Source organism: Actinomycetota bacterium, assembly GCA_014360645.1.
Lineage (GTDB): Bacteria > Actinomycetota > Geothermincolia > Geothermincolales > RBG-13-55-18 > Solincola_B.
Genome location: JACIXD010000006.1, coordinates 1 through 56,702, shown reverse-complemented (window position 1 = coordinate 56,702; position 56,702 = coordinate 1). Strand labels below are relative to the sequence as shown.

Annotated in this window: 59 protein-coding genes and 1 pseudogene (1 of these 60 running past the window's edge); 6 read left to right on the top strand and 54 right to left on the bottom strand. The window is 66.4% G+C overall.

Annotated elements, in window-relative coordinates; genetic code table 11:
• Positions 1–379, top strand: partial view of a hypothetical protein gene (locus H5T74_06880; GenBank protein MBC7230099.1) — the 3' portion only. It extends 683 nt beyond the left edge of the window; the window shows 379 of its 1,062 coding nt (coding positions 684–1,062); the start codon falls outside the window, past its left edge; its stop codon occupies positions 377–379.
• A 618-nt stretch (positions 380–997) separates the two neighbouring features.
• Here H5T74_06880 and H5T74_06875 read toward each other — a convergent pair.
• The 47 genes and pseudogenes from H5T74_06875 to H5T74_06645 all read right to left on the bottom strand — a co-directional run bounded on the left by H5T74_06875 (position 998) and on the right by H5T74_06645 (position 46,642).
• Positions 998–1,414, bottom strand: coding sequence for a Zn-ribbon domain-containing OB-fold protein (locus H5T74_06875; GenBank protein ID MBC7230098.1), 417 nt, complete (start codon positions 1,412–1,414; stop codon positions 998–1,000).
• Between the two features lie 5 nt (positions 1,415–1,419).
• The gene (locus H5T74_06870) at positions 1,420–2,694 is read right to left on the bottom strand and encodes a hypothetical protein (protein MBC7230097.1); all 1,275 of its coding nucleotides are present in this window, start codon (positions 2,692–2,694) and stop codon (positions 1,420–1,422) included.
• A 149-nt stretch (positions 2,695–2,843) separates the two neighbouring features.
• Positions 2,844–3,251: a cobalamin B12-binding domain-containing protein gene (locus H5T74_06865; protein ID MBC7230096.1), complete on the bottom strand. Its 408-nt coding sequence runs from the start codon at positions 3,249–3,251 to the stop codon at positions 2,844–2,846.
• Positions 3,252–3,264: 13 nt separating this feature from the next.
• Positions 3,265–4,938 (bottom strand): methylmalonyl-CoA mutase, encoded by a 1,674-nt coding sequence (locus H5T74_06860; GenBank protein ID MBC7230095.1) that lies wholly within the window; start codon positions 4,936–4,938, stop codon positions 3,265–3,267.
• A gap of 38 nt (positions 4,939–4,976) precedes the next feature.
• Entirely contained in the window at positions 4,977–6,113 is a 1,137-nt protein-coding gene (locus H5T74_06855; GenBank protein MBC7230094.1) for an acyl-CoA dehydrogenase family protein, read from the bottom strand.
• A 418-nt stretch (positions 6,114–6,531) separates the two neighbouring features.
• Positions 6,532–7,290: a 3-oxoacyl-ACP reductase FabG gene (locus H5T74_06850; protein MBC7230093.1), complete on the bottom strand. Its 759-nt coding sequence runs from the start codon at positions 7,288–7,290 to the stop codon at positions 6,532–6,534.
• Positions 7,291–7,646: 356 nt separating this feature from the next.
• Positions 7,647–8,099: a PaaI family thioesterase gene (locus H5T74_06845; protein MBC7230092.1), complete on the bottom strand. Its 453-nt coding sequence runs from the start codon at positions 8,097–8,099 to the stop codon at positions 7,647–7,649.
• Positions 8,100–8,742: 643 nt separating this feature from the next.
• Complete coding sequence (locus tag H5T74_06840) at positions 8,743–9,384, bottom strand: TetR/AcrR family transcriptional regulator (GenBank protein MBC7230091.1); 642 nt, start codon at positions 9,382–9,384, stop codon at positions 8,743–8,745.
• 105 nt (positions 9,385–9,489) lie between these two features.
• Positions 9,490–10,053: a PadR family transcriptional regulator gene (locus H5T74_06835; GenBank protein MBC7230090.1), complete on the bottom strand. Its 564-nt coding sequence runs from the start codon at positions 10,051–10,053 to the stop codon at positions 9,490–9,492.
• Positions 10,054–10,291: 238 nt separating this feature from the next.
• Positions 10,292–10,933 carry a DUF3786 domain-containing protein gene (locus H5T74_06830; GenBank protein ID MBC7230089.1) on the bottom strand — a complete coding sequence of 214 codons (642 nt, stop codon included), beginning with the start codon at positions 10,931–10,933 and terminating at the stop codon, positions 10,292–10,294.
• Between the two features lies 1 nt (position 10,934).
• The gene (locus H5T74_06825; GenBank protein MBC7230088.1) at positions 10,935–11,381 is read right to left on the bottom strand and encodes an NUDIX hydrolase; all 447 of its coding nucleotides are present in this window, start codon (positions 11,379–11,381) and stop codon (positions 10,935–10,937) included.
• A gap of 9 nt (positions 11,382–11,390) precedes the next feature.
• Complete coding sequence (locus H5T74_06820; GenBank protein ID MBC7230087.1) at positions 11,391–12,113, bottom strand: anaerobic ribonucleoside-triphosphate reductase activating protein; 723 nt, start codon at positions 12,111–12,113, stop codon at positions 11,391–11,393.
• An 8-nt stretch (positions 12,114–12,121) separates the two neighbouring features.
• A complete protein-coding gene (locus tag H5T74_06815) occupies positions 12,122–12,367 on the bottom strand; it encodes a hypothetical protein (GenBank protein MBC7230086.1) in 246 nt (81 codons plus the stop codon).
• On the bottom strand, positions 12,342–16,853 hold the full coding sequence (locus H5T74_06810; protein ID MBC7230085.1) for a hypothetical protein: 4,512 nt from the start codon (positions 16,851–16,853) through the stop codon (positions 12,342–12,344). Before H5T74_06810 ends, H5T74_06815 begins: the two co-directional genes overlap by 26 nt.
• Complete coding sequence (gene nrdR, locus H5T74_06805; GenBank protein ID MBC7230084.1) at positions 16,850–17,347, bottom strand: transcriptional repressor NrdR; 498 nt, start codon at positions 17,345–17,347, stop codon at positions 16,850–16,852. Before nrdR ends, H5T74_06810 begins: the two co-directional genes overlap by 4 nt.
• 199 nt (positions 17,348–17,546) lie before the next feature.
• Entirely contained in the window at positions 17,547–18,221 is a 675-nt protein-coding gene (locus H5T74_06800; GenBank protein ID MBC7230083.1) for an LmeA family phospholipid-binding protein, read from the bottom strand.
• A 480-nt stretch (positions 18,222–18,701) separates the two neighbouring features.
• On the bottom strand, positions 18,702–19,703 hold the full coding sequence (locus H5T74_06795) for an NAD(P)-dependent glycerol-3-phosphate dehydrogenase (protein MBC7230082.1): 1,002 nt from the start codon (positions 19,701–19,703) through the stop codon (positions 18,702–18,704).
• Positions 19,700–20,338, bottom strand: a complete 639-nt coding sequence (gene plsY / locus H5T74_06790; GenBank protein ID MBC7230081.1) for a glycerol-3-phosphate 1-O-acyltransferase PlsY — start codon at positions 20,336–20,338, stop codon at positions 19,700–19,702. The genes H5T74_06795 and plsY overlap by 4 nt, the downstream gene beginning before the upstream one ends.
• A 265-nt stretch (positions 20,339–20,603) precedes the next feature.
• Entirely contained in the window at positions 20,604–21,941 is a 1,338-nt protein-coding gene (gene der / locus H5T74_06785) for a ribosome biogenesis GTPase Der (GenBank protein ID MBC7230080.1), read from the bottom strand.
• On the bottom strand, positions 21,931–23,265 hold the full coding sequence (locus tag H5T74_06780; GenBank protein MBC7230079.1) for a DUF512 domain-containing protein: 1,335 nt from the start codon (positions 23,263–23,265) through the stop codon (positions 21,931–21,933). The genes der and H5T74_06780 overlap by 11 nt, the downstream gene beginning before the upstream one ends.
• On the bottom strand, positions 23,262–23,984 hold the full coding sequence (locus H5T74_06775) for a (d)CMP kinase (GenBank protein ID MBC7230078.1): 723 nt from the start codon (positions 23,982–23,984) through the stop codon (positions 23,262–23,264). Before H5T74_06775 ends, H5T74_06780 begins: the two co-directional genes overlap by 4 nt.
• Before the next feature lie 138 nt (positions 23,985–24,122).
• Positions 24,123–25,106: a flagellar motor switch protein FliM gene (gene fliM / locus H5T74_06770; GenBank protein ID MBC7230077.1), complete on the bottom strand. Its 984-nt coding sequence runs from the start codon at positions 25,104–25,106 to the stop codon at positions 24,123–24,125.
• A 217-nt stretch (positions 25,107–25,323) separates the two neighbouring features.
• On the bottom strand, positions 25,324–26,211 hold the full coding sequence (locus H5T74_06765) for an OmpA family protein (GenBank protein ID MBC7230076.1): 888 nt from the start codon (positions 26,209–26,211) through the stop codon (positions 25,324–25,326).
• A 75-nt stretch (positions 26,212–26,286) separates the two neighbouring features.
• Entirely contained in the window at positions 26,287–27,099 is an 813-nt protein-coding gene (locus tag H5T74_06760) for a motility protein A (GenBank protein ID MBC7230075.1), read from the bottom strand.
• 63 nt (positions 27,100–27,162) lie between these two features.
• A complete protein-coding gene (locus H5T74_06755; protein ID MBC7230074.1) occupies positions 27,163–27,504 on the bottom strand; it encodes a flagellar FlbD family protein in 342 nt (113 codons plus the stop codon).
• Positions 27,505–27,564: 60 nt separating this feature from the next.
• Complete coding sequence (locus H5T74_06750) at positions 27,565–28,797, bottom strand: flagellar hook protein FlgE (protein MBC7230073.1); 1,233 nt, start codon at positions 28,795–28,797, stop codon at positions 27,565–27,567.
• 147 nt (positions 28,798–28,944) lie between these two features.
• Positions 28,945–29,316: a hypothetical protein gene (locus tag H5T74_06745; GenBank protein ID MBC7230072.1), complete on the bottom strand. Its 372-nt coding sequence runs from the start codon at positions 29,314–29,316 to the stop codon at positions 28,945–28,947.
• 229 nt (positions 29,317–29,545) lie between these two features.
• Positions 29,546–29,746, bottom strand: a pseudogene (locus H5T74_06740) (flagellar biosynthesis protein FlgD).
• Between the two features lie 14 nt (positions 29,747–29,760).
• The gene (locus tag H5T74_06735) at positions 29,761–30,669 is read right to left on the bottom strand and encodes a flagellar hook-length control protein FliK (protein MBC7230071.1); all 909 of its coding nucleotides are present in this window, start codon (positions 30,667–30,669) and stop codon (positions 29,761–29,763) included.
• A 624-nt stretch (positions 30,670–31,293) separates the two neighbouring features.
• Positions 31,294–31,812, bottom strand: coding sequence for a C40 family peptidase (locus H5T74_06730; GenBank protein ID MBC7230070.1), 519 nt, complete (start codon positions 31,810–31,812; stop codon positions 31,294–31,296).
• A 22-nt stretch (positions 31,813–31,834) separates the two neighbouring features.
• Entirely contained in the window at positions 31,835–32,347 is a 513-nt protein-coding gene (locus H5T74_06725; GenBank protein ID MBC7230069.1) for a glucosaminidase domain-containing protein, read from the bottom strand.
• Between the two features lie 6 nt (positions 32,348–32,353).
• Complete coding sequence (gene fliJ, locus H5T74_06720) at positions 32,354–32,812, bottom strand: flagellar export protein FliJ (protein MBC7230068.1); 459 nt, start codon at positions 32,810–32,812, stop codon at positions 32,354–32,356.
• A 79-nt stretch (positions 32,813–32,891) separates the two neighbouring features.
• A complete protein-coding gene (gene fliI, locus H5T74_06715; protein ID MBC7230067.1) occupies positions 32,892–34,235 on the bottom strand; it encodes a flagellar protein export ATPase FliI in 1,344 nt (447 codons plus the stop codon).
• Positions 34,228–34,950, bottom strand: coding sequence for a hypothetical protein (locus tag H5T74_06710; GenBank protein MBC7230066.1), 723 nt, complete (start codon positions 34,948–34,950; stop codon positions 34,228–34,230). Before H5T74_06710 ends, fliI begins: the two co-directional genes overlap by 8 nt.
• Entirely contained in the window at positions 34,947–35,945 is a 999-nt protein-coding gene (fliG, locus tag H5T74_06705) for a flagellar motor switch protein FliG (protein ID MBC7230065.1), read from the bottom strand. Before fliG ends, H5T74_06710 begins: the two co-directional genes overlap by 4 nt.
• Positions 35,946–35,982: 37 nt before the next feature.
• Complete coding sequence (gene fliF, locus H5T74_06700) at positions 35,983–37,509, bottom strand: flagellar M-ring protein FliF (GenBank protein MBC7230064.1); 1,527 nt, start codon at positions 37,507–37,509, stop codon at positions 35,983–35,985.
• A gap of 88 nt (positions 37,510–37,597) precedes the next feature.
• The gene (gene fliE, locus H5T74_06695; protein MBC7230063.1) at positions 37,598–37,897 is read right to left on the bottom strand and encodes a flagellar hook-basal body complex protein FliE; all 300 of its coding nucleotides are present in this window, start codon (positions 37,895–37,897) and stop codon (positions 37,598–37,600) included.
• 15 nt (positions 37,898–37,912) lie between these two features.
• Complete coding sequence (gene flgC, locus H5T74_06690; GenBank protein MBC7230062.1) at positions 37,913–38,332, bottom strand: flagellar basal body rod protein FlgC; 420 nt, start codon at positions 38,330–38,332, stop codon at positions 37,913–37,915.
• Between the two features lie 3 nt (positions 38,333–38,335).
• Positions 38,336–38,728, bottom strand: a complete 393-nt coding sequence (gene flgB / locus H5T74_06685) for a flagellar basal body rod protein FlgB (protein MBC7230061.1) — start codon at positions 38,726–38,728, stop codon at positions 38,336–38,338.
• Positions 38,729–38,747: 19 nt separating this feature from the next.
• Entirely contained in the window at positions 38,748–39,629 is an 882-nt protein-coding gene (locus H5T74_06680; protein ID MBC7230060.1) for an HDOD domain-containing protein, read from the bottom strand.
• A 94-nt stretch (positions 39,630–39,723) separates the two neighbouring features.
• A complete protein-coding gene (locus tag H5T74_06675; protein MBC7230059.1) occupies positions 39,724–40,092 on the bottom strand; it encodes a hypothetical protein in 369 nt (122 codons plus the stop codon).
• A complete protein-coding gene (gene fliS, locus H5T74_06670) occupies positions 40,089–40,511 on the bottom strand; it encodes a flagellar export chaperone FliS (GenBank protein ID MBC7230058.1) in 423 nt (140 codons plus the stop codon). The genes H5T74_06675 and fliS overlap by 4 nt, the downstream gene beginning before the upstream one ends.
• Positions 40,512–40,521: 10 nt before the next feature.
• Positions 40,522–43,308 carry a flagellar filament capping protein FliD gene (gene fliD, locus H5T74_06665; protein ID MBC7230057.1) on the bottom strand — a complete coding sequence of 929 codons (2,787 nt, stop codon included), beginning with the start codon at positions 43,306–43,308 and terminating at the stop codon, positions 40,522–40,524.
• Positions 43,309–43,383: 75 nt separating this feature from the next.
• A complete protein-coding gene (locus tag H5T74_06660) occupies positions 43,384–43,770 on the bottom strand; it encodes a flagellar protein FlaG (GenBank protein ID MBC7230056.1) in 387 nt (128 codons plus the stop codon).
• Positions 43,771–43,852: 82 nt separating this feature from the next.
• Entirely contained in the window at positions 43,853–44,959 is a 1,107-nt protein-coding gene (locus H5T74_06655; GenBank protein MBC7230055.1) for a flagellin, read from the bottom strand.
• Positions 44,960–45,276: 317 nt separating this feature from the next.
• Positions 45,277–45,435 carry a hypothetical protein gene (locus H5T74_06650; GenBank protein ID MBC7230054.1) on the bottom strand — a complete coding sequence of 53 codons (159 nt, stop codon included), beginning with the start codon at positions 45,433–45,435 and terminating at the stop codon, positions 45,277–45,279.
• Positions 45,436–45,535: 100 nt separating this feature from the next.
• Positions 45,536–46,642 carry a flagellin gene (locus H5T74_06645; protein MBC7230053.1) on the bottom strand — a complete coding sequence of 369 codons (1,107 nt, stop codon included), beginning with the start codon at positions 46,640–46,642 and terminating at the stop codon, positions 45,536–45,538.
• 668 nt (positions 46,643–47,310) lie between these two features.
• Between H5T74_06645 and H5T74_06640 the strand changes: the two genes are divergently transcribed.
• The 5 genes from H5T74_06640 to H5T74_06620 all read left to right on the top strand — a co-directional run bounded on the left by H5T74_06640 (position 47,311) and on the right by H5T74_06620 (position 50,123).
• Positions 47,311–48,369 (top strand): glycosyltransferase, encoded by a 1,059-nt coding sequence (locus H5T74_06640; GenBank protein ID MBC7230052.1) that lies wholly within the window; start codon positions 47,311–47,313, stop codon positions 48,367–48,369.
• Positions 48,370–48,390: 21 nt separating this feature from the next.
• On the top strand, positions 48,391–48,702 hold the full coding sequence (locus tag H5T74_06635; protein MBC7230051.1) for a hypothetical protein: 312 nt from the start codon (positions 48,391–48,393) through the stop codon (positions 48,700–48,702).
• Between the two features lie 106 nt (positions 48,703–48,808).
• Positions 48,809–49,549, top strand: coding sequence for a glycosyltransferase family 4 protein (locus H5T74_06630; protein ID MBC7230050.1), 741 nt, complete (start codon positions 48,809–48,811; stop codon positions 49,547–49,549).
• Between the two features lie 62 nt (positions 49,550–49,611).
• A complete protein-coding gene (locus H5T74_06625) occupies positions 49,612–49,884 on the top strand; it encodes a DegT/DnrJ/EryC1/StrS aminotransferase family protein (GenBank protein ID MBC7230049.1) in 273 nt (90 codons plus the stop codon).
• Complete coding sequence (locus H5T74_06620; protein ID MBC7230048.1) at positions 49,881–50,123, top strand: hypothetical protein; 243 nt, start codon at positions 49,881–49,883, stop codon at positions 50,121–50,123. The genes H5T74_06625 and H5T74_06620 overlap by 4 nt, the downstream gene beginning before the upstream one ends.
• 542 nt (positions 50,124–50,665) lie before the next feature.
• Here H5T74_06620 and H5T74_06615 read toward each other — a convergent pair.
• The 7 genes from H5T74_06615 to H5T74_06585 all read right to left on the bottom strand — a co-directional run.
• The gene (locus H5T74_06615; GenBank protein ID MBC7230047.1) at positions 50,666–51,097 is read right to left on the bottom strand and encodes a tetratricopeptide repeat protein; all 432 of its coding nucleotides are present in this window, start codon (positions 51,095–51,097) and stop codon (positions 50,666–50,668) included.
• A 220-nt stretch (positions 51,098–51,317) separates the two neighbouring features.
• The gene (locus tag H5T74_06610; GenBank protein ID MBC7230046.1) at positions 51,318–53,642 is read right to left on the bottom strand and encodes a tetratricopeptide repeat protein; all 2,325 of its coding nucleotides are present in this window, start codon (positions 53,640–53,642) and stop codon (positions 51,318–51,320) included.
• 423 nt (positions 53,643–54,065) lie between these two features.
• Entirely contained in the window at positions 54,066–54,845 is a 780-nt protein-coding gene (locus tag H5T74_06605) for a response regulator (protein ID MBC7230045.1), read from the bottom strand.
• Entirely contained in the window at positions 54,829–55,083 is a 255-nt protein-coding gene (csrA, locus tag H5T74_06600; protein ID MBC7230044.1) for a carbon storage regulator CsrA, read from the bottom strand. The genes H5T74_06605 and csrA overlap by 17 nt, the downstream gene beginning before the upstream one ends.
• A 22-nt stretch (positions 55,084–55,105) precedes the next feature.
• A complete protein-coding gene (locus H5T74_06595; protein MBC7230043.1) occupies positions 55,106–55,558 on the bottom strand; it encodes a flagellar assembly protein FliW in 453 nt (150 codons plus the stop codon).
• Positions 55,559–55,652: 94 nt separating this feature from the next.
• Positions 55,653–56,552, bottom strand: a complete 900-nt coding sequence (gene flgL / locus H5T74_06590) for a flagellar hook-associated protein FlgL (GenBank protein MBC7230042.1) — start codon at positions 56,550–56,552, stop codon at positions 55,653–55,655.
• A gap of 12 nt (positions 56,553–56,564) precedes the next feature.
• The coding region (locus tag H5T74_06585; protein ID MBC7230041.1) for a hypothetical protein at positions 56,565–56,702 on the bottom strand (138 nt) is incomplete at its 5' end.

The window sequence follows — 56,702 nt, the reverse complement described above, 5'->3', positions numbered from 1 at the left end:
TATGGCGGTGCTGGGCGCGGAGGACATCGACTCCGTGTTCCGGGAGCTGGAGGCGGAGCTGGGCGAGGACCTCGGCCACCACATCGTGGAGGCGCAGCGCCAGTACGTCGCCGACATACTGCACCGCCGGGAGGTGGAACAGAGCCCCGACTACCTCACGCGCCAGATCGCCCTGCGGGGCATGGGCAACCTGGTGGAGTTCAACCTCACCCGCAAGGGCATCAGGGCGGTTGTGGAGAACGCCATCCCTCCCCTGCTGGTTGCGGGCATCATGCAGGGCATCTACGACGTCTTGACGGGCATGAGCTCGGAATGTGCCTACCAGCGCGAAAAGGACGGCACCCTGCGGGTAGAGATCAGCGCATCCCGGGCTCCATAAAGCCTGCAAGCATCCGCGGCGGAAGCCCTTTTGCGTCCCGGCGGGCGTATGGACGGCGCTCGGCGCAAAACGGCCGGCTCTCTCGATATCGGGCCCAAATGCTATATATTATAGTTTATTATGTACTAGTTACATATTAACTATTATCAATGCTGCGGTCGGGAGACCCGCGCACATGTACGGGCGCGTGTCCCCGTCTTGGCTTTCGGGTCCTGCGAGGCCTTCAAAGTCTCGGCCCTTCGCTGCCCTTCGAGGACTACGCGAATCTGTCTTGTCACTCGGGTCCTGCCGGGCTCTCAGCGGGATGCCTCGAGGCGGGTGAGCCGCACATCGCCCTTGTTCCTCCCGTCTACATGCCCCGCCGCATCCGCAGGCGTCCATGGCGGAAGACGTGTCGTCTTCGGACCGACGCCGGCCTCCTTCCGGCGGCACGGACCGGCGACGGAACGGAGACCGGGACCCCGGCGGCGGCGCATTCTCCCCTGCCCGCGAGAATCGCCTGCGAGATCGCCGCCAGGCCCCGGCAACTGGGCACTCGACGGACATGGCGGACAGGAAAGAGAAGCCCGGGTCCATGCCGACACGGACCCCGGGCCTCACCGTCGGCTCCTCCGCGCCTCAGGCGGGACGAAAAGCCAGAAAGGTTCGGGCCTTGTCCCCTTCCCCGCGGTGCAGGAACTCCACCTTCATGGGCGTCCCGATCTTGATGGACTCGGGATTGCGCGCGTCCACGCCCTCGATACGCGCCACCATGCGCGGCCCCTCCACCAGGGTCACCACCCCCGTGCAGTAGGGGTTCTTGCGGTCGTACCCCTCCTCGATCATGAAGGACGGCCCGATGGAGATGCAGGTGAAGGCGGCCAGCTCCCCCTCCCCCTTCATCTCGTGCCACTCCATGTCCTCCGAACGGCACTCCAGGCAGAAGCGGCGCGGGGGCACGTATATCTGACCGCACTTGCGGCAGCGCGAGCCCATGAACTTCTCCTCCTCGAGGAACTTGCGGTATGAGATGTCGCTGAAAGGCCTCTCCTCCATTTTCCCTACCTCCTCTCGAAGATGGTGAAGGTGCAGGTGCCTCCGGTGCCTCCCAGGTTCTGGGTGGCCCCGATATAGAGGTCCCGGCCCGGGATCTGGCGCTCCCCAGCCTCTCCCCTCAACTGCTTCCAGACCTCGTACATCTGGGCCGTGCCCGTGGCCCCCACCGGGTGCCCCTTGCACTTGAGGCCCCCTGAGGTGTTGATGGGCATGCGGCCCTCCCGGCGCGTCTCGCCCTCGGCGATGGCCTTGTAGCCCTCGCCCTCCGGGAAGAAGCCCAGGTCCTCGATGTGGATGAGCTCCGCGATGCTGAAGCAGTCGTGCACCTCAGCGAACTGCACGTCTTTGGGGGTGAGCCCGGACATGCCGTAGGCCTCCGCCGCCGCCTGCTTGTTGGCCTCGAAGGAGGTGAGGCTGGGGCAGGCGTGCAGCCCCCTCCCGCTGCCCTGGCCGAACCCCACGATGTAGATGGGGTTGTCGGTGAAGCTCTTGGCGAGCTCCTCGGCGACCATGAGGATGCAGCTCGCGCCGTCGGAGATGGGACAGCAGTCGAAGAGGTGCATGGGCCAGGCCACCGGGGGGTTGAAGCGGGGGTCGAAGAGGGCCTCCTTTTCGTCCGCCCAGTCGGGCACCGGCTCGCCCTTCTTGGCCGCCCTGGCCTTCCTCGCCTCCATGAGGTCGCGGATGGTCTGCTTGAACTGGCCCTTAGGGTTGAGGGGGGCGTTCTCGTGGCTCTTGATGGTGATGTTCATGAGGTGCTCGCGCCCCGCGCCGTACTTGTGGAAGTAGGCGGTGGCCAGGGCCCCGAAGACCCCGGGGAAGGTGTAGCCCGCCTCTCCCTCGTAGGGCGAGGTGGCCAGGGCCAGCCCCTCCGTCACCTCCTCGGTGGTGCACTTGGACATCTCCTCCACCCCGCCCGCCAGCACGATGTCGTACATGCCCGAGGCGATGGCCATGAGGCCGTCACGCATGGCCAGGGTGCTGGAGGCACAGGCCCCCTCCGTCCTGGTCACCGCCCGGGGCACGATGCCCGTGAGGTCGGCGATGATCGGCCCCCAGTGCGCCTGGTGCACGAAGAAGTCGTTGCTGAAGTTGCCGATCCACGCCGCCTGGATGTCCGCGGGGTCGAACCCCTTGTCCACGCTGGCCAACATCTCGCTGAAGGCCTCGGCGAACAGGTCCTTGGAGTCCCTGTCGGGGAACATGCCGAAGTTGGACATGCCCGCGCCGACGATGGCCACTCCCCTTCCGATCCTTCTCCTGCTGCTGCCCGACATCACCCGACCTCCTTGCCGAATCCGACTTCCGGGTACCGAGTTCCCATGTCCTCCGGCGGCCGCGGACCTCTGCCGCCTTCCCTCTCCCGCGGGCGCGGGACCCGGCGTTCCCTTCCTTCCGCCCCCCGTCACGCCGCCCGCGCGGCCCGGTCTCACCCCGAGACCCTGCGCTTGAGGTTCTCCTCGATGAACTTCACGATGTCCGCAGTCACCGTACCGGGTCCGAAGACGCCGTCTATGCCTATCTCCATGAGTTCCGCGTGGTCCTGCTCGGGGAAGACCCCCCCGATGAGGAGGAGGAAATCTCCGCGCACTCCCTTTTCGTCCAGCTCCCGCACCAGCTCCCTCGCCCACTCCAGGTGAGCGCCTGAATGCACCGAGAAGCCGATGACGTCCACGTCCTCCTGGATGGCCGCCTCCACCACCCCCTCCACGGTCTTGAAACCGAAGAAGATGGTCTCCATGCCCGCCTCGGAGAGGGCCTTGGATACGGTCATGATGCCCCGCCAGTGGCCGTCGAGACCGGGCTTGAAGAGCAGCACCCTGGTCTTCTTTTCCATCTCCGCCCTCCTCTCAGGCCACGAAGGGCAGCTGCCAGATGCCCCAGACCTCTCGATATACCCCGGTGATCTCCCCCAGGGTAGCTCCGGCGGCGGTGAGCTCGCTCACCACCGGCAGGACGTTCTCCCGGCGCTCGCACACCCCCCGAAGTTGGTCGAGGAGGGCCGCCACTCTGCGATCGTCTCGCTCCGCCCGCAGGGCGCGCAGGCGCTCCTTCTCGATCTCCGCCGCGCGAGGGTTGGTGCGGAAGGGCGGGGTAGGCTCCTCGCCCTCCATGACGTAGCAGTTCACGCCGATGATGCGCTCCTCGCCCGACTCTTGGTCGCGGCGGCGCTTGTTGAAGGCCTTGCTCATCTCGTTGAAGAGCCATCCGGTATTGAGGGCCTCCACCACTCCCCCCATCTCCTCGATGCGCAGGAAGTAGTCCCAGATCCTCTCCTCCAGCTCGCGGGTGAGGGCTTCCACGTAATAGGAGCCCGCCAGGGGGTCCACCACGTTGGCCACCCCCGTCTCCTCCTGGATGAGCTCCTGGGTGCGCACCGCCAGGCGCACCGACTCCTCGCAGGGCAGGCAGATGGCCTCGTCGTAGGAGTTGGTATGCAGGGACTGCGTGCCCCCCAGCACCGCCTCCAGGGCCTGGTAGGCGGTGCGGATGATGTTCACCATGGGCTGCTGGGCGGTGAGGGAACATCCCGCCGTCTGCACGTGGAAGCGGAAGCGGTAGGCCTCCGGGTTCTCGGGCTTGTAGCGCTCCTTCATGAGACGGTACCAGAGCTTGCGGGCGGCGCGGTACTTGGCGATCTCCTCGAAGAAATCGCGGTGGGCGGAGAGGTGGAAGGCCAGGCGGTGCACGAAATCGTCGATCTTCCAGCCGCGGCGGAGCAGCTCTTCGATGTGGGCCACGGCGTTGGCCAGCCCCATGCCGATCTCCTGCACCGCGTCGATGCCCCCCTCGCGGTAGTTGTAGGTGGTGAAGTTGATGGGGTTCCAGCGCGGCGCCTCCTTCATGGCCGTGCAGTACTCGATGAGGTCGCAGGCCAGCTTGAGGAGGTCGGCGGGCCGCAGCGAGCCCCAAGGGATGTACCCGATGGTCATGGTGAGGATGTCGTTCTGGGTGGTCCCCGCCAGCTGTTCCTTGCGCAGCCCGCGCTCCTTGGCCACGTTGAAGTACATGGAGGTCACCGCCGCCGAGGTCATGGGCTCCACCACCAGGGCGACGCTCATGCGGTCGATGGGAAGGTCTTCCACCAGGGCCTCCACCCCGCGGATGGAATAGAGCGGCACCCCCTCCTTGCCCACCTCGTGGGCGGCGCCGTGCACCTCCTGGTCTGGGTCCACTCCCGAGAAGGTGAGGGAATCCACCGCCGCCGAGAAGCCCGTCTCCCCCTCCTCGTAGAGCATGCGCCAGCGGTCGTTGGTCTCCTCGGGCGTGCCGTGGCCGCTGAACATGCGGATGGTCCAGTACCTGCCGCGGTACATGGTGGGGTAAACGCCGCGGGTGTATGGAGGCTGGCCCGGAAACCCTATGTCCCTGAGGTAGTCTATGCCCTCCGTGTCCAGCGGCGTGTAGAGGTCCTTCACCGGGATCCCGGCGTCGGTCCTGAACTCCTCCCTGCGTTCCGGCCACTCTTTCTTGGCCTCTCGCCATTCCTCGAGGCCCCTGCGTATCTCCTCCATCTCCGCCATCTCCAGCACCTCCCGCGAAAGTATCGGATGCGACTTCTCTATTTCAGCAGGGCACGCGATATCACCAGCCTCTGCACCTGGTTGGTGCCCTCGTAGATCTGCGTGACCTTGGCGTCGCGCATCATGCGCTCCACGGGATGGTCACGCATGTACCCGTAGCCCCCCATGACCTGTACGGCGTCGGTGGTCACGCGCATGGCCACGTCGGAGGCCTTCATCTTGGACATGGCGGAATAGATGCTGAGGTCGGGGGCGCCGGCGTCGGCGAGGGCCGCGGCCTCATATACCAGTAGGCGCGCCGCCTCCACCTCCGTGGCCATGTCCGCGAGCATGAACCCCACCCCCTGCAGGGTGCCGATGGGCTTCCCGAAGGCCTTGCGTTCCCTCGCCCAGGACACCGCGGCCTCCAGGGCTCCCTGGGCGATTCCCAGGGCCTGCGCCCCCACCAGGGGACGGGAGTTGTCCAGGGTCTTCATGGCGGTCACGAAGCCCGTCCCCTCCTCTCCCAGGCGGTTCTCCGCCGGGACCACGCAGTCCTCGAAGATGAGCTCCGCCACCTGGGCCCCCCGCATGCCCATCTTGTCCTCGATCTTGCCCACGGATATCCCGGGCTCGTCGCCCACGCAGAAGGCGCTTATCCCCCGGTAACCCTTCTCAGGGTCGGTCATGCAGAACACCGAGTGCACCTTGGCCAGCCCACCGTTGGTGATGAAGCACTTCTGACCGTTGATGACGTAGCGGTCGCCCTCCCGGCGCGCCGTGGTCTTGGTGGCGCCGGCATCGGACCCCGAGTCCCTCTCCGTGAGGCAGAAGGCCGCCAGCTTCTCCCCCGAGGCCACGTCGGGGAGGTACTTGCGCTTGGTCTCCTCGGAGCCCGCGATGATGATGGGGTAGGCGGCCAGTTTTTGCACCACGAAGATGAGGGAGGAGTTGGCGCAGACCCGGGCCAGCTCCTCGCCCACGATGCAGCAGGAGAGCAGGTCGGCCCCGGACCCGCCGTATTCCTCGGGGATGGCGTACCCCAGCAGTCCCTGGGAGGCCAGCAGCTTCTGGATGTCCCAGGGGTATTCCCCGCTGCGGTCTATCTCCGCCGCGCGGGGCGCTATCTTCTCCTCCGCCAGGCGGCGGATCTCGCCGCGCAGTGCCTCGTGCTCCGGCTTGAGTATGAATCCCATCTCGCTTCCTCCGTTCCCTCGAGAGAATCCCATCCGTGTTCTTTGCGCCCTCTCCCCGGCCTTTCCGGCCGTGTTCCCGGGAGCCGCATGGGGCCTTACCGGTCCCGTTCCGATCTCATTTCCCGCCTCACGGTCCGGCCTTCGGAGTGCCCGCATGCTGCCCCCATGCCGGCGTCCGCAGTCGCCCCATCTCTGTACCGTTCACAGGCCGGCCCTGCGGTCCTCTTACCATCTTCTGCCATCACTTTCACGGCCTGCGCACCGCCTCGAGCACGTTCCGTGAACTCCGCCGACATGTCGCCCTGCGGCCCGCGCCCCGTCCCCGTCGCCTGCGTCTCCTTTCCGCTGCCGCTCGCCCGGCCTGCCTCATCACGCCCATCTTTCCACGCCGAGCACGGCAGGCATGTAAAACGGGCCCCTAGAAGGTGAAGAGGCTGATCCCCCCGCTCACCTCGATGGCCTCACCGGTTAGGAAACTGGCCTCCTCCGAGGCCAGGAAGGCGATGACCTCGGAGAGCTCGCGGGGATCGCCGGAGCGGCGCATGGCCACGCGCTTGATGATGCGCTCGCGGAAGGGCTCCGCCACGTCGTAGAAGCTGCCCGCGTCGAACACCCCCAGCACCACCGCGTTGCAGGTGATGTTCTTGCGCGCTCCCTCCAGGGCCACCGTCTTGGTCAGCCCGATGAGCCCCGCCTTGGTGGCGGCGTAGCTGCACTGCCCGAAGCCTCCCATGGTCCCCGTGACCGAGGAGACGTTGATGATGCGCCCCCAGCCCCGCTCGGCCATGCCGGGGAACACCGCCTTGATGAGCAGGAAAGGTGCGGTGAGGTTCACCGCCACGTCGGCGTCCCAGTCCTCCTTGCTCATATCGGTGATGGTGATGGCGCGCACGATCCCCGCCGCGGCGTTGTTGACCAGGATGTCCACTCCCCCCAGCTCGCTCTCCACCTTCTTCACGCCCTGCACGATGGACTCCTCGTCCGCGAGGTCCATCTTCACCGCCAAGGCCCTGCGCCCCTTTTCCTCGATCTCCTTCACCACCTCGGCGGCCTTGGCCTCGTTGCGGTTGTAGACCAGGGCCACGTCCGCCCCGTGCTCCGCCAGCACCAGGCCGTGTACCCTGCCGAGCCCTCCGGAACCGCCCGTCACCAGCGCGACCTTTCCCTCCAGAGACATAGGCACTCCTTCCACTCGCCATCTGAAGCCGACTCGCCATGGGGTGCCCGGGACGCGGGCTCCCCTGAAAACTCTTTCCCTATGGCCGTAACCCCTGCACCATCCCGCGCCGCGTCGTGGTCAGGCCGCGACTCCGCCTTCTTTATGCCGCTCCGCCGGGCTCAGTGCCGGCAGGATACTCTCCTCCGCCGTGATCCCCTCCGGCCGCGGTGCGCGGAGATGAGTTCCCGGTCCGACCGTCCCCTCTCTACCCCCGGACGTCTTTCCCCCTGCCGGACTGTCTTCCCCCGTCAGGGGAGTTAATGCCTCCGGCAACCCCCGGTCTCTTTCGAGGGTCCGGACCTCCCCGGCCCGGTTCACCGGCCGTTCCCCTCCCCCTCGTCTCGCAGGGGCTTGCCGGTATGGTAGGCCCAACCCTGGCACTTAGCCACCACCGTGCCCCGGGCGTCGGTGACCACCATGCGGTAATAGCCCATCTTTCCCGCCCTGGTGACCAGCTCCACCTCGGCCGTCATCTCCCCCGTCACCTCGGGAGCGGCCAGGAAATCAACGTTCACCGTCAAGGCCATCGCCCTGGTGCCGAAGGAGTTGGCCGCCGCCCCGAAGGCCACGTCGGCCAGGGAGAACATCACTCCTCCGTGCACCATGCCCATGAAGTTGAGATGTGCCTCGTCCAGGCGCATGGACACCCTGGCCCAGCCCGGTCTTATCTCCTTCAGCTCGGCTCCGATGCGCGCCGCATAGGGGTCGGCGGCGATGATCCCGCGCACTCCCGGGGTCACATCTTCGATCTTCGATCGTACGTCCATAGAGGTCCTGACCTCGTTCCTCGTATAAGCTTAGCTCCAACCCTTGTGCTCTTCCCCGTATCGTTTTCCCGACAAACCCCCACCGGCCCGCCTTCCGCCTCCGCCGCGGATGCTTCCGGAGGTCACCGCGGGGGTCCTTCGTTTGTATATCGCGTCTCCGAAGCCCGTCCCCCACCGGCCCGCCTTCCGCCTCCGCCGCGGATGCCCTTCGGTGGTACCGCGCCGTTCGAAAACCCCCCGCCGTCTTTTCTGATATCCTGACAATTCGGCTTTAACGTGGAAACTAAAAAACTGAATACAGTTTATCAGTTTTTACGCCCCTTGCAACCCTGAACCCTCCATATTTCCGCCGCCCATTCCCGTACGGCGCCGGGAGCGGACTCAAGGGCACTCTTTTCCCGGGTGCGCCGGGGGAAGACGCGGGACCGCGGCTTTGCCGCCTTCTTCTGTCCCCATACCCTCTCTCGCTGCACCCCACCTACGCCGCGCGGGCGAATACGGCCCTCACGTGCCGCGTTCCGCGCCTGCGCGCGCGGGAGACATACGGGCTGGAAGCGGCTTCCTGCAGGCGTCTCCCGCCTCGCCGGCGGACCTTTCGCCTTCGCTCCCCCTCCCGTTCCGCTCCGCCTGATCCGCCCCCCGCTCAGGCGGTTCCGCAGGAGGAAACGCCGCGTGACTTCTCGCCATCCTCCTTCCGCGCCTCCGCCGTCCCGTTCTTTTTCACGATGCCCTCCATGAGGATCTTCATGAAGGCGGTGTAGACCTCGTCCAGGCTCAACCCGCTCTCGATGAGCAGATAGGGACTGCTGGAGAGGTCCACTATGCCCTGCACCATGTAGGCGAAGACCACCGGGTTCACGTCGGTGCGGAACTCACCGTTCCTCACCCCCTCCTCGATGATGGCGGTGAGGCCCGCGACGATCTTGCGGTAGAAATCCCCGTAGACGTCGAAGACGTCGGGGAAATAGGTCTCCACCTCCTTGACCAAGGAAGGCTTGATGTGCGAGACCTCATCGACCACGTGCTTGCTCATGAGGTAGAGCTTGGTCATGGCGTCGGCGCGGAGGTCCACGATCTCCTGCACGCGCCGCAGGATCTTTCCCGCCCGGCGGTTGAGGGCGGTGGTGAAGAGCTCGTCCTTGGAGGAAAAGGCCTCGTAGATGGTCTTTTTGCTGATGCGCAGCCTCTGGGAGAGGTCATCCATGTTGAAACGCCGATATCCGACCTCGAAGGCGAGCCGTTCCGCCTCGTCCAGTATCTTCCTGGCCCTCTCGTCTTTGCTCAAAAGGACTCCTCTGCGCCTCCTGCACCACCTTTATGATAACAGCTGCGGCGTCCGATCACGAATCTCTCTCCGCCCGGTTTCCGGCGACGAGGCAACGGGCGCGGTTCACCTCCCTGCCCCCCTGGGCCGTTTTCCCGCCCTCCCGCCAAGGGATGCCTCAAGGCGGTCCAGCCAGCGCAGTTCCTCGCGGTATGCCCCTATCTCGCGCTCCCTTATGGACTGCAGGACCTCATCGTCCAGGCCCGCCAGCATCTCCCTCTCCCGCGCCAGGCGCTTGATCTGCCCCCGCAGGAACTCCCTCCTCGCCTCCAGGGCTTCCCGCGCCTCTCCCGCCTCCAGGCGTTCCAGGAAGGCCGCGCCCACCGCGTAGTCCATGCGCAGCGGCTCGCGGGAGGAGCAGAGGTCGTAGAGCATCTCCTTGAGCCTGCGCTCTCCCTCCGCGGTTATGCCGTAGACGATCCTCTCCGGCAGGTTGCCGTCTTTCTCTCGCCAGGATACCAGGCAGCCCTCCTCCTCGAGGCGGGCGAGGTTCTTGTACACGGAGACCCGGCTGGCGCGGGTCCAACGCAGCAGCCCACGTTCCTCCATCTCCCGCAGCAGCTCGTAGCCGTGCCTCTCTCCCTCCGCCAGCAGGCCGAGGATCATGGCCGCCGTCCTCGAGGTCGCCATCACACTCCCCTTGTTTTATTATTAACTAGTTTATTATAGACTATATGGACAGGGAGATGAAATACTTTCCGCCATCCGCTTCAGGGGACCTCTTCGCGGGTACGCGCTCTCCTCCTCCTCCTCCTCCTCCATCTCTACTTTTAAACGCACGCCTGTGCATACCGCCGCCATCCGTGGTGCCTGCCTCTCGGTCCCCTGACCGGCATGGAGACGCGGCTACGCCAGAGCGGCCCCCGCCCTATTCTTCCGGAGGAGGCAGCTCCAGCCTGCCGTCGGCCACGGCTATGATGCGGCTGCTCACCTCCCCGCAGAGCATGCGCAGCTCGAAGGCGTTGAGGTAGTCGGTGGCCGAGGCGTCGAAGAGGATGCGGAGGTTGGGGGGGAACTCCTCGTCTCCCTTCCAGGCGATGATGAGGAGGGGAAGGCGCGGCAGGGTGTTGAGGACCAACCCCAGGTCACCCTGGTCCACCCTCCTGCCGCCCAGGGCTTCGCAGGCGGCGGCCATGCCCTCCAGGTCCTCGCCGAACCTGCGGCAGAGCTTCTCCTCCACCGTCTCCGCGAAGCTCTTGGAGTAGAAGAGGCCGTCTTTGAGCTCGCGGTAGGGGATCCAGCGGCTGGCCAGGGGGCCCGCCCTGGCCTTTGCCAGATAGAGGAAGGCCAGCAGCCTGACCACATAGGTGTCCAGGAACCTGGGAGCGCTGAATGCGAGCTCGGGGTGGGTGACGGAGAGCTCCCAGCGCAGGAAGGAGAGCCTGAACGCGCCGTCCCGAAAGGGCACTCCCGTGCGCTCCGCGATATCCGCCGGGTCGCCCTCCCTCAGCAGGGCGCTGGGATCGGCGAAGGGGTCGCGCTGCGAGGCTCCGCTACCATCCTTTTCCAAGTCAATCCCTCCACATGGCTCCCAGGTAGATGCCCCCTCCGCGGTAGCCGGGCGCGCAGGCGCGCTGCAGAAAAGCCGCCATGGGGGGGTAGAACCTCAACTCCGCCAGTTCGTCCAGCTCCACGAAGGCGCATCCCTCCACCCGAGGATCCGACGAGGGCCTCAGCTCCCCTCCCCTTTCAACTCCCCTGAACACCAGGTTGACGATATGCCGGGAGCCGTCCGGGTACAGGGTCTCGCTCACGCAGAGAAGGCGCCCGGCCTGCACCTCCAGACCGGTCTCCTCGCGCACCTCCCGATGCAGCGCCTCCGTCATGCTCTCACCCCACTTTACTCCTCCCCCGGGAAGGAGGTAATACTCCTCTTCCCCTTTGCGGTGTCTGACCAGGAGCAGCCTGCCCTCGCGCGTCACCGCCGCCGCGACGCGCAGGCGAGGGAGCCTCTCCAACCCCGGACCTCACGAAGCCCGCATCCCCACCAGGCCCCTGACCCTGGTGGGGACGTACTCCGAGAGCATCTCCGCCCAACGCGCCAGCACCTCGTCCTCGTACCCTCGGGCGCCCCTGTACTCCGGATCGAGGGTGACCTGGGGACGGAACTGCTGCAGCACCAGGGAGGACGCCCCCCTGATCATGCGCGCCAGCTCCTCAAGGTCCTCGAACCCCACCAGGCCGGGGACCACCGTGCAGCGGAACTCGTGCTCCAGCCCGCACTCCAGGATGGCCTCCGCGGAGGCGCGGATTGCCGCGGGGTCCACGGGGCGCCTCACCACCCCGGGGTAGCGCTCCAGGGAGGTCTTCAGGTCCATGGCCACCGCGTCCAGGACGCCGCCCTGCAGCATGTTCCGCAAGACCTGGGGCCGCGACCCATTGGTATCGATCCTCACCGCGAAACCCAGGGAGCGTAGCTCCGCGCACATGAGCGGCAGGTCGGCGTGGATGCAGGGCTCCCCTCCGGTGATGGCGACGCCGTCAATCCACCCCCTGCGGCCCTGTAGGAAGCGGAGCACCTCACCCCATACCAGCGCCTCCCCGCTATCCTTTTCCTCCACCAGTTCCGGGTTGTGGCAGTAGGGGCAGCGGAAATTGCACCCGCCCAGAAAGATCACGCTGCACAGCTTCCCCGGCCAGTCGATCATGCTGGCGGGCTGAAGGCCCCTGACGCGCTGGAAGGCGGACATCTCGCCCCTCAGTTCAGGTGCTCCGCCACGTCGCGCGGCGAGGGCACCTCGCAGCGCCAGGCATGCACCTCGCGCCCGCTGTCGTCGACCACGATGATGGAGGGCGTGCAGAGCACGCTGTAGAACGCCGCCTCCGCCAGCCCGTCCACTTCCTCGATGTCGTATATCTCCGTGCGGGGAAAACGACCGGCGATCTCCTTGGCGGCCGGACACTTGTTGCAGTCCTGCTTAACGAACACCTTCAGATGCTGCACCCTCCATACCTCCTTTCAGGCTCGTGCGGACCCTGTCCTTGAGCTCCCCCACCTTGCCCTTGTTCCAGGTGGTTATCTTGGAGAAATAGCCCACGATGCGCGTGATGCCGTAAACGTCCTCCGACCCGCAGTGCGGGCATGCCTGGTGGAGGCCGCGGTGGGTGCGCCGGCAGTCGTTGCACACCGTGAACTCCGGCGAGAAGGCGATCTGGGAGGAATGGGTGTTGCGGAAGGTCTTGATGACGAAGTTCTTTATGGACGCGGGATCCGGCTCGTGCTCTCCCAGCCATATATGGCAGATGGCCCCCGCCTCGATGAGGGGGTGGAAGAGGCTCTGCTTCTGCACCCGTTCGATGTAGTCGATGTCCGCCTCCACGTTGAGGTGGACGCTGTTGGTGTAGTAGAACTCGTCGCGCTCGATATCCCCCTTGAGCACCTGCATGGCCTGGGCGGGATAGTACTTCATGTCCAGCTTGGCGAGGCGGTAGCCGCTGGACTCCGCCGGGGATTCCTCCAGCACCATGTTGATGCCGTACTCCTCGGAGAGGCGCTTGCAGGTGAGGTTCATATGCGCCACCACCTTGAGCCCGAACTTCAGGGCCTCCTGGGACTGGTGTAGCTCCATGCCCGTGTGGTACTGCACCATCTCGTTGAGCCCCAGGAGCCCCGCCAGGTAGGTGAGGCGGTCGAGGCGTAGGTAAGGCTCGCCGTCCTTGTCGTCGCAGAGCACCGAGAGCGGGCCCTTTATGCCCAGGGCCATAAGGCTGGAGATGAACTCCTTTTTCTGAAGATGGGCCTTGGCCACCATCTGCATGGCCTTCTCCAGCTCGTGGAACAGCACCTCGTCCGAGCCGTTGGCCTTGTAGGCGATGCGCGGGAGGTTGATGGTGATGTTCTGGAGGGCCGAGAAGCGCATCCGCTCCGGGGTCATGGTCTCCTGCAGGTCCTGCTCCTTGAGCCTCAACTTGAGCCTGCAGCACTGGGAGACGGTTATCTCGTCCCCGCGGTCGAACACGAAATAGGTGATGCCCTGTCGCGAGGCGACTTTGCACGCCAGGTCCAGGAACTCCTCGTGGCCCTCGGTGCGGAAGAAGTCCTCGTTGATGTGCAGCAGGGGCTTGGGGAACACGAAGGTCTTGCCCATGGCGTCCCCCTCCAGGTAGACCTCGAAGAGCGCCTTGAGGAAGGTCTGGGCCTCCTTCTCGTAATCCTTGTAGGTCTTGCCGGTGTACTCTCCGCCCGGCCCGATGGCCGGGGTGTCGCGGAAATGGCGCGGCACGTTCCAGTAGAGGTTGAAGTCGGTGAACACCACCTGGCTGTTGTGGGCGAAGATGCCGTCGCCGGTGAGGAAGTTCTCCGTCTCCTCCACCCCGATATCGTAGACGTAGGGCTGGCCCTCGATCTCCTCGATGGAGCGCACGGAGGCCGGGAGGAGGTTCTCGCTGCGCTCCAGCGCAAGGCTCAGTTCCGAGAGACGGCGGTGCTGTTCCAGCGCCAGCTCCAGCCCCCCTTTGAGCATGTTGAAATTCGAGTCCAGTTGCCGGGCCTCGATGAATCGGCCTCCGCCCTCCTCCTCTTCCTTTTCCTCCAGGGCGCGCGGAAGATACTGGGAGTCGAACACCCCGCGCATCTCCACCCCGCCGTACTCCGTTCCCTCCAGCACCGCATCCGGCCTCAGGTGGCAGCTGTGCACCGGGACGCTGCCGCCCTCCAACTCACGCAGCAGGCCTCTTGCCGTGCTGTGGGGGAGCCCCGCATCCTCTACGTACCTCCGACAGAGCTCCGTGAGGTCCTGGCCGTAGAGCTGCTCGAGCAGCCGTATATCGACGCCGGCCTGACGCCTCTCCACCTCGTCACGCAGCTCCGCTATCTTTTTCGGGGTGAGCCGGCCGATCTTTTCCGACCAGACGCGGTTCCCCAGCGTTTCCTCGATCAGCGGCTCCAGGTGTCGGTATGAACGGCTCCGCAGGCCGTGGGCTCCGCTTTCCGAAGCGATCAGCCTTAACCGCTCGCTCTCCTTGCGTGGATGGGCGAAGTACACCCGGTCCAGGTGCTGCCTGCCGATGGCCAGCACGTGCCTCCGGGCCGCCTTCCCTATCTCCGCCCCGCCGATGGTCGGCGGCTCGAGACTGTCCGTCCTCATGCTTGGCGTGGCGCCGAGGCGGGTGAAGGCGAACCAGAGATGGGATTTGAGGATATCCGATACCGTGCTGCAACCGATGCGGTTGCGCGATACATAACCGTCCCCGGAGAGGTAGGCGGCCAGAAACTCACGCACCACCTCCTCGTCCCCCAGCAGGACGGCGGCGGGGATGCGCTTGTTCTCCGCTCCCCTGCCGCAAAGGGCCTCGAAGAGCGCGACGTGCGCCTTGCCCCCGAAATGGCAGGTGCCGTCGCTGACGGTGCAGGATATCCCGAAGACCCGCTCCACGCAGGCCACGGCGTCCGCCTCCAGGGCGCGCTCGTAGAGATGCAGGCGCACCTGGGATCCCAGGCTGCCCTCCGCGACATAGTAACCCAGCAAGCGCGCCAACTCCGGCGTAACCGCCAGGCGGCGGTCGATGCCCAGCCTGCTGCGGCCCCTTGCAACTATGAACACCTTGCCGTCTTCCTCCACGCCGCCGCTGTCCGCCAGCAGGGACAGCACATCGATGGTCCCCGGCACGGAGTCGATATCGATGACGGCGGGCGTGAGCACCGTTTCCGGGTTTTCCCGCGGGAGGGCCTTTACCACCTCTCCGCGCTCGTCGAAGGCGAAGAGGGAGTGGTTGTCGGTCACCTTGACCGCCTGTCCCTGCCCCGTGGTGACCTCGACGATACGGTGTTTGTTCTCATGCCTTATGGCCGCGTAGATGCGCGCGAGCCGGGTCTTCCCGGTGCGGTGGTCGAAGCTGACCGCGTAGTAGCGGTCGCCCTCTACGGGTGCGGTGGCCTCGCCCTCTGTTCCGGTGAAAGACTCCACGAACGGCCCGATCTCCACCAGCTCTACGCTCTGCTTCAGGCGGTCGTAAACGAAGATCTTCTCGTCCGCGCGCAGCGACCCTCTGGCCCCGGCGAGCTGGTTGAATTCATATATGAGCATCTGGGCCAGCTGCTTGATGCGGTCATACCCCAGTCCCACGAGATAGGGGGCGAAGAACATGTTCACCGCCTCCCACCCTATGGCCCCGGCGTAGTGGGACTGCAGGGTGGAGGCCATCTTCACCATGTGCCCGATGAGCACCTCGGGGTGCTTGGCCGGCCTGGAGGTGCTGGTGATGTTGGGCAGGGAGATGCCGTACTTCTTGATGTAGTCCAGGCTGTGCCCCCCGCAGTTATGGGAATAGATGCCGTCGGCGATGAGGGTGCCGCTTGCGGTGGTGACGTCGTATATGTAGACGTCCAGGACCTCCACCGGCTCCGCCATCACCACCCGCGCGCGGTTCACCGCGGGGCGCGTCCCCCGCGCGGTGCCCGAGGGGCGGGAGGCGCGCGCTGCGCCGGCCACCAGCTCGTTCATCCTCTGGTGCGCCAGCACCATGTCCTCGGCATTGAAGCGGAACTTGAGGGTCACCGCGCCGGCCTCCAGGAGGTGGGCGATGTCGAGCTCCTCCATACCCCTCTCGCGGCCCTCCCCCACCTCGATGGTCTCCACCTCGTCCCCCGGACGCACCAGGGAAGCGGGCTTGACGTCGTCGGTGGTGATCACCGGGTGGTCGTGGGTCACCACGATGCGCTTTCCGTCCGAGGTGGCCAGGAAGATCATCTGCTTGCCCAGGCGGTCCTTCTTGACCACCCGCCTGATCTCCGTCCAGTTGCCCCCGCGGTCGAGGATCTCCAGCCGCGAGGGATATTTCACCCTTACCGTGGGCTCGGGACGGGTCTCGCCTCCCAGGAGGTGATAGAGCTGCTCCATGGTGGTGGTGAACACCAGGGGCGAGCCCTTGACGCGCCAGTGGATCACGGTGTCGCCGAGATAGGAATAGGGCCGGATGATGAATCCGAGGTCGTGGAGGTGGATGTCGCCCACCATGTGGGCGCGGGCGATATCCTCCGAGAAGACCTTGCGCAGCGCGAACTCCTTGAGGATGGCCTCCGCCAGGGTGAGGTTGATGGACTCCGGGTTGTGGGTGGTGTTGCTGTTCTCCTTGTTGGCGCTGGTGATGATCTGCTCCACGTCGTACATGGGGAGGCCGAGGTGGGAGTGACGCTTATGCATGGTGCCCAGCCCTCGCTCCAGGAGCTCAAGGTCCACCAGCTCGCGGATTATGGAGGTGGTCACGGTGTTCATGTGTCCCTCCACGATCCGCTGCTCCACCCGGTCCGCGATGAGCCGGGCGAGCTCCGGGCTGGCGTCCGTCTCCAGGATTAAAGAATCCACGATCTTGCTCTTGTCCCAGAGGTTTATCTCCTCCTTGGAGGAGGTGCTCACCAGAAGGGCGATATCCGTGGCGTCCTCCGCCCTCTCCCTCCTCTTCAGAACCCTTATATTGCTTGCCGCCGTCAACTCAGTTCCCCCCTTTCCGCGCACCCACGCTCACTTGCGCTCTTTTTCTCCAGGAGCTGCCCCAGCTCGCTCTGGAACTCGCTCAGATCCTTGAACTCCTTGTACACGGAGGCGAACCTCAAGTACGCCACCTCGTCCACCTCCTTCAGCTTCCGCAGCACCGCCATGCCGATGGCGCTGGAAGGTATCTCGCTCTTTCCCTCCGACCTCAGCTCTGCCTCTATCTCCGTCGCCAGGTCCTCTATCTGCTGGCTGGTCACAGGCCTTTTCTCGAAGGCCTTGCGCAGTCCCACCAGTATCTTCTCCTTGCGGTAGGGCTCTTTGTCTCCGCTTCGCTTGATTACCGCCACGGGAAACTGCTCGAAGCGCTCAAAGGTGGTGAACCTCTTTCCGCAACCCTTGCAGGCCCTGCGGCGCCTGATCACTTGACCGCCGTCCGCGCTTCGCGAGTCGATCACCTTGCTGTCCGGGAAACCGCAAAAGGGGCATTTCATGTTCTATCCCCTCCCCAAACGGTAAACACAACATATTGTGTTTTACCAAAATCATAAACCACTAAATATTGTTCTGTCAAGGTTATTCGCTTAAAACCCCTTCAATTCCTTCTCACTCTTTACCATAAGTCGATACCATGAGGGTTAACCTGTCATAGAGGTATCAAAACATGGGTCTTTTTCATCAATCCTGAAGACATCACAGATAACCCTCCCACATGGGTATAGAGATCTCTATACGCAGGCGCTCCCCCGTTACGCTGGCCGTTCTGAACTCCGCCTCCAGGGGGATCGCGTTAAAGTCGAAGGTGTAAACGGATGGTCGATATGCATTTCCTGAACCTGAACCTCCGGTGGATGGTGCCGATTCTTCCAGGGCTACGGCGTTCTCATCCACGACCTTGACCCTCAGTTTACGCTTCGCGCCGCCCTCCAGGAGGCAGACCCTCCCTTCCTCTAAGGTCACCTCGTCCTTACCCCTCCCGAGCATCCTCGCCACCGCCTCCCTGTCGAGGGAAAGAGCGGCCTCCAGGCGGGAGATGCTCCTCAGCTCCAGCTTCCCCATCAGCAGCGAGGAGAGGTCCAACTCTATGTCGTATAACCTCGCTGACCCCGAGCACGGGATCTCTTCTTCGCTGCCGTCGTGGACCATGGTCAGCGTGCCGCTCCAGGACAGCTGCAGCTCGGCGAGGTGATTGCGCGCCAGGCTCACCAATAGGGGGAAGGAGCTTATCCTGGCCTCCAGGTCCCGGGGGAGGCCGTAACGGCCGCGCAGGGCCAGCGCAAGGCCACGCTGGCTGAACATGGTCAACCCTACCTCCACCGCCAGCAGCAGGGCGATCAGGACGGCAAGCGTAAAAAGGATCCTGCGCAATGCAACCTCCTCATCAAGCAGGGAAATCTTACACACCGGCAATGACATTTCCTCCGTGCCGCCCCTTCCCTCCCACTGGCAGGGACACCTCGGCGTTCACGGCCCTCCTCGAGAGGGGTTCTCCTGTCGTTTTTGGAGGGCGAGAGGATGGAGGGCGAGGGGGGTTAAGGCCGGATTGACAACCGACGGCTATAGGGCGGTTGCCTCAAGCCGGGGAGGGCGTCCTTTACCGCCGCAACGCCGTGACCGGGGCTTACACGGGGAAAGGGTGTTTTGGGATTCCGCCGGGCCGCGGCGATGCGCGGAACGCTCCATCGGGGACGTTCGCGGGTGATGCCGCGCATACGTTTATCGCATGGCGGCGCCATATCCGATTCCGCATCGGGCTCCGGTCCGCAAACGAGATTCGTCCCGTGTCCGGGGCTGACCCCATGGTATGTTCTTGATTAAATGTCCCATGTCCGGGGCTGACCCCATGGTTTATTCCGTTTCCTCGCGCAGGCGGCGGGTCATGAGCCGCTCCAGCATCTCGGCCGGGGTCGCCTCCTCCTCTATCACGGCCCGCACGGCGTCTGCTATGGGCAGCTCCACGCCGAGTTCTCCGGCCAGCACGGCCACCGTGCGGGTGGCGAACACCCCCTCCACCACCATCCTGGATTCGGCCAGGATGCGGCCCGGTTTATCGCCCTTCCCCAGCCTCTCGCCGAAGCCGCGGTTGCGGGAGTGGCGGCTGATGCAGGTGACGATGAGGTCCCCGATGCCGGAGAGCCCGGAGAAGGTCTTGGGGTTGGCGCCCATGGCGTTGCCGAAGCGGGCCATCTCGGCCAGGCCGCGCGTTATCAGGCTGGCCTTGGTGTTGTCCCCCAGGCCCAGTCCGTCCAGCACCCCCGCGGCGATGGCGATGACGTTCTTGAAGGCTCCCCCCACCTCCACGCCGATGACGTCGGGGTTGGTGTAGACCCGAAAGTACGGGGAGTTGAAGGCCTTCTGCAGGGAGCGGGAGAGCGCGGGGTCTCCGGAGGCGATGACCGTGGCGCTGGGCACCTTCCTCGCCACCTCCTCGGCGTGGTTGGGGCCGGAGAGCACCGCCACCCCCCGGCCCTCGTCGCGCCCCAACTCCTCCGCGATGGTCTCGGAGAGGCGCCGGGCGGTCTCGTAGTCGAAACCCTTGGCGAGGTTGAGCACCGCCGCTTCCGGGGGCACATAGGGCGCCGCCGCCCGCGACGTCTCGCGCGTCCAGCGCGAGGGGACGGCCATCACCACCGTCTCTGCGCCGCGCAGCGCCTCCTCGAGATCCCCGCTGGCCCCGATGCCCTCCGGCAATTCCACGTCGCTCAGGTAGAAGGGGTTGCGGCCATCGCGGTTGATGCCCTCCACCACCTCCGGCTCCCGTGCCCACACCTTCACCTCGTGGCCCGAGAGGCGGAGGTGGGCGGACATGGCCGTCCCCCAGCTCCCCGCTCCCACCACCGCGATCCTCATGCCCCGGCCTCCTCCCCCCGCGACCTCCTCAGCCTCACCCTCGGCTCCTCGCCCCTCGCCAGGCGGGCCATGTTCTCGCGGTGCTTGTAGAGGGCGAAGGCCGCCGCCAGGCAGGACACCGCCAGGTGGGGCCAGTAGGCGGAGAGGTGGGAGCGCAGCACCAGGAAGGTGGAAAGGGGAAAGGCCGCCGCCGCGCATATCGATCCCACGGACATGATGCGCGAGAGCAGCACCATGAGAAGGAACATCCCCACCACCGCCACCGACACCTGCCAGGGGTAGGCGGCGATGATCACCCCTCCGCTGGTGGCGATCCCCTTGCCCCCCCTGAAGCGCAGATAGAGGCTCCAGTTGTGACCCACGATGGAGGCCAGCCCGGCCGCCAGCGAGAGGCTGGGGCCCAAGCCCAGCGCCCTTCCTACGGCCACCGCCGCTACCCCCTTGGCCATGTCCATGATCATCACCGCCACGAAGGCGCGGGCGCCGAAGTTGCGCAGCACGTTGGTGGCGCCTATGTTTCCCGAGCCCAGCTCGCGCAGGTCCCGGTGGAATTTCAGCCTGGAGACCACCAGGCCGAAGGGTATGGAGCCGAGGAGGTAGCTCGCCGCGATCCACAACACCGCCCGCAATGCCATGGCACCGTCTCCCATCACGCAAGGCCGCCGAGTCCCCGCCGCGCGGCGCGACCGTAAAACGAAAGGGCGTCATCCTCCGTCTCCGCGCCGCCATCCCGCCGGGAGGAAACTCCTTCCCGCGGAAGCACGGCGCGGGATGCGAGGAATATGCTGAATATAACACATCGAGGAGGACATGGTTTCCGACGCCCGTGGAGGATGAGGTGCGCTTGGTGCCGAAATGGGGATCCCTGCTGGAGGGAGGCGGCTTCGATCCCTCTATCCCTTATCTCTCCGCGGCGCGGCGTGAGCGCAGCACGATGCGCAGCGGAGAGCCCTCGAAGTCGAAGCTCTCCCGGATCTTGCGCTCCAGGAAGCGCTCGTAGGAGGGATCGGCGAGGTCGGGGCGGTTGACGAAGAACACGAACTGCGGGGGGGCGGTCCTCGCCTGGGTCAGGTAATAGATCTGCAGACGCCTGCCTCTGCGGGAGGGCGGCGGGGTCTGGGAGAGGACGCGGTGCAGCAACTCGTTGAGGTGCGAGGTCTGCACGCGCGACTCCCAGGCGCTCCGCACGCGGTCCACCGCCGGCAGTATGCGCTTTACCCCCGCGCCGGTGAGCCCGCTCACCCTGAGGAAGGGGGCGTAGGCCACGTGGCGCAGCTCCTCGCGGGCGTCCTCGAAGGCCTCCCCGGGGTTCCCCTCCGCCTTCACGCGGTCCCACTTGTTGAGGACCACCACGCAGGCGCGGCCGTCCTCCCGTATGCGCGCGGCTATCCTCTGGTCCTGCTCGGTCACCCCCTGCGAGGCGTCCACCACCAGCAGCACCACCTGGGCGCGGTCGATGGCCCTCCATACCCTGACCAGGCTGTAGAACTCCACCCCTTCCTTCACGCGGGTGCGTCTCCGCCAGCCCGCGGTGTCGATGAACCGGTAAGCCCGGCCCTCCACCTCCACCCGGGTATCGACGGCGTCCCGCGTGGTGCCGGGGACCTCGCTGACGATGGAGCGCTCCTCGCGGATGAGGCGGTTGAAGAGTGTGGACTTGCCCACGTTGGGCCTTCCCACGATGGCCACCACCGTCTCCTCGGCCTCCTCCTCATCCTCCCCCTCCTCCAGGGGCTCCGGGAGCGCATCCACCACCGCGTCGAGGAGGTCCCCGATGTTGCGCCCGTGCATGGCCGACACCGGCCACGGATCCCCCATTCCCAGGGAATACCATTCCACGGCGTCGTCCTCGCGCCGCTGGTTGTCCACCTTGTTGGCCACTAGGATGACCGGCTTTCCCGCACGGCGCAGGGCCTCCGCCACCTCCTCGTCGGCGGCGGTGATCCCCTCGCAGGCGTCCACCATCATCAACACCAGATCCGCCTCCCGCACCGCCAGCATGGCCTGTCTGCCCACCGCCTGCGCGAGCCCGTCCTCCGCCGCCGGGTCCAGGCCGCCGGTGTCCACGACGCGGAAATCCCTGCCCCTCCAGGAGGCGGTGAAATATTTGCGGTCCCTGGTCACGCCAGGCCTGCTCTCCACGATGGCGTCGCCGTGCCCCACCATGCGGTTCACCAGGGTGGACTTGCCCACGTTGGGCCTTCCCACCACCGCCACCAGGGGAAGGTCAGCGCGCATCTCCGTCTCCTCTCTCGCCGGCCAGGTGTCCGAGGAACTCGCCGCCGTCAACGGGACAGGGGACGATCCTGAAACCCGTCGCCTCCTCCACCTCGAGAAGCGTGAGGCCGTCCAGGAAGCGGCCCTCCCGCAGCGCGCTCTCCGGCAGCAGCAGCTCGCCGCTCTTCGGAGGCGCCTCCCGCAGGGCGGACACCACGTCCCGCCCCGCCAGCAGCCCGCTCACCGTCACCGTCTCCCCCAGGAGAAGGTTGCGCACCCGCACCAGCTCGGCTCCCGTTTCCGCCTCCGCAAGCGCCCGCTCCAGCACCGCCGCTCCCAGCGTCCCCGTGAGCACGCCGCGGCGCGGCGAGAAAGACTCGCCTTCCCGCGCGGCCCTCGCCGCCTCTTCCAGGAACTTCCTCGCCGTCCCCACCCCGTTCTCGAGCTGGGGATAACCCTCGTAATCCTCCTCGGGGGGGAACTCCCTGCCCGCCAGGAGATAGAACTCGTCCGCGGCGAAGAAGAGGCGCCTCCCGTATCTCTCAAGCGCCAAGGCCTGGGACTCCTCCACCAGTTCTAGGACCGCCGCCGCGGAGAGGGGGTCGTGGCCTCGCAGGGGGCGGGGCAGGCGGTGGGCGAAGCGCGTCAAGCCCACGGGCACCACCGCCAGGGAGGATGCATTACCATAATCCTCCAGCACATCCCGGAAGGTGCGCTCGAGCTCACGGCCGTCGTTGATCCCCGGGCACACCACCACCTGCAGGTGTACCTCCAGTCCCGCCTCCAAGAGCTCCCTCAACACCGCAAGCCCCCTTTCCGCGCCGGCTCCCATGAGCTCCGCGCGCAGGGCGGGGCGGGTGGCATGCAGGGAGACGTAGAGGGGCGAGATGCGCATCTTCCTTATCCTTTCCACGTCCCCGCGCGTGAGGTTGTTGAGGGTGATGAAGTTGCCGTGGAGAAAGGAGAGGCGGTAGTCGTCGTCCTTGAGGTAGAGAGAGGCGCGCAGCCCCGGCGGCATCTGGTCCACGAAGCAGAACACGCAGCGGTTGGCGCAGCGGCGCACCCCGTCGAAGACCGCCCGGTCGAAGAGGAGGGAGAGGGGCTGCTCGGGCGGTTTCCTTATCACCCGGGTCAACTCCCTGCCCCCGCGCCGCAAGCGCAGGCGCACGCGGCCCTCCGCCCCCAGGAAGAGCACGTCCAGTACGTCCAAGGGGTGCCTCCCGCCGATCTCCAGCAGCAGGTCACCCTCTTCCACCGCTCCCTCGCAGGGCGACCCCACCCGCACCGCCTCCACCCGCGGCGGTGTCCAGCGGCGCTTCTTGAGCCTCCTCGTGGCGATGCTCATGGCTCGCCGGACACCTCCTCCAGCCTCTCCCGCACTCTCCGCATCAGCCTCTCCACCACCCGGGAGACGCTCAGGCCGGTGGTGTCCACCACCTCCGCGTCCGGGGCGCGGCGCAGGGGGTCGGTCTCGCGGGTGGAGTCCAGGAGGTCCCGGCGCGCCATCTCCTCGCGCACCGCCTGGAGGGAGACCTCGTGGCCCTCCATCACCAGCTCGCGGTGCCGCCTCCTGGCGCGTTCCGTCACCGAGGCGGTCACGAAGAACTTGACCGGCGCGCGGGGGAACACCGCCGTCCCCACGTCCCTGCCCTCCACCACCATGTCGCGCCCCTCCGCCATGGCGCGCTGCTTGCGCACCATCTCGGCGCGCACCGCGGCGTGGGAAGACACCTGCGACACGTGCGCCGAGACCTCCCGCGACCTCACCCCGGCGGTGACGTCCTCGCCTCCCACGAGCACGCGGTAGGGCGGGCTCTCCTCGGGGAGGAACACCGATTCCAGCTCCAGGGAAGACGCAAGGCGCGACAGCGCCTCCGCGTCCTCCAGGTCCAGGCGCCGGCGCAGCGCTTCCAGGGTGAGGGCGCGGTACATGGCCCCCGTGTCCAGGTACCCCATGCCCAGCCGGCGGGCGAGCTCCCGGGCCACGGTGCTCTTGCCCGCTCCCGCGGGTCCGTCGATGGCGATCACCACGCCGCCCTTTTGGTTCCGGTCGCTCCTGCGCATGCCCCTATCATAGCACCCGCGCCGCGGCCCGCCGGACGGTGCCATAACGCGTCTTTTCCTCGAGGGGGGTATGCGCGCGGATGTCGCGGGCGGCCGCCTGCCGGCGGGAGAGAGCGCTATGAGATGTCCCGCGCGGACTCAGCGCATGTCCGCGACGCCCTCCTCGTCGATGCGGGCTTGGATGCGCACGGCCATCTTCCCGCGGGAGGTCCCGGGCCAGGCGAGGTAGGCGGGGGTTCGTCCTATCTTCACCACCACGGCGTCGTCCACCCTGCTGTCCAGGCGTATGACCTGACCGGGCTTGAGGCTCTTGAGGTCGGAGAGGGATATGCGTGCCCGACCCAGCTCCACCACCAGGGGAGCCCTCACCGAGGCCAGGTCCTCCCTTACCGCCAGCCTCCTCACCGCCTCTTCCCGGGGGCGGCTGGAGAGCCATTTTTCGGTGTTGAAACCGTCGAGTATCTCCTGGAGGCTGGTAAAGGGGATGCAGAAGTTGATGAACCCCTCGCTGGCGCCCACCTCCGCCTCCAGAGAGACGGCCAGGATTATCTCCGTGGGGAAGACCACCTGCACGAACTGGGGATGCGCCTCCATCTTCTCGAGGTGGAACTCCGCCTCCACCACCGTGGACCACGCCTTGGAGAGCTCCACCAGCACCAAGGTCAGGACCTCCTCGATGATGGCCTGCTCGATCTCCGTGAGCTCCCTCTCCTGCACGCCCCCCATCCCCGGACCCCCGAGGATGCGGTCGATGATGCCGAAGGCCAGCGAGAGGCTCATCTCCATGACCACGGGTTTCTCCGGCGCCCCCAGGTCGCAGATGCAGATCAGGGTGGGGGAGGGCAGGGAGCGCAGGAACTCCTCGTAGGTGACCTGTTCCACGGAGCCCAGCACGCAACGGGCGTTGGTCCTGAGGTAGCCGGCTAAGGCGCTGGAGAGCTGCCGCGCGAAGGTCTCGTGCAGGAAATGCAGGGTGCGCAGGTTGTCCTTGGAGAACTTGGTGGGGCGCCGGAAGTCGTAGGTGCGGTAGGTCTTGCGCTCGTGCGCGTCCGCCTCTATCTCGCCCTTGCTGATGCCCTCCAGTAGGGCGTCTATCTCCGCTTGAGAAAGCACGTCCGACACTTTAACCAGACCTCCCACCTTTCACCCGGGCCCGCCCCGCGGACCCGGCATACCGTCCTCCGGCGAGACGCGCCGTCCGGCGTGCGCAGTCCCAAGACCTTCCAGCCCGATGCACCTCCCGCCAACTCGCCCGCCCCGGCGGTACGGCGGCCGACTTCATTATGGTATAATATGGCATCCCGTTCATGTCATCATCTGACATCCGTTACCGCCTGCGTCACTCAAGAAAGCGCCCGCTCTGCTCGGGCGGCTGCTCCTCCTCGCCTTCCTCCTCCTCGCCGGAAGGGGTCTCTTGTCTTTCCCCTGGCTCCCGGCGTACGCCTTCCCCTTCCTGCACGGAGGCTTTCCACTCCCGGTATTCCATCCTCATGTCCCCCAGGGGCTTGATGACGATCTCCACCCTGCGGTTGAGGTAGCGGTGTTCTTCGCTGTCGTTGGGGAAGCGCGGCTTGGTGTCGGCGTAACCCGCCGCCCGCATGCGCTCAGGGGGGAGGCCGCCGTTGTCGATGAGGTGTCGCACCACCGAGGACGCCCGGGCGGTGGAGAGCTCCCAGTTGCTCGGGTACTTGAACCCGGGCCGGATGGGGATGTTGTCGGTGTGGCCCTCCACCCAGACCTGGTTTGCGGTCTCCCTGAGGATCACCGCCACCGCGTCCAGGAAGGAGATGGCCATGGGCTTGAGCTCCGCGCTCCCCAGCTCGAAGAGGATCTCGTCCGTGCTCATGCGGATGACCAGGCCCACCTCCTCTATCTCCGTCTGGATGGCCGACTCCAGGCCCATGTCTGCGATGAACCTGTCGATGCGCTCCTCGAGTTCCTGGAGCTGTTCCAGGGCCTCCTCCCCGCTCATCTGCTCCTCCACCACCTCCACCACTTCCTGGACGATGACCTCCGCGGGTATCTCCATCTCCTCCGGCAGGCTGACTCCCTCCGCCCCGAAGGACTCCTTGATGGACTCCGTTAGCGCCTTCCATTTCTGGGCGTCGAGGGTGGACATGGCGAAGAGCATGATGAAGAAGCAGAGGAGCAGGGTGATCATGTCACCGTAGCTGGCCATCCAGCTTGCTCCCAGTTCCTCGAGCTGCCTGCGCTTTTTTCCCCTCATTCCTCTTGAGATTCCCTACCTCTTCTCCTGCTCCCTGTTCGGACCATAACCCCGCGCCGCGGATCTCTCCCTGCGCTATACCGCCTCCTTCAGCTCCTCCTTTCCCTTCTTCGCCTCTTTCCCGGCTCCCTTGCCGGCGCCCTCGCCCCCGGCGCCGGCTTTCCCGGCTCCCTTGCCCGCGGGCTTTCCCTCCTTCTCGGAACGGCTGCGCGGGGGAAGGAAAGTGTTGAGCTTGTCGGCCACGATGCGCGGGTTGTCTCCCGACTGGATGGACATGATGCCCTCGATGATCATCTCTTTGGCCTTGATCTCCTCCTCGTTGCGCGCCTTCAGTTTCTCACCCAGAGGTATGAAGACCATGTTGGAAAGGATGACTCCGTAGAGGGTGGTGACCAGGGCCACGGCCATGGCCGGCCCCAGGGTCTCGGGGTCGCTCATCCTCACCAGCATGGCGATGAGCCCGATGAGGGTGCCCAGGAAGCCGAAGGCCGGGGCCAGGGATCCCGCCACGCTGAAGACCTTGATGCCGTTGTTGTGCCGCTGTTCCAGGAAGATGATCTCCGTCTCCAGGATGTCGCGGATGAGCTCCGGGGCGGTGCCGTCCACCAGAAGCTGCACCGCCTTGTGCATGAAAGCGTCGTCGATGTTCTTGAGCTCCTTGTCCAGGGATAGGATGCCCTCGCGGCGCGCCTTCTCCGCGTATCCCACCAGCTCCTCTATGACCTTCTGCGACTCCAGCTTTTGCTTGAAGAAGGCGATCTTGAGCATGTGGGGCAGGGACTTGGCGGTGGCCATGTCGGTGGTCATGAGGGTCGCCCCCACCGTGCCGCCGACGACGATGATCAGAGAGGGGACGTTTATATACTGCCCGATGCCTCCCGTGCCCATGACCCCCCACAACAGGGTGCCCAAAGCTATTACCGTGCCGGCCAGGATGGTGATGTCCAATGCCTACCCTCCGTTGACGGCTTCACCCGCCTCCGGTTCCCCGGGGCCTTCCGTGTCCCGTACCGCCCCGCTCTCCTCCACGCATCCTCCGCCCGGGATGACGTCCAGGGGGCAGGCCTTGGCGGGGCACTCTAGGGGCAGCACCGGGGCGTTGGTCCTGATGATGGGGCGTATGGCCTGCCGGTACTCTATGACCCTCTGCACCAGCTCCTCCACGCTCTCGGTGACGATGATCTTGCGCCCCGTGGTCATGGTGATGATGGTGTCGGGGCGCGCCTCGATCATCTCGATGAGCTCGGCGTTGATGATGGCCGGCTCGTCGTGGAACCTCGTTACCTCTATCAATCCCTTCACCTCCCGGGATCGGGAGGGGCGAGGAACGCCCCTCCCTCCGGTCCCTCATCCCTACCTCTTGATGTTCACCAGGTCCTGCAACATCTGGTCGGCCGAGGTGATGATGCGCGAGTTGGCCTGGAATCCTCTCTCTGCGATGATCATGTTGGTGAATTCCTGGGCCAGGTCCACGTTGGACATCTCCAGCGTGCCCGCCGTGATCACCCCGCGGTTCCCGGAACCCGACGTCCCCACCAGGGGCTCCCCGGAGTTGTTGGAGACGCGGTACATGCTGTCCCCCACCTTGATCAGCCCCTCGGGGTTGTTGAACACGCACACGGCGATCTGCGCCAGCCTCAGGTTGAGCCCGTTGGAGAAGAACCCCGCCAGCACGCCGTTGTCGCTGATGGTGATGCTCTGCAGGCTCCCGGTGGCGTAGCCGTCCTGGTACACCGCGGCCACCGTGGACGCGGAGGCGAACTGGGTCACCCCGTTGGTGGACCCCGCGGTGCCGAAGTCCGGAACGATGCTCACCGTGCCCGCCCCCGCGGGGGTGAACTGGATGGGCCCTCCCGTGGAGCCGGTGAGCAGGCCGTCGCTGTCGAAAGAGAGGGTGCCGGTGTTGCCGGAGATGCCCGCCGGTCCCGTGGCCTCCCAGTCCCAGGAATTGACGCCCGCCTTGGTGAAGGTCATGGTGACGGCGTGCGCCATGCCCTGGGAATCCCGCACGTTGATCTCGGTGACGAATGAGTCGCCTACCGAGGCGTCTGAGGGCAGGTTCCCCTGGTACCTGATGGTGGTGGTGGCGCTGGGAGGCATGGTCTGGCCCACGGGGATGCTGATTGAGGTCAGCGCGGTGTTGGTGTCGATGCGGCCGCTGGAGTCCGCCATCCATCCCTGCACCACGTAGCCGTTGGAAGGGTTGATGAGCTTCCCCTGCGCGTCGAAGCTGAAGTACCCGGCCCGGGTGTAATACTGGCCGCCCCCGTCGGAGAGCACGAAGAACCCGTCTCCCTGTATGGAGAGGTCGGTCATGCGGCCGGTGTTCTGCAGTGAGCCCTGGGAGAAATTGGTGCTCACCAGCGCCAGCTTGACCCCCAACCCGATCTGGATGGGGTTGGTGCCCCCGGTGCTGGTCCCCGAGGACTTCGCCCCCCTGATGGTCTGGCAGAGGGCGTCCTGGAAGCTCAGCTGGCTGGACTTGAACCCCACCGTGTTCACGTTGGCGATGTTGTTCCCGACCACGTCCATCATGGTCTGGTGGTTGCGCAGCCCGGAAACGCCGCTGAACATGGATCGCATCATCTCTACATCTACCTCCTTCGCTCCGGCGGAAAGCCCCCTCGCAGGAGGTCCGGCCCTCCGTCGTCATGACCTCTTGCCTTGCCGTCCGCGCCTTCCGGCGCTCTTACCTGTCCGTGCTTCCGTGCCTTTTCCAGCACGCGTCCGCGCTCAGGAGCCGCGCACGATCACCGCGCTGTCGATGTTGGTGAACACGCCGTCGCGCAGCGCCTCCCGCTCGCAGGCCGTCACCACGTTGCGCGTGGCCACGTTCACCACCAGGGCCAGGCCGTCCATGAGCACCAGCGAGTTCACCGCACCCTTGCTCTCGGCCGCCCTTACCGCCTCCTCCAAGCGCGCCATGTCCCTTCCGTCCAGGGATATGCTGCGCCGCTGCAGCCTCTCCTCGGCATGGCGGGTGAACCGCAACGCGCTCTCCCGCAGCTGTTCCTGGAATGAAGGCCCTCCGGCCGCCCGCGACGGCCGCGTCGCCGACATGCCGCTCCCGGCCGCCACGTCTCCGGGTATCCCGTTCACGTTCATCCCTGAACCTCCCGTCTCAGGCGCTTATCCTCTCCACTTCACCCAGGGCGAGCTCGCCCTCCTCCAGGCATACCACGATGTCCTCGCCGTCGAAGCGGAGCGCCTGCACCGTCCCCGCGAGCCTCTCCCCCGCCGCGCCGGTGCCCTCCACCTTCTTGCCCAGCAGCCCTATCCCCTGCTCCACGGCCATCATCATGGTCAGGGTGCTCAGGGAGTTCTCCAGAGTCTGCAGCTGCTCCAGGCTCCTGAACTGAGCCAGTTGGGAGAGGAACTCGCCGTTGTCCAGGGGCTTGAAGGGGTCCTGGTTCTTGAGCTGTTCCACCAGCAGCCGCAGGAAGGCGTCTTTCCCCAGCTCCTTCGAGCGGCTTTCCGCGCTCGCGGTTCCGGAATAGGCGGAGAAGACCGCCCCCGTGTTCGCGCTCACCTGCATGTACGTCCCTCCTTTCACGCCTCGATGTCCAGTATCCCGTCGTGTGCCGGGCGCACCGCGGAGACCGCTGCCTCCGCCCCGGCCGCCACGCGCCTCGCGCCCGCCGAACCGCGCCGCGCGGCCGTCTCTCCGCGCGCGCTTCCTCCCTCCATTCCCAGATGCAGTCCGTCGAGGTCCAGCCCGGCGGCCAGCAGCGCGGCGCGCAACTGCGGCAGCTCCCTCTGCATGGCCTCGAAGGCTGCTCCGGTGTGGGCGGTGAGTCGCACCGTCACCCCGCCGTTCCATTCCACCTCCAGCTCCAGCTTCCCCAGGGATTCGGGCACCAGCTTGAGCTGTGCTCTCACCGTCTCTCCCCGGCTGACCGTCCTGGCGGCGGCCACGACGCGGTCGCGCAGCTCGAGCATGCGGGCCTCCGCGCGGCCTGCGTAGGTCTCCCGCGCCTCCGTACCCGACAACCGGGCATGGAAGCCGGGGTCTTCCCTCGCATCCGTCTTCGCCCGCAAGCCCGAGACCACGTCGGCGGCGGAAGGCCTCGTCGCCCTCTCGTGGCCGGCGGCGATGCCGTGTCGGGCATGCGGTCTCTCGCCGCCGCCCGCCGCCGTGCTGCATGCACGGTCCTCCCCCGCGGCCTCGCGGCCGGTGGCGTTCGCCGTTGCCTCCGGCTCCAGCGCGGCCCTATCGCGTGGAGCGCCGGCTGCCGCGCGTTCCTGGGCAGTCGGCCTCGCCGCGTGACCGTTCATATCGGGAAGCGTCGCGAGGTGCGTGCCGGGCCGGGTGGTCCTCTCCCCTTCGCTCTCCGCCGATACCTCACCGGCCGCGAGCTCCGCCGGAGAGGGCGCCGCGTCCCTAACCTCCGCGGCGGCGCTTGCCTCGCTTTCCGACCCCGCCGGGGCGGCCGTCACGATAACCTCTGCCGTGACCAAACGCGTGGTTCCGCGATCATCGACCGGCGACACCGGCGGTCCCTGGACCGGATCGGCGTCCCCGGCTCCTCGTACAGGAAAGCCCGGCACCTCCGCCGGCCTGCGGCCCGCGTTCCACGGCGAGCCCGCCGGCCTGTCCCCGCCCGCCGCGGTCATGAGCGTATCCCGGGGTGCCGCCAGCGCGTGAGCGAGCCGCGCGGGGGCTCCGTGCCCCATCTCTAAAACCGCGCCGGCATCCGAGTCATCTCCTGCGGCCGTTTCCTCGCGCCAGGCGATCCTTGACACGGAAAGGCTTTCCGGGCCTTCCGCATCGCACTCGCCGCGGCTGCCGCGGAGCAAACCGTCTTGCCGTCCCCGGGCGCCGACGGCCTCCTCCCGTCCGCATCCTGCCAGTCCCTGCAGCCAGGAGTGGAAGGGGAGCGTCTCCACCTCGCGGCGTCGGGCAGGGCGGCACTTTCCGATGGCCAACGCGGAAGAGGCCTTTTCCTCCGTTCCAGGCATGGCCATCACCTGCGCCATCCTCATCACCTCCTTTCCTCCGGGCATAAGCCCTTGCTCGGGCCGCTCGCGCAGCCGGACAACGGGCCGAGCATGACGGCGCCGCCGCGTCCCGACGGCGAGCGGCTACAGGTACCTGCGCGCGCAGGCGTAGTTGGCATCGTATTTGCCCTCCAGCCGAGATATCTTCACCACGTCCCCGGTATGGGGGGCATGGATGAAGCTGTTGTTCCCCACGTATATGCCGACGTGGTAGAGGAAGCCGGTGCCTCCGTTCTCCCCGAAGAAGATGACGTCCCCGGGGCGCAGCTCGCTGCGGGATACCGGGGTGCCCGCCTGGGCCTGGGTCACGGTGTAATGGGTGAGGTTGACCCCGAACTTGCGGAAGACGTACTGCACCAGCCCGGAACAGTCGAAGCCGCTGGGGCTTCCCCCTCCGTACACGTAGGGCACCCCCAGGTAGCGCATGGCCTCGTTGACCACCGCCTGTCCCCGCGAGGCATCCGCCCTCGACAGCAGGGAGGCGAAGGAGAACGCGGAGCTCTCCGCCGCGGCGGAGGGCAGGGCGGCGTACGCCCCGCTCAAGCTCTGCAGCCGGGCTTCGATCTCCGCTATGCGCGACATCACTCTGGAAATACCTTCCATGACCCCGCCGTTCCTCCCCCTCTCACATCTTCTCCATCTCTCGGAGCACCGTGCGGATATATCCCTCGCCGCCGGTGGGGTTGTATTTCGACAGTATGGCCCGGATGTCGTTCCCGAACCCGTAGCTGCGCACCAGGCGGTTCACCTCGTAAACCGCCTCCCGGAAAGAGGCGAAATCGCGCCCCAGGATGCCGAAGGGGTTATGGGGACGGAAGCACTCCCTGCCCCCCGAGGACTCCACCGCCGCCAGGGCCGCCGCCAGCCTCCAGTCCATGCCGTAGGCGTCCGCCGCCTCCACGAAGCTCCGCGCCTCGGCGGCCAGGGCGGGGTTGTAATTATGCGAGCGCATGTAGGCCTCCAGCCTGCCCGCCCTCTCGGAGACGGACCGGCCGGAAGCGGCCACGAAGGAGGATGACGCCGACCTCGAAGCGCCCGCGGCCTCGAGAAGGGAGGCGAAATCGCGGCCCGCCAGCGCCTGCAGACGGCTCTCGATGGCCGCTATCCTTGCCCGTACCGCCTCGATGCCCTCGACCATCGCCGTTCACTCCTCCGCCGCAAGCCTTCTCAGGATGAAGCGGCCCCCGGCCACCTCGTCAAGGAATCCCTGTTCCTCGCGGCCCATCTCGTAGAGGTGGTCCTCCCACCTCAGCTCGCGCAGCCTGTCCATCACCTTGCGCTCCCTGGCGGCCTCCAGCAGCGCCCGGCGCCTCTCCTCCAGGTGCCGCAAGGCCTCGCGCACCCTGGCCTCCTGTTTTTCGATGCGCAGGTGCAGGAGGTCCAGGCGGATCTCCCCCGCCCTAACGCGCTCGGCGTCGCACCTGCCCCTGAGCTCCCGGCGCAGCTCTTCCCCCACCCGGGCCTCCTCGTCCCGCAGCCTCCGGAGCTCCGCCAGCTCCCTGTCGTAGGCCGCCTGCGCCTCCGCGAACTCGCGCTTCCTCTCCTTCTCCACTCCGGCCCGGTAGCGCCTGACCGGCTCGAGGCGGAACTCGAACCTCTTCACCTTCACTCACTCCCTCGAGTCACATCTGCAAATGAAAGACCCGGACGACGGACCGCCCAACAAAGCCGTGACCTCACCTTCACTCACTCCCCCGCAGCCTCTTCAGCCCCTCCACCGCTTCCTCCCAGGTACACCTCTCCTCAACTCCCTGGCACAGGTAACCCTCTATATCCCGGATATGGGCGATGGCGTAGTCGATCTCGGGGTTGGAGCCGTGGCGGTAGGCGCCGATGTTGATGAGGTCCTCGGCGTCGCGGTACACCGCCAGGGTCCTCCTCAGCCAGTCGGCGGCTGCGCGGTGATCGCCGTCGATGACCTCCGTGGCCAGGCGGCTCACGCTGGCCAGGATGTCCACCGCCGGGTAGTGGTTCCTCGCCGCCAGGTCCCTGGAGAGCACGATGTGCCCGTCGAGGATGGAGCGCGAGGTGTCGGCGATGGGCTCGTTCATGTCGTCGCCTTCCACCAAGATGGTGTAGAGGGCGGTGATGGTGCCGCGGTCCCCGCAGCCGGTCCTCTCCATGAGCCGGGGGAGCATGGCGAAAACCGAGGGCGGGTAGCCGCGGGTGGTGGGCGGCTCCCCCACCGTCAGCCCCACCTCACGCTGGGCCATGGCGAAGCGGGTGACGGAGTCGAGCATGAAGAGCACGTCCATGCCCAGGTCGCGGAAATGCTCCGCGATGCTGGTGGCCGCCAGAGCCGCCTTCAGCCTGATCATGGCGGGCTCGTCGCTGGTGGCCACCACCACCACCGAGCGCTCCAGCCCCTCCGCGCCCAGGTCGCGCTCGATGAACTCCCGCACCTCCCTGCCCCTCTCCCCCACCAGGGCGATGACGTTCACGTCCGCCTGGGTATAGCGGGCGATCATGCCCATGAGGGTGCTCTTGCCCACCCCGCTCCCCGCGAAGATCCCCATGCGCTGCCCCTTGCCGCAGGTGAGCAGTCCGTCGATGGCCCTCACCCCCAGCCCCAGGGGCTCGCATATGCGCCTCCTGGCCAGGGGGTGCGGGGGGTCGTTCTCCACCGGCCGCATCTCGAAACGCCCCTCCAGGGGCCTGCCATCCGCCGGCCTCCCCAGGCCGTCCAGTACCCTGCCGCGCAGCGCCTCTCCCACCGGGACCTGCAGGGGCTTCCCCAGGGCCAGCACCTCGCACCCCGGACCGACCCCGTGGGGTGTGCTCAGGGGCATGAGCATGACCTTGCCCTCCTTGAAGCCCACCACCTCCGCCATGAGCAGCGTCTTTCCGGAACGGTCTCTCACCAGGCAGAGCTCGCCTATGCATCCCTCGGGGCCGCTGGCCTCGATGATCAATCCCACCACCCGTTCCACCTTTCCCAGGTAGAGCAGGGGGTCGGCCTCTCGCACGCGCTCCAGGGCACGCCTGATGCCTCCGCTGAGGAAATGCACGGCGGCCTCGTCAACCATCCGCGTCCTCCCCCTCCATCACCGACGACCTCACCCGCTCCACGCGACGCTCAAGGCGGGCGTCCACGATCCCCGAGGAGGTCTCCACCACGCAGTCCCCCACCGAGAGACTCTCGTCCTCCACCAGGTCTAGGTCTCCCACCTCCACCAGGCTGGCCAGGAGCTCCTTCCTCCCCTCCCTTAGCCTGCGGCAATCCTCCGGGCTCAAGCGCACGCGCAGCGACCGCTTCTCTCCCGCCCTCTCTATCACCCGCCGCACCAGGTTGCGCACCGCCTCCGGGTTCGCGGTGATCTCCTGGAGCGCCAGCTTCTCCGCTATCTCCAGGGCCAGGGCGGTTATCTCGCGCTCCAGCTCTCGCAGCATCTCCGCCCGGCTGTTCTCCAGTCCCCTGCGTACCGTCTCCAGGGCTCCCACCAGGCCGCGCAGCTCGCCCATGGCCTGTTCGCGGCCGTCCCGGTAGCCGGCCCGGAAGCCCTCCTCCCTGGCGGCCTCCCTGGCGCTTTCCAGGATCTCCCTTTCTAGGACCTCGTATCCCTCGTCCTGAGCGTGGCGGCGCTGCAAGTCCTCCTCGTCCGAGCAGGGCTCCACCGCCGGCACGCTCACCACTCCCAGCACCTCCACGCGGGGCAGCACTTTTCCGCGTATGCGCCTCCTCTCGTGCGGGGATGTCTCGCCGGTCTCCACGCCCAAGCCGCTCACCGCCGTCCCGCTCATACCACGACCTCGTCATCCGCTCCCCTGGCGATGATGATCTCCCCCGCCTCCTCGAGAGCCCTTATCTTGGCCACGATGCCCTGCTGCGCCTCCTCCACCTGCTTGAGACGCACGGGGCCCATGTACTCTATCTCCTCCTCCAGCATCTCCGCCGCCCGCTCCGAGAGGTTCCTGGTGATCTTTTCGCGCACCTCCACGGAGGTGCCCTTCAACGCCAGCGCCAGCTCCTTGGTCTCCACGTCCTGGAGCACCTTCTGCACCGCCACATCGTCGAGGGTGACGATGTCCTCGAAGACGAACATGAGCTTCTTCACCTCCTCGGCCAGCTCGGGGTTCTTGTTCCCGAAGGCCTCGAGGATGGTCTTCTCCGTGGCGCGGTCCACGTTGTTGAGGATCTCCACCAGGGCCTTGATGCCCCCGCTCACCTCGTCGTCGATGCTGCGCATGAGCGAGCCGGCGAGCTTCTTCTCCAGCACGCGCTCGATGCTGAAGACCACGTCCGGGGAGGCCTTGTCCATGATGGCCAGGCGCATGGCCACCTCCACCGATAGCTCCTGGGGCAGGGAGGAGAGGATGGCCGCGGCGTGCTGTGCGGAGATGTTGGCGAGCACGATGGCGATGGTCTGGGGATGCTCGTTCATGAGCAGCGCCGCCACCTGCTTGATGTCCACGTCCTGGATGAAGGACATGGGGGTGACCCTCACCGAGGTGCTCAGCTTCTCCAGGATGTACTGCGCCTTTTTGGGCCCCAGGGCCTTTTCCAGCAGCTCCCTGGCGTAGTTGAACCCTCCGCCGGCGATCTCGCCCTCCGCCAGGCACCTGTGGTAGAAGGTCTCGATGACGTGCTCGCGCTCCTCCTTGGTGATCCGGGTGAGGTTGGCTATCTGCAGGGTGAGGGTCTCGATCTCCTCCTCCGAGAGGTGCTGCATGACCTTGGAGGAGACCTCGGGCGAGAGCGACACCAGAAGGATGGCCGCCTTCCTCTCGTTGCTCATGCCGTGATGGGTGGATACGTCCAAACTCCTCCCTCCTTCAGCTCCTCTCGTGTATCAGCGCCTTCAGCAGTCTGGCCATCTCGTCCGGCTTCTGGGCTGCCAGCATCTCCAGCGAGCTGAGCATGGGGGACTTCGCCGTGCGGCCCATGAGCGCCCGTGCCCCCTCCGCGGCCTCCTCCAGAGCCAGGGTGTCCCTGGCCTCGAGTTCGGGGAGCTCCTCCAGCCGCTTCCTCACCTTTTTGAGCTTGAGGAACAGAAACACCGCCGCCGCCAGGGCCGCCAGCGCCAGCAGGCCCGTCTTGACCATCTTCCAGAGCCTCTCGCCGCTCTGGGCCTTCGCGAGCTGCGCCTCCACCTCCTCTTGGTAGGAGGTGTCGAAGGGCACCGACTGCACGCTGATGGTGTCGCCCCGCCTCTCGTCCAGCCCCGCCGCCGCCGCAAGCGCCTCCTGCAGGGCGTAGACGCTGTCGGCGTCCACGCTCTCGTCCACCAGCACCGCGATGCTCATGCCGGTGATCTTTCCAGGCGGCTCGGTCTCCTCGGTTACGGTGCGGTTGTTGTCGTAGGTGACGCTGCTCTCCTTCTTCGAATAGGCGGCGTTCCCGGCGCCCGGGGTCACGGTGGTGTAGTCGGGGATATTGGAGCCCGTGCCCGGCACCCCCGTGGCGGAACCGGCGCCGTTGTTGTATATCTCCTCGCTGGTCTCCTGGGAACTCGGGAGACCGCCCTCCGCGGGGGCGGCGTATTTCTCCGTCTGGGTGGTCCTCGTCGCAAGGTCCAGCTCGAGGCTCACCTTGACCACCCCCTTGCCGCTTCCCACCACGCGGTTGAGTATCTGCTGCAGCGAGGCCTCCATGTAGGATTCGTAGCTGCGCGTGGTCTGCAGGCGGTCCGCCGCCAGGGCGGCGCCGTCGTCCCCCGCAAAGAGGGGGTTGCCCTCGCTGTCCACCACGCTCACGTTCTCCGGGCTCAGGCCCTCCACCGCCCGCGCCACCAGGTTCCTGATCCCCTCCACCTGCCTTTTCTCCAGGGAAGCTCCCCCCCGCAGCGAGATGAGCACGGAGGCGGTGGCGGAGTTTTCCTGCGAGGTGAAGATGCTCTCCTCGGGCATGGCGATGTGCACCACCGCTGACTGCACCTGGTCGATGGAGGAGATGGTGCGGGAGAGCTCCCCCTCCAGGGCGCGCTGGTAGTTGACCTTCTGGGTGAAGTCGCTGGCCCCGAAGCTCGACTTGTCGAAGATCTCGAAGCCGACCTTGCCGCCCGAGGGGATGTTCTCCGCCGCCAGCTGCACGCGCAGCCTGTCCACCTCCCCCGCGGGCACCAGCACGGAAGTGCCCTCCAGCCGGTAGCCCACCTTCATCTCGTCCAACTTGGCGACCACCTGGGCGGAGTCGCGGTCCTCGAGCCCGGAAAAGAGCACGCGGTACTGGGGCTTCGAGGCGTAGCCCACCAGGAGATATATGCCCGCGCCCAGCAGGGCCGCGATGAGGACCGCGGCCGCCTTCTGGCCCGCCGTGTATCGGGATGCCATCCTCCGCAACTGCTCGAGCAACCTCTGCATCTACCGTCACTCCTCGTGCCGCGCTCTCTTCACTGCCGTTTCCTCCTCGACCCGGGAATCCCGGGAGACCTGTCCCCTGTCCTGTCTCTCACACCTGCATGTGCATGATCTCCTGGTATGCCTCCAGCACCTTGTTGCGCACCTGTACCGCAAGCTGCATGGAGAGGTTGGCCTTCTCCACCGCGAGGACAACCTGGTGGATGTCGTCCACCTCCCCGGTGACCATCCTCGCCACCATGTCGTCCGCCTCGTTCTGGACCCGGTTCAGGCCCTCGATGGCTCGGTTGAGCCCGGCCTTGAAGTCGATCCCGCCCTCCCTGGCCTTAGCGCTTCCCTCCGCCACCGTCCTGGCGACTTGCTGCTGCAGGTTGACGGGGGCGATCTTCACCTCTTCTCTCCCTCCTTACCTCAGGATGTCCAGCGCCCGGCCGAGCATGGCCTTGGCGGCCTCCATGGCCGCCGCGTTGGCCTCGTAGGCCCGCGACGCCACCAGCATGTCCACCATCTCGGTGACCGCGTTCACGTTGGGCATCTCCACGTAGCCGTCCTCGCGCGCGTCCGGGTGATCGGGATCGTAGACGAGCTGGGGCGGGCTCTGGTCCTCCACTATCCCCACCACCCGCACTCCCTGTCCGCCCTCCAGGCCGGGCTGCGAGGTCTCCGCGACGCGCGTGGAGAAGACCACCTCCCGCCGCCGGTAGGGGCCGCCCTCGGGCGTGCGGGTGGTCTGGGCGTTGGCGATGTTGGAGGCGATGACGTCCATCCACAGGCGGTTGGCGGTGAGCCCGGAGGCGCTGATGTCGAAGGAGCCGAAAATACCCATCTCTTACCTCCTGCCTTCCGAGATCACGTAGCGGTACATCTCCGCCTTCTTCTTGATCATGGAGCTCGCCGCCGTGTAGCGGATGCTGTTCTTGCTCATCTCGGCGATCTCCTGCTCCATGTCCACGTTGTTGCCGTCCTCGCGGCTCTCCGTGCGGTAGTCCACCTGCGCTTTGAGCTCGAGCCCCTCCAGGCCTTCGGGCAGCGCCTTCCCCCCGCCGCGCCCCCACCGCACCCTCTTACCCAGCTCCTCCTCGAAGGGCAGGTAGGACCTCTTGAAGCCGGGGGTGCTGGCGTTGGCGAGGTTGTTCGCGCTCACGCGGTGGCGCAGGGAGTACGCGTCCAGCGCCTTTCCCAACAGGGCGAAGGTGGCGTCTCCGAAGATGTCCAGGGTCATTTCCAGCCGCCTCCCTCCCTCATCTCCCGTCTCCGCCGCTCCCGTAGTCGAGCCAGAAACCTATCTCCTCCCCTATCTTGCGGTTGACCTCTATCAACTCTTGGGCCACCTCGGTCTCCTCGAGGAGGAGAATCTCCAGGGCATCCGCGTCGAACTCCAGGGGCGTGCGCGCAAGCTCGTCGGTCTTAAGCAGCCACGCCGCCACGGTGTCCGCCACGTTCACCAGGGCCGCCGCCCTGGGCAGGTTGGGGGCTTCCCGCGGCTCGTGGTGGTAGTGGATGATCTCCTCGAAACGCGGCGAGAGGTTCCAGCGCTCGGCGATCATCATCCCCACCTCCGCGTGGTCGCAACCGCAGGCCTCGCGCTCCACCTCCAAAGCCTCCCTCCCGCCGGCGTTCAAGGCCTCCCGCGACGCCGGGTCCAGCAGTTCGAGGAGGAAGGGCGAGAGCACCACCTTGCCGATATCGTGCAGGAGCGCCACCATCCTCATCTCCTCGCTCTTCCGGTACCCCGCGCGCTCGCACAGGTGCTCCGCCGCCACCGAAACTCCCAGTGAGTGCGCCCACAGCTCCCCCTCGGCGTGCCCGTATCCGCCCAGCCTCTGGCTCATGATGTCGTAGGTGGACACGCTGAGCACCAGGCGCCGGATGGTGCGGATCCCCAGCAGGGGAACCGCCACGCTCGCCGTCTCCACCCGGCGCGGCAGGCCGTAGTAGGAGGAGTTCGCGAGGCGCAGCACCCTGGCCGTGAGCGAGGCGTCGGAGGTGATGACCTCCGCTATCTCCTTCACCGAGCAGTCCGGGTTGCCGCTGCGGCGCAGGACCTCCATGACCACGGCGCTGGGGGCCGGCAGGTTCTCCACCCTCTCCCGCACGTTCTCCTGCACTCTCGTCGCGTCCATACCCTTTTCACCTCCAGCAAGCGCGAAAGGACAACCTCGCAGTTGTCCTTCCTTGAACTTGACGGCGGGGTCCCTTCCCGCCTTATGCGGCCCATCAGGCCTGGCCGTTCATAAAAGCCGCCCCATCCGCGGCCGTCTGTTCGCCGTAGGCTCCGAGCGTCCTCCTCCTGGCCCGCAGGGCGGACAGTTCCCCGGCCACGCCGGCCGCCATGTCCCGCAGCAGGGAGACGTTCTCGTCCTGCGCCGCGCGCAGCGCCTCCACGGACGCCGCGGCTCCGCGCTCCGCCGCCCCCAGCTCCTCCAGGTCCAGCTCCCGCAGGCGGGCGATGATGCCCTCCTTGGCGCGCGCCGCCCTGGCGGCGCCGGGCAGGTCCCCGCGGGAGAGCGCCTCGCGCTCCTCACGCAGCAGGAACTCGAAGTCCCCCAGCAGCCGCAGGCACTCGTCCACCGCCGCCGCGTTCATGCCTTTCCTCCCAGCGCCAGGTCGCCTTCTCCGCCGCGCGTCCTTCCCAACTTGCGTTCCGCCTCCTCCCAGGCCTCCTTGAGCTGCAGGACCAGCCCCCTCACCTCCGCCACCACGGCGGGGTCGCGCCTGAGGTTGGCCTGGATGAGGCGGTAGTTCATGTATTCGTACACGCGGAAGAGGTTGCGCGCGATCTCCCCGCCCTTCTCGAAATCCAGGGAGCCCATGAGCTCGCAGATGATGTCCTGGGCCTTCTTGAGGAAGCGCGCGCTCTCCGCTCCCGAGGCCACCGCCAGCGACCTCTCCGCCCGGGCCAGGTTCACGGCCAGCCCGTCGTAGAGCATGACGATGAGCCCCAGGGGGGTGGCGGTGGCCACGCTGTTGCGCCTGTATGCCTGGTCGACCTTATATCTCACCATGCCCGGCTCCTTACCTCGCTCCCGACCAGTTGCGGTTGAGGATGCTCACCTGGTTGCTCAGCCACTGGCTCTGGGACATCATCTGCGAGAGCAGCGTCTCCATGGCCGTGTACTGGCGCACGAGCCTTGCCTCGTAGGATCCCAGGCGCTCCTGCAACTTTTCCACCTGCTCCTTAAGGTCCTCGACCTGGCCCTCCATGCGCTTCTCCGCGCTGGACAGGATGCCTCCGGAGGCGGTCACCTCACCGAGGTAGATCTCCAGGGCCTTGAGCACGCCGGTCTGGCTCTCCTGCTTGACGAGATAATCCGTGCCCGCGGCGAGGGTGGACTTGGCATAGAGGGTGACCCCTGGAATGAGGGTGGAGTTGCTCCCTCCGGCCCGTATGGTCCCGGAGCCCATGTACTGCTCCGCTCCGGCGGTGGGGGTGAAATAGACCTCCAGGTTGCCTTCCCCGTCGCTCGCCACGCGGTAGGTCCCCGCGCCCGCCTGCCCGGTGGGACGCCCCGAAGCAGAGGCGATGCTCCCGTTCCCTCCCGCCTGCAGGGAGACGTCTCCCGTGTATCCGGCGATGATCCGGTAAACACGCTCCGGGTCATCCCGCAGGGCGGCGGTGAAAACGCTCTCGTCCAGCCTCAGTTCACCGGCCGCCAGGTCCGCCGTGCTCGCGCCCCCCACTCCGATGCCGATCTCTCGCAGGGTCATGGGGTAGCCGTCCATCCCCTGGGCCGCGTATCCCACCATGCCCTTGAGGCGCCGCAGCAGGTCCCGGGCCTGGGATACGCCGTTGAGCACTCCCGCCGTATTGGTCTTGACATCGTACTTGGTGTAAGCGGACAGCTTGGATACCAGATCGTTGTAGGCGGAGACGAACTCCTTTACCGCGTCGAGGGTCTTTTTCGTGTCTTGGGCCACGGTCAGGGAGGTGGGGACGTAGGCGCCGCCGGCATCGGTATCGCTCACCTGCAGCAGCTGCATGGTGACGCCGGGGATGAGCCCGCTCAAGGTGTTGGAGGCGGAGGTCATCACCTGCCCACCGTTCACGGTGTTGACGGAGAAACGGGCGTTGGCTCCCGGGGACTGCGCCGCCTTGCCCAGAAGGTTCAGGGCCTCCAGGAGGTTGCCTCCCACGTCCTCGAGGACGATGGATGCCGGTCCGGTCTGGAGGGCCGTGAGGGAGACGCCGTCCGCCACCGCGTCGTAGGACGCCCTCACCCCCGCCCCCGCGGCGTTGAGGCGGCCGAGGAAGGCGTTTAGGGAATCGCGGTACTTGTCGTAGGTCACCGCCCTGCCGTTGACCAGCACCAAGCCCCTGGCCTCCGCCCCCTCGCCGCTCAACAGGGCGAGGCCCGCGGGCGCGGATGCGAAGGAGAAGGAGACCTCGCTCCCGCCCGGGGGGCTCTCGTCGGTCACCACCAGACGAGCGTTGCCGGTCCCGTCGGGGTCGTAAACCTTTACCGAGACCGCCCCCGCCGTCCCCAGGGCGGCGCTCAGCTTGGCCTCCAGGTCGGCCGCCACCGCCGCGAGGTCGGTGACGCCCGCGGTGGCCGCGGCTAGGGCGCCGGTCTCATACGCGACGCCGTGGTACGTGAAGGATACGGTCTCGGTGCCCTCAAGGTCGAAAGCGATCTTCCCGGCCGTGCCGGAGCTCTCCACGTAGCCGGAGAGCCAGGAGTCTTTGAGGACCGCCGCCAGCCGGGCGTCATAGAGATATTCGCCCGGCGAGGCCGCCCCCAGGCCATAGGCGCTCACCACCGTCTCTCCCGACGTGGCTCCCCCGGAGGCAAGCAGGGGCTGCAGCCCCTCGGTCGCGCTCCCGTCCAGCGAGACAACACCGATGCTGCCGCCCGCGAGGTCGTCGGTGATCACCAGCCTGCCGTTGCCGGCTCCGGTGGGGTCTTCGACGCTCACCGTCACCGACCCCACCCCCTGCAGCTCGGCGTTGAGGGCGGCCTGCAGCGACGCGGCGAGGTCGGACAGGGCGGTCGTTCCGCCGGTGGCGGAGAGCGCCCCGGCCTGCGTGGTATATGTTTTGCCGCCGTAGGTGAAGGTCACCCTGGCGTCCGAGGACACGTCTCCCGCCACCGTCCCCTCCATGCCGCCCTCCGCTACTCCGCTGGTCCAGGTGGAGAGGGGATCGGAGCCGTAGAGGCGCGCCGCCTGGAGGAAGTTGCTGGTGTCGCTGCCGCTGCCCAGCGCTATGGAGCCCTCGGCCCGGTAGAGCTTGAGCAGGTTGAAGCGTCCGCTTCCGTCCCGCGCCATGGAGGCGACTATCCCCAGGCCCGCGCCGTTGATGAGAGCGGTCACGGAGTTCTCCCCGCTGTCCAGGGTGGTCGAGGAGTCTATGAAGACCCTGGTGCCGTTGATGGTGAAATAGCCCGTGGTGGGGACGACGGACATCCCGGATTCCGCCAGCGCGGCGGAGGCGTCCACCGCCGACCCTATGCCGGAAGTGGAGGCCGCCCTGGTGGACGTGGCCAGCCGGAACACGGTCACCTTGTGGGTGCCGGCGGCGGCGTCGGGCGCGGCCGTAGCGCTCACCGCGTTCCCGCTCACCTCCACTGACCGCGCCATCAGGTTGGCCCGCAGGGAGAGGGCGAAGGCCTTGCTCTTCAAGGAGGCGGCCAGCGAGTTCACCTCGCGCACCGCCACGAGGCGCGCGTTGACGGAAGCCTCCCTCTGCTGCAGAGCGACGATGGGCCTGCGCTCCACGGCCATGAGGGAATCGATGATCTGCCGCCAGTCCACCCCGCTGGCGAGGCCGGATACCCCTCGCAGCGAGCTCAGGTAGGCACACATGTCTCCCCTCTCCTTGCCTCTTCTACAGTCCTCGCATATGTCGTTTTTCTCTCGATCGCTCCCCATGGACGCGGCTCAGCATATCTCGTCCAGGTTCATGCCGTGCACCCGGTCCAGGTTGGAGAGAAAGCTCGCCACCATGTCCAGGTAGCTCTCCCGCGGTATCTCGTTGATCACCTCTCCCGTCTCCGAGTCCGTGATCCTGATCATCACCCGGTTGGTGGCCTCGTGCACCGAGAGCTTCACCTTATGGCCCCTTCTCTCCATCACCCGGCTGAGGAGGCTCAGCATGGGCCTCGGCTCCTCGTCCCCCTCCTCCCGGGGCCCGCGCGGACCCGGAGGGGGCGCTGCGGCCTGGGCCTCTTTTGCCTCTCTCTCCTTCCTGGTGACCTGGTGCGGCTCGGCGAACTGCGAGCCGTAGGTCGCCCCCAGCCTGCTGACATCCATGTCCATCACCACCAACGGTCCCGCACCTCATGCCCGGGACCCGTGCTTTTCTTCGGAGGGAGGGCGCTCGCCCTCCCTCCGGATCGCCTCATCCTCTCTATGACAGCAGCTGCAGCACCGTCTGGGGCACCGCGTTGGCCTGGGCGAGCATGGCCGTGCCCGCCTGGATCATGATCTGGTTGCGGGTGAAGGAGACCATCTCCGCCGCCATGTCCACGTCGCGGATGCGCGACTCGGATGCGGCGAGGTTCTCCTGGGCCACCCCCAGGTTGGCGATGGTGTGCTCCAGGCGGTTCTGGATCGCGCCGAGCGAGGACCTCTGCGTGGACACGGTGGTGATGGCCGTGTCCAGAACCTCGATGGCCTCCTCCGCGCCGGAGGCGGTACTCACGTTCACGCTGTTGATGCCCAGCCCCGACGCAGTCATGTCCCCGATGCTCACGCTTATGGTCTGGTCCTTGTTGGCCCCGATGTGCAGGGACATGGAGCTGGAGTTCACGGTGAAGCCGCCCGAGCCGCTGGCGATGTCCTGGTTGTCGATGGCTGAGTTCACGGTGACCTTGATGCCCAGGGAGGCGAAGGTCACCACCGCGGTGTCGAATCCCGTGGGCGGGGTGATGACCGCGTTCTCGGTTATCGCGCCGCGGGTGAGGGTCAGGGTGTTGCTGCCGCTGGCGTAGGAGAGGGTGTATGAACCCGGGGTGGCCCCCACCGACTCGATTTTAGCGATACCCGAGGCGGGCACCAGCGAGGCTCCGTTGACGGTGATGGAGGACCCGAGAGTTCCCGACAGGAGGACCTGGTTGTTGTAGGAAGTGGAATTGGCGATGCGCGACACCTCTTCGATGAGTTTGTCCACCTCCTCCTGGATGGCCTGGCGGTCCAAACTGGTGAGGGAGCCGTTGGCCGCCTGCACCGCCAGCTCCCTCATCCTCTGCAGGATGGAGTGGGTTTCCGCCAGCGCTCCCTCCGCGGTCTGGATGAGGGAGATGCCGTCCTGGGCGTTGCGGGACGCCTGCTGCAGGCCCTTCACCTGGCTGCGCAGCTTCTCGCTGATGCTCAGCCCCGCGGCGTCGTCGGCGGCGCGGTTGATGCGCAGACCCGAGGACAGTCTCTCCAGGGACTTGGAGAGGGCGTTGTCCGTCTGCGTCAGGTTACGGTGCGCGTTGTACGCGGCGATGTTCTGGTTGATCCTGAGACCCATTGCTCATCATCCTCCTTGATGTTCTTCCGGCCGGCCTCCCGGCCTCGCGGCCTCATGCCTTGCGCCGGTCTTTTTTCGGCCCCCGGCCGGGCCGTTCCCCTCGCGCGTGCTCATACGTATCTGTCTCCCTGGCATCACCGTCCTTCCTTGAACCCTGGGCAGCCTCCTGCCTTAAGGCGATTCTGGCGCCGCGTCCGCCGCTCTCCATCAACCGCATGGTCACCATCACCCCGTCAGATGGTCGATTGACGGAGCGCCTGGCAGAGAGGGAATGATGAGCGCCCGCGCCCCTCCCCGGCGCGCGGGCGCTCCTTCCGTCAATCCAGGGAGCAGGAGGCCGACACGTGCATCCTGCCCAGGCTCTTGAGCAGCTCTCCGAGTTCCCTCTGGACCTCGGTGGAGACAGGGGGCAGTATGGTCAGCCATAGGAATACCGCGTTCTCAAGCAATCCGATCTGCCTCTCGTCGAGTTGCATCTTTTTCCCTCCTTGGCGATGTTCACGTCCTTCCTGGTTCCACCGGGCCGTCAGGTTTTTCCCTGAGTCCGCCATCGCCGCCGACAGGGCGTTTACCCGTCTAGCGCAGCAGCTGCAGCACCGTCTGGGGCACCGCGTTGGCCTGGGCGAGCATGGCCGTGCCCGCCTGGATCATGATCTGGTTGCGGGTGAAGGAGACCATCTCCGCCGCCATGTCCACGTCGCGGATGCGCGACTCGGATGCGGCGAGGTTCTCCTGGGCCACCCCCAGGTTGGCGATGGTGTGCTCCAGGCGGTTCTGGATCGCGCCGAGCGAGGACCTCTGCGTGGACACGGTGGTGATGGCCGTGTCCAGAACCTCGATGGCCTCCTCCGCGCCGGAGGCGGTACTCACGTTCACGCTGTTGATGCCCAGCCCCGACGCAGTCATGTCCCCGATGCTCACGCTTATGGTCTGGTCCTTGTTGGCCCCGATGTGCAGGGACATGGAGCTGGAGTTCACGGTGAAGCCGCCCGAGCCGCTGGCGATGTCCTGGTTGTCGATGGCTGAGTTCACGGTGACCTTGATGCCCAGGGAGGCGAAGGTCACCACCGCGGTGTCGAATCCCGTGGGCGGGGTGATGACCGCGTTCTCGGTTATCGCGCCGCGGGTGAGGGTCAGGGTGTTGCTGCCGCTGGCGTAGGAGAGGGTGTATGAACCCGGGGTGGCCCCCACCGACTCGATTTTAGCGATACCCGAGGCGGGCACCAGCGAGGCTCCGTTGACGGTGATGGAGGACCCGAGAGTTCCCGACAGGAGGACCTGGTTGTTGTAGGAAGTGGAATTGGCGATGCGCGACACCTCTTCGATGAGTTTGTCCACCTCCTCCTGGATGGCCTGGCGGTCCAAACTGGTGAGGGAGCCGTTGGCCGCCTGCACCGCCAGCTCCCTCATCCTCTGCAGGATGGAGTGGGTTTCCGCCAGCGCTCCCTCCGCGGTCTGGATGAGGGAGATGCCGTCCTGGGCGTTGCGGGACGCCTGCTGCAGGCCCTTCACCTGGCTGCGCAGCTTCTCGCTGATGCTCAGCCCCGCGGCGTCGTCGGCGGCGCGGTTGATGCGCAGACCCGAGGACAGTCTCTCCAGGGACTTGGAGAGGGCGTTGTCCGTCTGCGTCAGGTTACGGTGCGCGTTGTACGCGGCGATGTTCTGGTTGATCCTGAGACCCATTGCTCATCATCCTCCTTGATGTTCTTCCGGCCGGCCTCCCGGCCTCGCGGCCTCATGCCTTGCGCCGGTCTTTTTTCGGCCCCCGGCCGGGCCGTTCCCCTCGCGCGTGCTCATACGTATCTGTCTCCCTGGCATCACCGTCCTTCCTTGAACCCTGGGCAGCCTCCTGCCTACCGGAAAAGCTGGTCGTCCGTATTGAGCATCGGAAAAGCGCCTCCGAGCCACATCCACCTTTCGTAGGAGAGAGGGGTGACCGAAGATGGATATGGGCGTCTCGCATAAAGCGCAAGCATTCTCGGGCGGCCGCGACAGCCGCCCTCTCCACATCGCGACGACCGCCCGTCCTGCCTCCGCACCTCAAGTCCTTACCGGAGCAGGCATGACTCGGATGCGGGACAGGGTGGCTTTGCCCGCCCCGTCGCGTTCCCGGTATCTGATGTCGGGTTTGACGTGGCGGAGCGAGCAGCCGCGAGCATGTCTCGCGGCGCCATATCGAGCCTCCCCGCCGGGCTCCGCATGGAGATGAAGGGGAAGCGCGGGGCATCGGCAATCAACCCCTTGCCGCCGCCCAGACCACCGACCGGTTGATTGACCCCCCGCGGAACCGGGTTATAAACGGCTCGCAAGGCGGGTAGCCGGAACGAGGAAGAGCGGTAGAGGTGGCGGGGATGAAGGTCCTCTATCTATATGCCAACCTGCAGGGGTCCGGGCATTATCGCTGTATCTACCCCGGTCGTGCCCTTGAGAGGCTGGGACACCGGGTGCGCTTCACGGACCGCCTGGAGACCTGGAGCGACACCTCCCTTCCCCTGGACCTGGAACACGACCTCTACGTCTTCCAGCTCTCGCAGGACGAGTCCACCCTGCGCTGCATGCGCGCCCTGGGGGAGGCGGGGAAGGCGCGCGTCTACGAGATAGACGACTACTATCACGCCATCCCCTTCTACAATCCCTCCTCATCCAGTTTCCGCGGCCGCGCAAGCGAGAGACTAGCGGCCATGGAGGAATGCATGCGCGAGGCGGACGCGGTGACGGTCGCCACGCCCGAGCTGGCGGAGAGATATTCCCGCTTCAACCCCCTGACCTTCCCCCTCCCCAACTGCGTGGACACCGGAGATCCCGCGTGGCAGGTGCGGCGGGAGAAGAGGGACGGGGCGCTGGTGGTGGGTTGGGCGGGCTCCCCCACCCACGCCGAGGATTTCCGCCTGGTGGTGGGAAGCCTGAAGCGCTTATGCCGGAGATACCCGAGGGTTAAGGTCGCCGTGGGTGGAGCCGCGGACGTCTATGCGCTGCTGGAGGGCATCCCCGAGGAACAGAAGATATTCCTGCCGCCCGTGGGCTTTCGGGAATATCCCGCCATGCTGGCCAACTTCGACATCGGACTGGTGCCCCTGGCGGACAACGAGTTCAACCGCTGCAAGAGCGACCTCAAGGGGCTGGAATATTCCTGCCTGGGCATACCGGTGCTGGCCAGCCCGCGGCCTTCCTACCTTCGACTGGTGAAGGACGGGGTCAACGGTTTCCTCTGCGAGGGCGCGCGCGACTGGCTTGCCAAGCTCACCTACCTGGTGGAGAACGAGAGTGCCCGCGGTGAGATGGGACGCAGAGCGCGGGAGGCGGCCGCCGCCAGGAGCGTGGATAGAGTCGCCGCCTTCTGGGAGGGGGTCTTTACGGCCTTGGTGGCGGAAAAGCGGCTGCGTGTCTCGATGACCGCCGGCAACAACTGAAACGGGAGGAGCTTGTAGAGGATGCTTTACTACTTCATCCCTTACGGGCGCCTACAGGAGCTGCTCGCGGCAGGCGGGCCCGATTTCACCCGGGGTATAGGCGAGCTGGTCAAGGGAGAGAAGCTGGTGGAGTTGAGGTGCCCCTTCTGCGGGGAGTTCTTCATCGCCGCCTTCCGCCCCGGCTCGCTCGACAAGCCGTGCCCCGCCTGCCGCGCGAGCATGGCGGAAGAGGGAGGAGAAGCGGACGGCCGCCGGCGTGGCGGCGGTCGCGGATCGAGCGGGCGGGAGGAGGAGAAGGCCGCGAAAACGGGGGCCCCGGAACGCCCGCGCTGACGGCAAGCGGCCGCGGAGATGCGCGAACTCGGCGATCATTTTTATCCACCCCCATGACGCCCTGGGCGCAGCGGCGGCGTACGGGTGCGCGGGGGATCCTCCCTGCGTGTTCTTCAACCACGCAGACAGCGAATTCTGGCTGGGCGCGTCCAGTTGCGACCACTACGTTGATTTCCGCACCATAGGAGCGGAGCTCAGCCTTCGCGAGAGAGGCGTGGCAAGCACGCGGGTTATCCCCCTCACCACGGACCTGGCGAGGGTACCCGATATCCGGGCCTCTCTGGGGATCCCGCGCCGCGCCACCCTCTCCTTATTTCTTAGTAGTATATGGAAGGCTATGACCGACCCCGGCTTCTGTTTTTTCCGCGCCGTGTCGCACATCCTGGAAAAGCACCCCCACCATTACCATCTATTCCTGACCGTCCCCCCGGAGCCGGAGACCCTTGCGGGCCTCATGCCCATGGAGAGGGATGCGGCACGGCGTTTCATGATCACGGGACCCTACGCGGACTTGCGTCCCTTCTACTCCAGCTCCGATTTTCTCGTCGAGACCTTTCCTGTGGTGGGCGGCACGGTACGCGTGGAGGCCATGGCCATGGGCCTTCCCGTGGTGGCCTTCAGCCATCCGGAGCAGCCACTTTACTCATCCACCGACGCGCTGGGTCCGGACTATCCGTATACCGCCTCGAGCGAGGAAGACGTGGAGAGGATCGCCTCCTTCTTCATCGAGGACGCCGCGGCGCGGCAAGCCTGCGGGTCCCGACTGCGGGAGCGCTTCCGGGATACGGCCTCCCCTCCCCTGGTACGAGCGGAGCTGCTGCGCCTGCTGGAGGAGGTGGCGGCATGACAGCCGCCGGTACGGGATCGCGCAGGGCGATACCCCGAGAGCGCCTGCACGGGTGTGAGCCGATGAGACGCCGCGTCCCCATGGTCAGGCCGCTCATCGGCGAGGAGGAAGAACGCGCCGTGTTCGAGGTGCTCGATTCCGGCAGGCTGGCGCAGGGACCGGTGGTCAGGGCATTCGAGGCCGCCTTCGCCGCTTACTGCGGCGCCGCCCATGCCGTCGCCGTTTCCAACGGCACCGTCGCCCTCCACGCCGCCCTGCGCGCCTTCGGCATCTCGGAGGGTGACGAGGTGATCACCACGCCGTTCTCATACTCGGGCACGAGGTCTGCTTCATGAACGACAAGTACGTGGCCAGTCGTACCGACGTCCCCCTGCGGGGCCCCGCGGTGAGGAGGGGCGCTTCGGTCGGCGCAAACGCCGCCGTGCTCGCCAGCGTGGAGGTCGGCGAGGGCGAGGTAGTGGGAGCGGGCGCCGTGGTGACCCGCGACGTGCCTTCGGGAATCACGGCGGTGGGGAACCCGGCGCGTCCCCCGGTGCGCGAACGCCGCGTTCCCTCCACAGGCGGAGCTGGATAAGGAGGACATGCATGCGGAGCTCGCGATCATCCGGAGCGAGACGCGTGGACCTGTGTCTTTTCCGTGTGGGCAGAGACAGGAAGAGCCTCAACGCCTTCCGTCTCTGCAACCTCCTCTCGCAGAGAGGGCACGAAGTCTCTTTGACCGCGGTGGGTAGAGGTCACGAGCACGCGTGGTTCCCCCTCGCCGTAAAACCCCGCTACGTGGTCCCGGCGGACGGCGCACGCCGGTGGATATACTTTGGAGGGGCGGCGAGGAAGGGGAGCGCGGGAGGGGCGGCCGCCGCAGGATGGGATGGCGCCGGCAACAACGTCGGAGGTTGCGTCATGAGCCTAAAACGATGCCTTTAGCGTGTTCCTGAGCAGATGTCTTGATCGTTTAAAACCATACATGGCAGTCAATGCAGGCGTGTTTCTTGTCTTTCCGAACCGTGGGCCTGGTGGGCGTCGAGCGATCGTGTTGCCGCCGCGCGCACCGCGGCGGGCTGGCATCGCGGATCCTCGACCGTGAAGAACCGCGCCCTCGACTCCCTGACCGGCAGTTCAGGAGAGAAGGGTGGCGCTCAGCATGAGCAGCGCCCGGGGATGGGAGGGGTCGCTCTCCAGGGCGGCGCGCAATGCTCGTTCCGCCTCTTCCTGTTCCCCCTCCTCGGCGCATATCGAGGCGTATTCACATAGGAGGTCGGGGTCCCCCGGCGAGACGGCCAGCCCTTTCCGCAAAAGGGACTTGGCCTCCTCAAGCCGTCCGCGTTCCCTCGAGATGGTGGCCAGGTTCGCTAGGGCGTCCGGGTTTAGGGGATCCGCCCGCAACGCCATCTCGAAGCATGCCCGCGCTTCCTCGGTGAGCCCCTCCCGGTATCGGCAGGCGCCCAGCCCGTTCCAGGCCCGCGATGCGCTCTCAGGCATGCCGGCGGCCTCCACGAAGATAGCCTCCGCCTCCGAGCTCCTGCCTTCCTCGAGGAGGGCTTCGGCCAAGTCACAGAGTCCCGGACCCCCGCGGCCAGCCTCTTTTTCCGGGGCCGTGCCCGGGATTGTGCCTCTGCTTTCCCCCGCTCCCGCCATCTGCTTCACCGCCTTCCGGGGACGTTTCGCGCCATATGTCGAGGGCCGCCGGCGCACAGGGAATGTCTGCCGGCCGAAAAGGCGATACCGCCGACACACCCGCTCCATCCCATGCGCTCTCCGAGGCGGTCGGTCAAACGCCGCGCCTCCGGGCCAGAGCTTCCTCGACCTCCCACTCCGCGAGCCTCCTTCTGGCCGCCTCCACCCTTTCCTCCCATTCCGCCGGCGCGCAGTCTATGAAGCGTCGCAGGGCCCTGGCGCAGGCCTCGCGGTCTCCCAGCTCCTCCTCCACCGCCGCCAGGTTGAACCAGACCTCGGGCAGTCTCTCCTCCAGCTCCAAGGCTCGCAGGTAGCAGAAACGCGCCTCCTTCAGTGCTCCAAGGCGCGACAATATGTTGCCCCTCTCGTTCCAGGCCTCCGCGGCCGTCGGTTCGCGCACGATGGCCTCTTCCACGCATTCCAGGGCGCCCTCCAGGTCTCCCCTCGCTTCACGGCACGCCGCCAGCCCCAGCCAAGAGGTCAGGCTGTCTTGCTCCTCCTCGAGGGCCGCGTAAAAACAACCCTCCGCCTCATCATAACCGTGCGCCGCCAGGCATGCCGCTCCCGCGGCCTCCAGTACCTCGGGGTCGCGGGGCACGAACCTGAGCGCCTCGCGATAACAGTCCGCCGCCTCGCCGGCCCGGCCGCTCAGTGCCAGCAGCCATCCCCTGCGCCGCCAGGCCTCGGCGTTCTTCGGGTTGGCCTTCACGGCCCTACCGTAACATTGCAGCGCCTTCCCGAACTCGCCTCGAGACTGGAGATTGCGTCCCTTCTCCAGCCACGCCTCGTCGTCCCCAGGGTCGCGCTGCAACACCCTGTCGAAACACCTCGCCGCCTCCCGCATGCGTCCCATCCTCTCCAGGCAGAGGCCCTTCCTCATCTCCTCCCAACGCGGCTCCCGCACCAGCCGCGCCGCCTCCTCGTAGCCCCGCACGGCCTCCTCGTACCTCTCGGCCATCTCCAGGCAGAAGGCGCGGTTGAAAACCGGTCTGGGGTCCGTGGGGATAAGGCGCGACGCCCGCTCCATGCAGGACACGGCCTCGGTATAACTCCCCATTCCCGCCAGGCAAACACCGCGCCCCATCTCCGCGGCGGCGAGCATGTCGATGTTGCCGCTTCCCCTCAGGAGGCTCGCGGCGCGCTCGAAGCAACCCTTCGCCTCCTCCGGCCTGCCCTCTCGGTCATGGACCACGCCCATGTTGTACCAAGCATGGGCCTCCGAACCGCCCGCCTCCAGCGACGCCCGCAGGCAGGACATGGCGCCTTTCATGTCTCCCGACATGCTGCGGATGATGGCGATGTTGACCCATGCCCCGGAGGCATCGGGGTCGGCCCGCAGCGCCCCCTCGAAGAGCTCCAGCGCCCCGCCGTGATCGCCTCGCAGGGCGTGTTCGAGGCCGCTCGCGAAGGTCTCCTCGGGGGCATGGACAGAGGCGCTCTGTCCCGGCACCGCCCCCCCGGCGGCGCCCGCGGTACCGGCCGCCCGCCTCCTGTCCCCCTCAACCCGGGGCGCTAAGGCCCAGAAGTGCTCGTTCCTGCGCATCCCGTCGCAGAGATTGAGCGCCTTGTACAGGAGAGCGGGGTCTTGGTCCAGTTTCAGGGCCCGGGAGAGCAGGCGCACGGCGTTGGAGCGCATCCCCTGCCGGTCGTAGATACGGCAGAGATAGAGATAGAGCAGGGCCTTCTTCTCCTTCCGCAGCCGTCCACCGTAGCGGTCCAGGGCGTAGGAATAGAGGCGCATATAGTCCTCGTCCCATTCTACGGGGTTATGGATGGAGGGTTTGTCGCCGTGGATGCGGTATCCCACCAGTGCATCGGAAAGGAAAGAGTACAGATGCGAATCCGCCAGGTCCAGCAACAGCTTGTGGTCGTTGTTGTACCTGAGGTCCTCGTCGTACCGTATGGCCGCCATGGTCTCGCGCTTCGCCGCGATGCTGCTGTGCAACACGTGATTGCCCATCACCAGCTCGTCGAAAAGGTCGCCGGCCTTCTTCCTCTCCTCCGCGCGGCAAGAGGCGGTGAAGGTCTTCCCCGTGTACCTCCCCTCCGCGTCCACCAAAACGCCCTCCGTCCACACCACGAGGTCCTCGTTGTCCCGCAGCACCTCCCACTGCCGCCGCAGCTTATCCGGCATCCAGAGGTCGTCCGAGTTTATCACCGCCACGAACCTCCCCGTCGCCAGGTCGAGGGCTTCGTTCAAGGTCGCGGAGATGCCCCGGTTGCGGGCGTGGAAATGCGCCTTCACCCTGTGGTCGTTCGCGGCATACCGCCTGATGATATCGGGCGTGGAATCGCGTGAGGCGTCGTCGATGACGATGAGCTCGAGGTCCGAGAACGTCTGCCCGAGCACGCTCTCCATGGCCTCGGCCACGAAGCGCTCGTGGTTGTAGGCGGGCATGAGCACGCTGAACGTCGCCAAGGTCAGTCCTCCCTTAACCGGCCTTCCCGGCCGCCGTGGAGCGGGCATATCGGGCTACCCGCAGGCTAGACTTTATCTACGCCACGGCATCCGCATATCACGCATTTGGGGGATACGGGAGGGGAAAAAGCGCGTAAATCCTCGCCGGAGAGAACCATCGACGGGCAGGAGCGCCGGCGGGGCGGGATAGAGCCGAGGGGACGGGAGGGGGTCATCTTCATGCGGGCACATCCGTGAACGGCGGGCCCGGGTCCGTGGGTCGAAGGCAAAGGGGCAAGGGCGGGATAGAGCCGAGGGGACGGGAGGGGGTCATCTTCATGCGGGCACATCCGTGAACGGCGGGCCCGGGTCCGTGGGTCGAAGGCAAAGGGATGAAAGAGCCGGGCCTCTTGCCGGAGGAGCCGTACGCGAAGGGACGCCCCCTCACTCGTAATAGCCCGTCTCCAGCGCGTAAGCGAGGACGCCGGTGTACAGGCCGTTCACGAAGGCCTCCAGGAGCTGTTTGTCCTTGAGCAGGCGCCTTATCTCATCATGCTTTTCGCCCCAGCCCCCCTCAAGGTTTAGGCGCAGCGTGCCCTCCGCCTCCTCCCACCGTAGGGCTCCCGCGGCCGTCAGTTCGCGCACCTCCTTCTCCAGGTCCTCGTGCAGCGATCCCAACCTCGACCCCAACTGGCGCAGCGTGCATCCCTCGCTTCCGGCCTCATCCACGGCCAAGAGCACCCCCGCCTTCTCCAGGCTGTCCACGCCGTAACCCACCAGCCTCGCGGCCTCCCGCATGCCGGGAAGGTCGAGGAGGAGTCCCGTTTTGGCCTCCAGGCTCTCCCTGGAGGTGAGGAAGGCGATGAGGGCGGTGAGGAGATCGAGGTCGATGGGCTTCACGAGGTATCCGTCCGCTCCCCTCATGAAGGCCTCCAGGATCCGGTCCAGCCCTCCCAGGCCGGTGACGCAGACCACCGGTATCTCGCGCAGGCCGCTGTGGGACTTCATGGCCTCCAGGAACTCGTAGCCGCTCATCACCGTCATGCGCAGGTCGAGCAGCACCAGGTGGGGGAAGGACTCGTACAGGGATTCCAGCCCCTGCGTCCCCCTCTCGGCCTCTATCACGGTGTGCCCTTCGGCCTCGAGCATGCGCGTCACCATACGCGCCATCTCCGGCTCGTCCTCGATGTAGAGGATGCGCTTGCTCTCACCCCTGCCGCCCATGCGCGCCCCCTAGTTCCTCCATTATCCTCTCGGCCTCCCGCGCCCCCTCGAAACTGGAGCGCGCCGCCTCCTCGTTGGCCCGCCTGATCTCCTCGTAGACTTCCTTCCGGTGCACGGTCACCGAGCGCGGCGCCTTTATGCCGAGGCGGACCTTGTCTCCCTTGATCTCCAGCAGGCAGACCTCCACCTCGTCTCCGATCATCACGCTCTCGTTTATCTTCCGGGTGAGAACGAGCATCCCTGCTCCTTTGCGAAGTCCTTCATTCCGCCGTGCCCGCCTCCCCCGCCTCGCGGGGGAAGAGGTAGTGCCGAGTGGTGTATTCCGGGTTCAGGAGCACCACTTGCTTGGCCCTCCTGGTATTGAGGTTCACCACCGTGGGCCCCTTGAGGTTGACGCTGGTCATCTCCACCCGCTCCGGGACGGTGACGAAGCAGAAGACGGAGAAATTATAGGGCTCCTCCAGCTCCAGCGCCTCCACGTCCTCGTCGGGTATCTCCGGCGCGTAGTCAGGAAAGAAATTCCAGGGGTCCGCGACCAGGAAGGCCAGGGAGGGCTCCTCCAGCGACTGCAGCCACATGAACGGCCCCTGCCGGTGTTCCAGGAGCACGAACTCGCGGTAGGCGGGGAACCCCAGGATGCCCTCCACGAAGCTTATCACCTGCTCCTCGCCGTATTCTATGCTCCCCAGCTTGGCGCTCTCGTACCTCAACATCTCTCCCCCGTCACGCTGTCCGGCCTATACTATCATATTAAAAGGGTGATGTTCCCTCCACCAGGTGGTTGAATTGCGGTCCCGCCCTCCCGCTTCAACCCAGGTAGTCGAGGAGGGAGGGCAGGATGACCCGCGCGCAGGCGGCCAGGGATGCCTGGTAGGCGCTCTGCTTGAGGTTCATGTTCATCACCGCCTCCGCGAGGTCCACGTCCTCGGCCTCGGAGAGCAGGCTCATCTCCCTTTCCGTGAGCTGGGATATGAGGGACTCCATGCGCTCAAGGCGGTTCGCGGCCGAGCCCGTCACCCCCTGCTTCTCCACCACCTTGTCCATGGCGTCGTCGATGGCTCCCAGCAGCTCTCCTCCCACCGCCTGGTGGTCCCCAGCCCTCACCGCCTGGGCCAGGTCGTACAGGAGCTTGAACACGTTGGTCCCCGAGACCCCGATGTTCATGAAGGCCTCCTCGCCGGTGACGTTCACCGCCAGGTCCGCCCCCGGCCCGATGTTCACCCGTATGTGCTCCGCGTTGCCGTTGTAGAGGACGTCGGTGCCCGTCCAGGTGAAGGGCTCCTCGCCGGTACGCGTGCCCGAGAACACGTAGCGTCCCGCGAACTGCTGGCGGCTGAGCTGCATGATGGTGTCCCTGAACTCGTCGATGCGCAGGGCGATGTTCTCGCGGTCGGTGCCGGTGAGGTAGCCGTTGGCCGCTTGGATGGCCAGGGTGCGCACCTCCCGGAGGGCCTCGGTGATGTTGCTCAGGGCGTAGTCGGTGGTGGTCACCCAGCCCTTTATCTCGCTCACGTTACGCGCGTATTGCTCCAGCACCAACACCGCTCCCCGCGAGCTGATGGCGCGGTGGGTGGCAAAGGGATCGTCGGAGGGACGGTTCACCCTCTTCCCCGTGGAGAGCTGCTCCTGGACCGCGAGGACCTCCCCCAGCACGCGCTGCAGGTCCTTCAGGGTGTTCTCGCTGATCATGCGGTTGGTTATCCTCATCCCTCATCCCTCCTACCTGCCCACGATGCCCATGCCGTTGATGATGGTGTTGAGGGCGTCGTCCATCACCGTGATGGCCCGCGCCGCCGCCTGGAAGGCCCGCTGCGCCTCCTGCAGGCGCACCATCTCCTCGTCTATGTATACGCCGGA

Bases quoted from the DNA above. Each gene is read 5' to 3' on its own strand.
- H5T74_06750 (MBC7230073.1), bottom strand. From the start codon at position 28,797: ATGATGCGATCCATGTTCAGCGGCGTTTCCGGGCTGCGCAACCACCAG.
- der (MBC7230080.1), bottom strand. From the start codon at position 21,941: ATGCGCGCTGACCTTCCCCTGGTGGCGGTGGTGGGAAGGCCCAACGTG.
- H5T74_06760 (MBC7230075.1), bottom strand. From the start codon at position 27,099: ATGGGCACGGGAGGCATCGGGCAGTATATAAACGTCCCCTCTCTGATC.
- H5T74_06820 (MBC7230087.1), bottom strand. From the start codon at position 12,113: ATGTCCGCCTTCCAGCGCGTCAGGGGCCTTCAGCCCGCCAGCATGATC.
- flgC (MBC7230062.1), bottom strand. From the start codon at position 38,332: ATGGGTATTTTCGGCTCCTTCGACATCAGCGCCTCCGGGCTCACCGCC.
- H5T74_06730 (MBC7230070.1), bottom strand. From the start codon at position 31,812: ATGGAAGGTATTTCCAGAGTGATGTCGCGCATAGCGGAGATCGAAGCC.
- H5T74_06605 (MBC7230045.1), bottom strand. From the start codon at position 54,845: ATGGGCGGCAGGGGTGAGAGCAAGCGCATCCTCTACATCGAGGACGAG.
- H5T74_06680 (MBC7230060.1), bottom strand. From the start codon at position 39,629: ATGGACGCGACGAGAGTGCAGGAGAACGTGCGGGAGAGGGTGGAGAAC.
- H5T74_06775 (MBC7230078.1), bottom strand. From the start codon at position 23,984: ATGCGCAGGAGCGACCGGAACCAAAAGGGCGGCGTGGTGATCGCCATC.
- fliS (MBC7230058.1), bottom strand. From the start codon at position 40,511: ATGGTGAGATATAAGGTCGACCAGGCATACAGGCGCAACAGCGTGGCC.
- H5T74_06865 (MBC7230096.1), bottom strand. From the start codon at position 3,251: ATGGAAAAGAAGACCAGGGTGCTGCTCTTCAAGCCCGGTCTCGACGGC.
- H5T74_06655 (MBC7230055.1), bottom strand. From the start codon at position 44,959: ATGGGTCTCAGGATCAACCAGAACATCGCCGCGTACAACGCGCACCGT.
- H5T74_06725 (MBC7230069.1), bottom strand. From the start codon at position 32,347: ATGGTCGAGGGCATCGAGGCGGTACGGGCAAGGATAGCGGCCATCGAG.
- flgL (MBC7230042.1), bottom strand. From the start codon at position 56,552: ATGAGGATAACCAACCGCATGATCAGCGAGAACACCCTGAAGGACCTG.
- H5T74_06875 (MBC7230098.1), bottom strand. From the start codon at position 1,414: ATGGAGGAGAGGCCTTTCAGCGACATCTCATACCGCAAGTTCCTCGAG.
- H5T74_06845 (MBC7230092.1), bottom strand. From the start codon at position 8,099: ATGGACGTACGATCGAAGATCGAAGATGTGACCCCGGGAGTGCGCGGG.
- fliI (MBC7230067.1), bottom strand. From the start codon at position 34,235: ATGGTTGACGAGGCCGCCGTGCATTTCCTCAGCGGAGGCATCAGGCGT.
- H5T74_06850 (MBC7230093.1), bottom strand. From the start codon at position 7,290: ATGTCTCTGGAGGGAAAGGTCGCGCTGGTGACGGGCGGTTCCGGAGGG.
- H5T74_06650 (MBC7230054.1), bottom strand. From the start codon at position 45,435: ATGCAACTCGACGAGAGGCAGATCGGATTGCTTGAGAACGCGGTATTC.
- H5T74_06860 (MBC7230095.1), bottom strand. From the start codon at position 4,938: ATGGCGGAGATGGAGGAGATACGCAGGGGCCTCGAGGAATGGCGAGAG.
- H5T74_06620 (MBC7230048.1), top strand. From the start codon at position 49,881: ATGAACGACAAGTACGTGGCCAGTCGTACCGACGTCCCCCTGCGGGGC.
- H5T74_06765 (MBC7230076.1), bottom strand. From the start codon at position 26,211: ATGAGGGGAAAAAAGCGCAGGCAGCTCGAGGAACTGGGAGCAAGCTGG.
- csrA (MBC7230044.1), bottom strand. From the start codon at position 55,083: ATGCTCGTTCTCACCCGGAAGATAAACGAGAGCGTGATGATCGGAGAC.
- H5T74_06675 (MBC7230059.1), bottom strand. From the start codon at position 40,092: ATGAACGCGGCGGCGGTGGACGAGTGCCTGCGGCTGCTGGGGGACTTC.
- H5T74_06645 (MBC7230053.1), bottom strand. From the start codon at position 46,642: ATGGGTCTCAGGATCAACCAGAACATCGCCGCGTACAACGCGCACCGT.
- H5T74_06595 (MBC7230043.1), bottom strand. From the start codon at position 55,558: ATGTTGAGGTACGAGAGCGCCAAGCTGGGGAGCATAGAATACGGCGAG.
- H5T74_06835 (MBC7230090.1), bottom strand. From the start codon at position 10,053: ATGGCGACCTCGAGGACGGCGGCCATGATCCTCGGCCTGCTGGCGGAG.
- H5T74_06855 (MBC7230094.1), bottom strand. From the start codon at position 6,113: ATGGGATTCATACTCAAGCCGGAGCACGAGGCACTGCGCGGCGAGATC.
- H5T74_06625 (MBC7230049.1), top strand. From the start codon at position 49,612: ATGAGACGCCGCGTCCCCATGGTCAGGCCGCTCATCGGCGAGGAGGAA.
- H5T74_06745 (MBC7230072.1), bottom strand. From the start codon at position 29,316: ATGAACGTGAACGGGATACCCGGAGACGTGGCGGCCGGGAGCGGCATG.
- fliF (MBC7230064.1), bottom strand. From the start codon at position 37,509: ATGCAGAGGTTGCTCGAGCAGTTGCGGAGGATGGCATCCCGATACACG.
- fliD (MBC7230057.1), bottom strand. From the start codon at position 43,308: ATGTGTGCCTACCTGAGCTCGCTGCGAGGGGTATCCGGCCTCGCCAGC.
- plsY (MBC7230081.1), bottom strand. From the start codon at position 20,338: ATGGCATTGCGGGCGGTGTTGTGGATCGCGGCGAGCTACCTCCTCGGC.
- H5T74_06640 (MBC7230052.1), top strand. From the start codon at position 47,311: ATGAAGGTCCTCTATCTATATGCCAACCTGCAGGGGTCCGGGCATTAT.
- fliG (MBC7230065.1), bottom strand. From the start codon at position 35,945: ATGAGCAACGAGAGGAAGGCGGCCATCCTTCTGGTGTCGCTCTCGCCC.
- flgB (MBC7230061.1), bottom strand. From the start codon at position 38,728: ATGACCCTGGACATCTTCGGAGACGCCACCTTCGCCCTGTTGGGAAAG.
- H5T74_06795 (MBC7230082.1), bottom strand. From the start codon at position 19,703: ATGAGGATCGCGGTGGTGGGAGCGGGGAGCTGGGGGACGGCCATGTCC.
- nrdR (MBC7230084.1), bottom strand. From the start codon at position 17,347: ATGAAATGCCCCTTTTGCGGTTTCCCGGACAGCAAGGTGATCGACTCG.
- H5T74_06780 (MBC7230079.1), bottom strand. From the start codon at position 23,265: ATGAGCATCGCCACGAGGAGGCTCAAGAAGCGCCGCTGGACACCGCCG.
- H5T74_06710 (MBC7230066.1), bottom strand. From the start codon at position 34,950: ATGAGCGGGACGGCGGTGAGCGGCTTGGGCGTGGAGACCGGCGAGACA.
- H5T74_06635 (MBC7230051.1), top strand. From the start codon at position 48,391: ATGCTTTACTACTTCATCCCTTACGGGCGCCTACAGGAGCTGCTCGCG.